At 37.7% G+C, this 53598-nt stretch carries 49 protein-coding genes and 8 tRNA genes; 11 read left to right on the top strand and 46 right to left on the bottom strand.

Annotated features, from left to right (window positions below; translation table 11 throughout):
* Positions 1–240: 240 nt before the first annotated feature.
* A complete protein-coding gene (locus tag K9V48_RS16250; protein WP_224140083.1) occupies positions 241–756 on the bottom strand; it encodes a YwhD family protein in 516 nt (171 codons plus the stop codon).
* A 71-nt stretch (positions 757–827) separates the two neighbouring features.
* Positions 828–1499, bottom strand: coding sequence for a site-2 protease family protein (locus K9V48_RS16255; protein ID WP_224140128.1), 672 nt, complete (start codon positions 1497–1499; stop codon positions 828–830).
* Between the two features lie 577 nt (positions 1500–2076).
* Here K9V48_RS16255 and thmT point away from each other — a divergent pair.
* Positions 2077–2262 (top strand): 2-hydroxymuconate tautomerase, encoded by a 186-nt coding sequence (gene thmT, locus K9V48_RS16260; protein WP_224140084.1) that lies wholly within the window; start codon positions 2077–2079, stop codon positions 2260–2262.
* Between the two features lie 173 nt (positions 2263–2435).
* On the opposite strand, the gene K9V48_RS16265 is transcribed toward thmT, so the two are convergent.
* Together K9V48_RS16265 and K9V48_RS16270 are read right to left on the bottom strand one after the other, a co-directional pair.
* On the bottom strand, positions 2436–2957 hold the full coding sequence (locus K9V48_RS16265) for a YwgA family protein (RefSeq protein ID WP_224140085.1): 522 nt from the start codon (positions 2955–2957) through the stop codon (positions 2436–2438).
* A 717-nt stretch (positions 2958–3674) separates the two neighbouring features.
* Complete coding sequence (locus K9V48_RS16270) at positions 3675–4973, bottom strand: HD domain-containing protein (RefSeq protein ID WP_224140086.1); 1299 nt, start codon at positions 4971–4973, stop codon at positions 3675–3677.
* 540 nt (positions 4974–5513) lie between these two features.
* On the opposite strand from K9V48_RS16270, the gene K9V48_RS16275 reads away from it, so the two are divergent.
* The gene (locus K9V48_RS16275) at positions 5514–6287 is read left to right on the top strand and encodes an RsfA family transcriptional regulator (RefSeq protein WP_224140087.1); all 774 of its coding nucleotides are present in this window, start codon (positions 5514–5516) and stop codon (positions 6285–6287) included.
* Between the two features lie 655 nt (positions 6288–6942).
* Positions 6943–7782, top strand: coding sequence for an EcsC family protein (locus K9V48_RS16280; RefSeq protein WP_224140088.1), 840 nt, complete (start codon positions 6943–6945; stop codon positions 7780–7782).
* A gap of 33 nt (positions 7783–7815) precedes the next feature.
* Here the strand turns inward: K9V48_RS16280 and lipL are convergent, their stop codons facing one another.
* The gene (gene lipL / locus K9V48_RS16285; protein ID WP_224140089.1) at positions 7816–8670 is read right to left on the bottom strand and encodes an octanoyl-[GcvH]:protein N-octanoyltransferase; all 855 of its coding nucleotides are present in this window, start codon (positions 8668–8670) and stop codon (positions 7816–7818) included.
* A gap of 187 nt (positions 8671–8857) precedes the next feature.
* Positions 8858–9826, bottom strand: coding sequence for a phosphate acetyltransferase (pta, locus tag K9V48_RS16290; protein WP_224140090.1), 969 nt, complete (start codon positions 9824–9826; stop codon positions 8858–8860).
* Positions 9827–10168: 342 nt separating this feature from the next.
* On the opposite strand from pta, the gene K9V48_RS16295 reads away from it, so the two are divergent.
* Positions 10169–10552, top strand: coding sequence for a DUF4183 domain-containing protein (locus K9V48_RS16295; RefSeq protein ID WP_224140091.1), 384 nt, complete (start codon positions 10169–10171; stop codon positions 10550–10552).
* A 99-nt stretch (positions 10553–10651) separates the two neighbouring features.
* On the opposite strand, the gene K9V48_RS16300 is transcribed toward K9V48_RS16295, so the two are convergent.
* Positions 10652–11032, bottom strand: coding sequence for a DUF4183 domain-containing protein (locus K9V48_RS16300; protein ID WP_224140129.1), 381 nt, complete (start codon positions 11030–11032; stop codon positions 10652–10654).
* Between the two features lie 256 nt (positions 11033–11288).
* On the opposite strand from K9V48_RS16300, the gene hemQ reads away from it, so the two are divergent.
* The 3 genes from hemQ to K9V48_RS16315 all read left to right on the top strand — a co-directional run bounded on the left by hemQ (position 11289) and on the right by K9V48_RS16315 (position 14521).
* A complete protein-coding gene (gene hemQ, locus K9V48_RS16305) occupies positions 11289–12041 on the top strand; it encodes a hydrogen peroxide-dependent heme synthase (protein ID WP_224140092.1) in 753 nt (250 codons plus the stop codon).
* A gap of 650 nt (positions 12042–12691) precedes the next feature.
* Entirely contained in the window at positions 12692–13120 is a 429-nt protein-coding gene (gerQ, locus tag K9V48_RS16310) for a spore coat protein GerQ (RefSeq protein WP_410429719.1), read from the top strand.
* A 423-nt stretch (positions 13121–13543) separates the two neighbouring features.
* Positions 13544–14521: an NAD(P)H-dependent flavin oxidoreductase gene (locus K9V48_RS16315; RefSeq protein WP_224140094.1), complete on the top strand. Its 978-nt coding sequence runs from the start codon at positions 13544–13546 to the stop codon at positions 14519–14521.
* Between the two features lie 175 nt (positions 14522–14696).
* Here K9V48_RS16315 and K9V48_RS16320 read toward each other — a convergent pair whose 3' ends face one another.
* The 9 genes from K9V48_RS16320 to K9V48_RS16360 all read right to left on the bottom strand — a co-directional run bounded on the left by K9V48_RS16320 (position 14697) and on the right by K9V48_RS16360 (position 22791).
* Positions 14697–15068 carry a DUF423 domain-containing protein gene (locus K9V48_RS16320; protein ID WP_111615980.1) on the bottom strand — a complete coding sequence of 124 codons (372 nt, stop codon included), beginning with the start codon at positions 15066–15068 and terminating at the stop codon, positions 14697–14699.
* A 185-nt stretch (positions 15069–15253) separates the two neighbouring features.
* Complete coding sequence (locus K9V48_RS16325; RefSeq protein WP_224140095.1) at positions 15254–15532, bottom strand: hypothetical protein; 279 nt, start codon at positions 15530–15532, stop codon at positions 15254–15256.
* 103 nt (positions 15533–15635) lie between these two features.
* Complete coding sequence (locus K9V48_RS16330) at positions 15636–15938, bottom strand: YwdI family protein (RefSeq protein WP_224140096.1); 303 nt, start codon at positions 15936–15938, stop codon at positions 15636–15638.
* A 37-nt stretch (positions 15939–15975) separates the two neighbouring features.
* Complete coding sequence (locus tag K9V48_RS16335; RefSeq protein ID WP_224140097.1) at positions 15976–16134, bottom strand: uracil-DNA glycosylase; 159 nt, start codon at positions 16132–16134, stop codon at positions 15976–15978.
* A 133-nt stretch (positions 16135–16267) separates the two neighbouring features.
* On the bottom strand, positions 16268–16936 hold the full coding sequence (locus K9V48_RS16340; RefSeq protein WP_224140098.1) for a uracil-DNA glycosylase: 669 nt from the start codon (positions 16934–16936) through the stop codon (positions 16268–16270).
* A 778-nt stretch (positions 16937–17714) separates the two neighbouring features.
* Positions 17715–18689, bottom strand: coding sequence for a carbohydrate kinase family protein (locus K9V48_RS16345; protein WP_224140099.1), 975 nt, complete (start codon positions 18687–18689; stop codon positions 17715–17717).
* A gap of 20 nt (positions 18690–18709) precedes the next feature.
* Positions 18710–20179, bottom strand: a complete 1470-nt coding sequence (locus K9V48_RS16350; protein WP_224140100.1) for a sucrose-6-phosphate hydrolase — start codon at positions 20177–20179, stop codon at positions 18710–18712.
* A gap of 77 nt (positions 20180–20256) precedes the next feature.
* Positions 20257–21681 carry a sucrose-specific PTS transporter subunit IIBC gene (locus K9V48_RS16355; protein ID WP_224140101.1) on the bottom strand — a complete coding sequence of 475 codons (1425 nt, stop codon included), beginning with the start codon at positions 21679–21681 and terminating at the stop codon, positions 20257–20259.
* Positions 21682–21795: 114 nt separating this feature from the next.
* Entirely contained in the window at positions 21796–22791 is a 996-nt protein-coding gene (locus K9V48_RS16360) for a LacI family DNA-binding transcriptional regulator (protein WP_224140102.1), read from the bottom strand.
* 404 nt (positions 22792–23195) lie between these two features.
* Here K9V48_RS16360 and K9V48_RS16365 point away from each other — a divergent pair, with 404 nt between their 5' ends.
* Entirely contained in the window at positions 23196–23690 is a 495-nt protein-coding gene (locus tag K9V48_RS16365; RefSeq protein ID WP_224140103.1) for a PTS sugar transporter subunit IIA, read from the top strand.
* A 310-nt stretch (positions 23691–24000) separates the two neighbouring features.
* Here K9V48_RS16365 and K9V48_RS16370 read toward each other — a convergent pair whose 3' ends face one another.
* The 5 genes from K9V48_RS16370 to K9V48_RS16390 form a co-directional block, all read right to left on the bottom strand.
* On the bottom strand, positions 24001–24555 hold the full coding sequence (locus K9V48_RS16370; protein WP_224140104.1) for an HPP family protein: 555 nt from the start codon (positions 24553–24555) through the stop codon (positions 24001–24003).
* 291 nt (positions 24556–24846) lie between these two features.
* The gene (gene galE, locus K9V48_RS16375) at positions 24847–25836 is read right to left on the bottom strand and encodes a UDP-glucose 4-epimerase GalE (RefSeq protein ID WP_224140105.1); all 990 of its coding nucleotides are present in this window, start codon (positions 25834–25836) and stop codon (positions 24847–24849) included.
* Between the two features lie 419 nt (positions 25837–26255).
* Positions 26256–27167 carry an NAD(P)/FAD-dependent oxidoreductase gene (locus K9V48_RS16380; protein WP_224140106.1) on the bottom strand — a complete coding sequence of 304 codons (912 nt, stop codon included), beginning with the start codon at positions 27165–27167 and terminating at the stop codon, positions 26256–26258.
* Positions 27168–27928: 761 nt separating this feature from the next.
* Positions 27929–28678, bottom strand: a complete 750-nt coding sequence (nfsA, locus tag K9V48_RS16385; protein WP_224140107.1) for an oxygen-insensitive NADPH nitroreductase — start codon at positions 28676–28678, stop codon at positions 27929–27931.
* Between the two features lie 429 nt (positions 28679–29107).
* Complete coding sequence (locus K9V48_RS16390) at positions 29108–30316, bottom strand: MFS transporter (RefSeq protein ID WP_224140108.1); 1209 nt, start codon at positions 30314–30316, stop codon at positions 29108–29110.
* Between the two features lie 323 nt (positions 30317–30639).
* On the opposite strand from K9V48_RS16390, the gene K9V48_RS16395 reads away from it, so the two are divergent.
* Complete coding sequence (locus tag K9V48_RS16395; RefSeq protein ID WP_224140109.1) at positions 30640–30915, top strand: spore morphogenesis/germination protein YwcE; 276 nt, start codon at positions 30640–30642, stop codon at positions 30913–30915.
* A 65-nt stretch (positions 30916–30980) separates the two neighbouring features.
* Here K9V48_RS16395 and K9V48_RS16400 read toward each other — a convergent pair whose 3' ends face one another.
* The 12 genes from K9V48_RS16400 to K9V48_RS16455 form a co-directional block, all read right to left on the bottom strand.
* A complete protein-coding gene (locus tag K9V48_RS16400; RefSeq protein WP_224140110.1) occupies positions 30981–31166 on the bottom strand; it encodes a hypothetical protein in 186 nt (61 codons plus the stop codon).
* A 106-nt stretch (positions 31167–31272) separates the two neighbouring features.
* Positions 31273–31578 (bottom strand): SemiSWEET family sugar transporter, encoded by a 306-nt coding sequence (locus tag K9V48_RS16405; RefSeq protein WP_224140111.1) that lies wholly within the window; start codon positions 31576–31578, stop codon positions 31273–31275.
* 243 nt (positions 31579–31821) lie between these two features.
* Positions 31822–33996, bottom strand: a complete 2175-nt coding sequence (locus K9V48_RS16410; RefSeq protein ID WP_224140112.1) for an extracellular solute-binding protein — start codon at positions 33994–33996, stop codon at positions 31822–31824.
* Positions 33997–34055: 59 nt separating this feature from the next.
* Positions 34056–34838 (bottom strand): inositol monophosphatase family protein, encoded by a 783-nt coding sequence (locus K9V48_RS16415; protein ID WP_224140113.1) that lies wholly within the window; start codon positions 34836–34838, stop codon positions 34056–34058.
* 27 nt (positions 34839–34865) lie between these two features.
* Positions 34866–35732 carry a glycerophosphodiester phosphodiesterase family protein gene (locus tag K9V48_RS16420; RefSeq protein ID WP_224140114.1) on the bottom strand — a complete coding sequence of 289 codons (867 nt, stop codon included), beginning with the start codon at positions 35730–35732 and terminating at the stop codon, positions 34866–34868.
* Positions 35733–35791: 59 nt separating this feature from the next.
* The gene (locus tag K9V48_RS16425) at positions 35792–37498 is read right to left on the bottom strand and encodes an ABC transporter permease (protein WP_224140115.1); all 1707 of its coding nucleotides are present in this window, start codon (positions 37496–37498) and stop codon (positions 35792–35794) included.
* Positions 37499–37510: 12 nt separating this feature from the next.
* Positions 37511–38524 carry an ABC transporter ATP-binding protein gene (locus tag K9V48_RS16430; RefSeq protein ID WP_224140116.1) on the bottom strand — a complete coding sequence of 338 codons (1014 nt, stop codon included), beginning with the start codon at positions 38522–38524 and terminating at the stop codon, positions 37511–37513.
* 76 nt (positions 38525–38600) lie between these two features.
* Positions 38601–39656, bottom strand: a complete 1056-nt coding sequence (locus tag K9V48_RS16435) for an extracellular solute-binding protein (protein WP_224140117.1) — start codon at positions 39654–39656, stop codon at positions 38601–38603.
* Positions 39657–40478: 822 nt separating this feature from the next.
* Complete coding sequence (locus K9V48_RS16440) at positions 40479–41459, bottom strand: nuclease-related domain-containing protein (protein ID WP_224140118.1); 981 nt, start codon at positions 41457–41459, stop codon at positions 40479–40481.
* Positions 41460–41730: 271 nt separating this feature from the next.
* A complete protein-coding gene (locus K9V48_RS16445) occupies positions 41731–42195 on the bottom strand; it encodes an SRPBCC family protein (protein WP_224140119.1) in 465 nt (154 codons plus the stop codon).
* Positions 42196–42213: 18 nt separating this feature from the next.
* Positions 42214–42606 (bottom strand): VOC family protein, encoded by a 393-nt coding sequence (locus tag K9V48_RS16450; RefSeq protein ID WP_224140120.1) that lies wholly within the window; start codon positions 42604–42606, stop codon positions 42214–42216.
* 17 nt (positions 42607–42623) lie between these two features.
* The gene (locus tag K9V48_RS16455; protein ID WP_224140121.1) at positions 42624–44801 is read right to left on the bottom strand and encodes a DNA topoisomerase III; all 2178 of its coding nucleotides are present in this window, start codon (positions 44799–44801) and stop codon (positions 42624–42626) included.
* Positions 44802–44977: 176 nt separating this feature from the next.
* Between K9V48_RS16455 and K9V48_RS16460 the strand changes: the two genes are divergently transcribed.
* Positions 44978–46528: an ABC-F family ATP-binding cassette domain-containing protein gene (locus K9V48_RS16460; protein WP_224140122.1), complete on the top strand. Its 1551-nt coding sequence runs from the start codon at positions 44978–44980 to the stop codon at positions 46526–46528.
* Positions 46529–46670: 142 nt separating this feature from the next.
* Here the strand turns inward: K9V48_RS16460 and K9V48_RS16465 are convergent, their stop codons facing one another.
* From K9V48_RS16465 to K9V48_RS16485, 5 genes are all read right to left on the bottom strand, one after another.
* Positions 46671–47303, bottom strand: coding sequence for a response regulator transcription factor (locus K9V48_RS16465; protein ID WP_224140123.1), 633 nt, complete (start codon positions 47301–47303; stop codon positions 46671–46673).
* Entirely contained in the window at positions 47300–48340 is a 1041-nt protein-coding gene (locus K9V48_RS16470) for a sensor histidine kinase (protein ID WP_224140124.1), read from the bottom strand. Before K9V48_RS16470 ends, K9V48_RS16465 begins: the two co-directional genes overlap by 4 nt.
* Entirely contained in the window at positions 48337–49068 is a 732-nt protein-coding gene (liaF, locus tag K9V48_RS16475) for a cell wall-active antibiotics response protein LiaF (protein ID WP_224140125.1), read from the bottom strand. Before liaF ends, K9V48_RS16470 begins: the two co-directional genes overlap by 4 nt.
* A gap of 339 nt (positions 49069–49407) precedes the next feature.
* Complete coding sequence (locus tag K9V48_RS16480; RefSeq protein ID WP_224140126.1) at positions 49408–50055, bottom strand: PspA/IM30 family protein; 648 nt, start codon at positions 50053–50055, stop codon at positions 49408–49410.
* 133 nt (positions 50056–50188) lie between these two features.
* Positions 50189–50539: a lmo0954 family membrane protein gene (locus K9V48_RS16485; RefSeq protein ID WP_224140127.1), complete on the bottom strand. Its 351-nt coding sequence runs from the start codon at positions 50537–50539 to the stop codon at positions 50189–50191.
* 229 nt (positions 50540–50768) lie between these two features.
* Between K9V48_RS16485 and K9V48_RS16490 the strand changes: the two genes are divergently transcribed.
* Positions 50769–52283, top strand: coding sequence for an FAD-dependent oxidoreductase (locus K9V48_RS16490; RefSeq protein ID WP_224140130.1), 1515 nt, complete (start codon positions 50769–50771; stop codon positions 52281–52283).
* 551 nt (positions 52284–52834) lie between these two features.
* On the opposite strand, the gene K9V48_RS16495 is transcribed toward K9V48_RS16490, so the two are convergent.
* From K9V48_RS16495 to K9V48_RS16530, 8 genes are all read right to left on the bottom strand, one after another.
* Positions 52835–52909 (bottom strand) — tRNA-Asn (locus K9V48_RS16495).
* Between the two features lie 15 nt (positions 52910–52924).
* Positions 52925–52998 (bottom strand) — tRNA-Ile (locus K9V48_RS16500).
* A 13-nt stretch (positions 52999–53011) separates the two neighbouring features.
* Positions 53012–53082: transfer RNA gene (locus K9V48_RS16505), tRNA-Gly, on the bottom strand.
* An 11-nt stretch (positions 53083–53093) separates the two neighbouring features.
* Positions 53094–53167: transfer RNA gene (locus K9V48_RS16510), tRNA-Cys, on the bottom strand.
* 7 nt (positions 53168–53174) lie between these two features.
* Positions 53175–53249: transfer RNA gene (locus K9V48_RS16515), tRNA-Gln, on the bottom strand.
* A gap of 21 nt (positions 53250–53270) precedes the next feature.
* Positions 53271–53346, bottom strand: a tRNA-His gene (locus K9V48_RS16520).
* A 10-nt stretch (positions 53347–53356) separates the two neighbouring features.
* Positions 53357–53440: transfer RNA gene (locus tag K9V48_RS16525), tRNA-Tyr, on the bottom strand.
* A gap of 34 nt (positions 53441–53474) precedes the next feature.
* Positions 53475–53550: transfer RNA gene (locus K9V48_RS16530), tRNA-Phe, on the bottom strand.
* Positions 53551–53598 lie beyond the last annotated feature (48 nt).

Below are 53598 nucleotides of genomic sequence, written 5' to 3' on the forward strand. Positions count from 1 at the left end.
TGATATCCAAGTTTTCCTTCTTGATATTCTTGAACTACCATAATCTTAAATTCATCACTATATTTAGTCATAAATAAACACCCCAAAAGTTAGATTTCTGACTCTAACTTTTGGGGTGCATCACATTGTCCGGGGTTTTTCGTGTCCTAGTTTTATACTGTATATTCAGTCTACTAATTTCACAGAAAAATCACAATGTTTTGTCTACTTATTCACAAAAATGTCACATTTTGGACAAAATCAGTTTACTTCTAAATCATCTTTTAATTTTTGCTCAGAGAGTTCCCACATGTTTTTATCATGGTTTTTTAAGTAATTAGAAAGAATTTCCTTTGAGCGATTATCCATATGGTCAACAATGATATGTCGCTTCATTGATTTGTCCATTCGATTTACATGTTCTGGAAGCGATTTGTACCCTCTTCTGATCGAACGGTCAACTGTCAGCTCACACGCTGTAACCCCAGCATAATAAGGACCTTCCACTTTCCGATCAATCGTTACCCACACTAGCCAATATGGTTTTCCATTAGGCACTTCTTCTTTGTTCTTAAGGAATTTAATCCCCTTTTCAACAACGCTTCTTGCATGCATGGCGCCGATATCAACGAATGCCTCTCCTTCTTCAACATCAATAAATACTGGTGAGACGTTTTCAAGACTAAGTGCACCAATACCAAAGCCTTTATGGCCATCAGTTGGATCGTTTTTAATAATATTAAAGCCAATACTTTTTTTCTTTTTATTTTGTTCCATTTTTGAATCTCCTTTATCATTTTTCCCGTATGAACGGACGGTAATCCCCCATCATAGATGGAAGTCACGCTTTATCCCATGATGATTGGACTTAATAGTAAGTGAAACATCCCCATCACGATTGCTCTACCAACGTCAAAAATCGGCTGGATGATGTAACCATCAAGTGGTGTAATTACTAGTATCAAAAAAATAATGATTCCATAGCTTTCATACTGAGTCATCTTCGCTCTAATATGTGTTGGGGAAAGATCCTCAATAATTCGATAGCCATCCAATGGCGGAAATGGAAGTAAATTAAAGATAAACAACATAACATTCAGTGATACAAAGATATTAAAGAAATCCTCAAGGCTGTTTACATAATTTATTGGCAATGCTACTAGAGCATTTGTTGCTAAGAGAATATACCAGATAGCTGTCCCAACAAAGGCAAGCACCAAGTTACTTACTGGACCAGCAACAGAAACAAGCACGCCAGCCAAACGCGGTCTTTTGAAAAAATAACGATTAACAGGAACCGGCCTTGCCCATCCAAACCCTGCAATAAAAATTAACAGTGTCCCAAAAGGATCCAAATGTGAAAGTGGAGATAAGGTTAACCTCCCTTGTCTTTTTGCCGTTTCGTCACCAAATTTATAGGCAACATATGCATGCGCAAATTCATGAATTGTGAATGCGATGATCAATGTAATGACCACATATGGAATCATTTCGAGTGGAAATGCTAAAAAGCTGTTTATATTTAAATTATCCATCCTTGTCTCCTTTAGACTAAAATATTCAACAGTTTTCTGAAAGAAGTCCCCTTCCCCAAGTGTGCGAAGGGCACAGCCCAACGGTAGGGAGGGGATGAATTTCGGTCAGGGGTTAGCCTTAAGGTTTTGAACACTAATATTAAGTGTTCCTCCTTTGCAGGAGTGGTTTCCCTTCGCCAATGTTATCCAACCTTCGCATTGTGGTTCACTGTTCCTTCCCCTCAGAACTGTTTAGAGAGCCACGAAAGATCTACAGACTAGGGAATCATCCGTAGGTTTCTACATGAAGGATAACGTAGTCTTCGAAAGACTTAGGCTAGACAACTAGGACTTTTTAATAGCCCCCACTTCAAGCGTTAGCTAAGTGGTGGGTAGTTGACATTATCCATCTCATTCTCCTTTAGACTAAAATGTTCAACTGATTGGACTGGACTCTAACCATTAGCAGCTTAACATATTATGCAAAACGTTTTCGATTAAAGTATACTATATTTACAGGCTTATTCGCATTTTTTTGGTTTCATTTACAAGCCCATACATCATTTAAGGAGAGATGAATACAATGCCATACGTCACAGTGAAAATGCTAGAAGGAAGAACAGATGAACAAAAGCGAGCATTGGTTGAAAAAGTAACAGCAGCTGTTTCTGAAACAATCGATGCATCACCTGAAAAAATCACTGTCTTTATTGAAGAAATGAATAAAGGCAATTATGCAATTAACGGCAAACGATTAAGTGATCAATAAGAAAAGCGGAAGCGCCTCAAGCAGCCCCGAACAGCATAAGACGCTCTTGAATAGAAGGTGTTCTATTTTACCTTCTATTCAAGAGTGGCGACCTCGAGGGGCTAGGCGCTAGAGCTGGATGTCGTGCGCTTAGCCACAGTACGAGATTCCTAAACATGAAAAAGCTCGCCAAGTTAATCCTTGACGAGCTCTTCTGCAACTACTCCTTTGATCTTATCGATATAATGATAAGCCTCTAAAATTTCTTCTTCTGTATAACGCTGCTTGCTTTTTAAAGTAAATACCTTCTCTTTTACCTCTTCTCGCTCTAATCCATCAAAAAATAATACCGTTGACACAAGCTCTAGAAACCTTGAGCTTTGTTCATTCAGGTCAAGTATGCAATCTTTCAGTGGTGGCATTTCGACGTCATAATGACGTAAAAAGTCACTACCGGCATCTGTTAATGAATAGCGATATTGAAAGTAGCCACCTTTTTTTTCATGAACTTCGTGTAAAAAGCCTAAGTTACATAGCTCCTCAATTCGAAGGGTTAACTCCTCTGAATACGGTCCAAAGAAGTGAAAATTGTATTTTTCATAAAAGGGAAGATTCACTTTCTTTGCTATATAAATCATCTTTTGTAGCTTTTTCCGACCAACGATTTCACCAGCTGAAAAGATAACCTTCATCAACTTAGCATGTTCTTTCATCAATACCCCTTCATCTCCTAACTCTTTCTTTGTTCAAGGATAACGAGTATAAGGTCTATACTTCGTTCGTCGCGCTCAAATCGCGCCTATCAGCCAGAGGTTATAGCCACTCACGAATTAGAGGTAGGGACCCCATCTTTTCATGAGCGGCTTATCTGTTTTTTGCTGATCAGGCGCTTCCGCTTTTCTATTTATCCAGCTCCAGCGCCTAGCACCTCGGGGTCATAAGCTACTCCATAATTGAAAGCAAAGTACGCTTTCGATTATGGCGCGTCTTATGCCTGTCGGAGCTGATTAAGGCGCTTCCGCTTTTTTTCTATCAGTTTTAGGCGAGAGTACCCCTTCCTCAAGGAATGTAGAGGGCGATAGCCCAATAAGTAGGGAGGGGGTGAATCGCCTTTTTGCATATACAAACATGCGTTCTTACAACAAAATAATCTTGTAAGTTGTCCTTTGATAACTGAACATTTTATGTGGCAAGAATCGTTGCTTTGCCACATAAAATGTTCAAGCCTTTCCAAACAGCTAAGCCACGTTTTAACGTGAAGCATAGGCTTTCACGCAACTTTACAAGTAGTCCCAAAGGCAAGACCAATGGGATAGAGGGGTTGGGTGTTTTTAGCATACCACTGTGTCAACTCCACTAATGTTAAGCGTTCAGACATGTTCGATACATTAGAAACCCCCACTTCAAGGCGTTATCCTAAGTGGTGGGAGTCTTCATTTATCCAACTTTAATAATTCAAGTATTTTCTTCTTGGCCGTTCGTTTTGTTGAAAAATCCTCGAGTAAATCTAGTGGGAAATATAGTTTATGGTCTGTTCTTCTTTTCCCAGAGATTGCGTCGACTATTTCTGATTCTCTTGATATTTCTCTGATGTCACCGCTAGACATTAGTAAGTGGATTGGCAATCGTTCTTCTTCCTCGCCTGGTCGATAAAAATCATACGGAAGATCTGATGAGGAATCGACTACTAAGTAATAATCCGGATCTATGCCAGCCTTTTTAAATAAGTTTGTTAGTTCAATTAATGTCATCATTTGTTCATTAGGATTAAACTCAACAAATTTAAACAACTGACGATTCATAAATCGTCGACATAAATCACGTAAGATTGGATCCTCCTCTTCCTGCCATACTTGGAAATAGAATAGAACAATCGATTCATCTAATTTTAAATAATCTTCTAATGTCACTTCATCTTCGAACAACGAATAAAAATGTATAGGATCATAGTTAAAGGAGTAAAATTCCTTGTGTAGTTGTCTTGCTCGATGGAGTATTTTTGTCAGTATGACTTCAGCACTTCGAGTAACAGGATGAAAGTATACTTGCCAATACATTTGATAACGACTCATAATGTAATCCTCGACCGCATGCATTCCACTGCTTTTTATGACAACTTGGTCTTCACGAGGACGCATCACACGGAGAATGCGCTCCATATCAAAATGCCCGTAGCTAACACCAGTATAGTAGGCATCTCGTTGTAAGTAATCCATGCGATCTGCATCAATCTGGCTAGATATTAAACTAACAACCTGTTTGTTTTGATACGTTTTTGCAATTACCTCAGCTACCTTCTTCGGAACATCGTCACCCGCAGCTTTTAACACAGAATGAACCTCTGTATCGCCAAGAATGATAGCCTGTGTATAGTCCTCATGATCAAGATGGAACACCTTTTCAAACGAATGTGAAAATGGACCATGCCCTAAATCATGTAGTAGTGCAGCACAAAGACATAACAGTCTCTCTTCATCATCCCATTCTGGCCGACCTTTAAAAATATCATCCACAATCCGTCGAACAATTTCATACACACCTAAAGAATGATTAAAGCGGCTATGTTCAGCACCGTGGAAGGTTAAAAAGGTCGTACCTAGTTGACGAATTCTTCTTAGTCGTTGGAATTCCTTTGTACCTATTAGATCCCAAATGAGTTTATCACGAACATGTACATAGCGATGAACGGGATCTTTAAATACCTTTTCTTCAGACAATTTACTATTTTTCATTGCCTTCCCTCTTCCGTTCTGACTTTTCTCTCTTGTTAGTTTAGTAAATGGACCAAACATAAGATATTGCTTCTTTTATTATATCGATTTCTAGTGGATATTCACACCCATAATCTTGCAAAACAGTTCATTCACCTGAAATAAAGTTTATAAAAAGGAATCCAGTTGTAAAGAACTAATTTCGTTATATATTACTTCTACAGCAAGAAAAGATCACCTTTTTATGACGTTAATTATGATGATTTTATTTTGTTCGCTTTTGTTCATTTCGCGTTGATCTGTGCCGATTCTCGTTGATGCTAACAGGTATTTTACGGTTAATCCACCCGTAATGCAAGATAGCAGCTGCATCTTCCTTAAGTTTCCACTGACTTAATGGATTATTTTTCCGTTAATAGTAGATTCTAAAGGTAAAAGATATATTGCACTAATAAAAAGTCTACTATCCTTTTAAGAACTTTGTATATAATTGCTCAACATTGTCCATGCTAAATAACAATTAATTGTATAAAAATCTATTTTATAATAGGGAGTTGGAAAATGATGAAACAAAGACAAGACGCATGGTCCCAAGAGAATGATTTATTACTAGCCGAAACAGTTTTAAGGCATGTTCGCGATGGTAGTACACAATTAAACGCTTTCGAAGAAGTTGGTGATAAGCTAAATCGCACTTCGGCTGCATGTGGATTTCGTTGGAATGCTGTTGTTAGACATGATTATGAAAAGGCACTTCAACTAGCGAAGAAACAACGTAAACAAAGAATGAGAGCACTAGGAAAAGGACAGCCAGTTAAGAAACAACTTCTATACTCTCCAGATATGCCAACTACTGATTTTGACCAGCAGGAAGAGCTTACGATGATGTCAGCTTTAGAGAGTCATATGGCCGAAGTAATGCCAGCTGATGAGGATGTAACAACAAATTTACAACATTTAGCACCAGAAACAAACACGCAACCAAATCAAGAAAGAATACAGCAGCAACCAGTGACACCTAGTAGAATATCGATGGATCATGTTATTGCATTCTTGCATTCTTATAAATCAAATAACGAGCATTCAGAGGCTTTAATGAGTGAAAATAGACGCTTAAAGCGAGAAAATCATGAACTTACAGCCCAAAATGAAGAGTTACAAAAACAAGTTGAACGACTTGAACAAGATACTGTAACCGTTCAAGAAGACTATGAAACATTGATGAAAATTATGAATCGTGCAAGAAAACTAGTCTTATTCGATGAAGAAGACCGCTCCTCTGCCACAACCTTTAAAATGGATCGAAACGGGAATTTAGAAAAAATGGCTGAGTAACAACGAAAAGCGGAAGTGCCTCGTTCAGCTCCGACTGGCATAATTCACGCAGGAATAGAAGGTGTTCTTTGCCTTCAATTCCTGCGTGAATTATGACACGAGGAGCTAGGCGCTGCAGCTAGACACAAACACTTTGTCAAAACAGACATTTCTTATCCTTAAATACTAAAGCGGAAGCGCCTTGATCAGACCCGACGGGCATAAGCCAATCAGGAATAGAAGGTGTTCTTTACCTTCAATTCCTGATTGGCTTATGAACGCGAGGGGCTAGGCGCTGCAGCTGGACACGAAAACTAAGTCAAAAAATTTATACTTTTCTTATCCTTGCTCAAAAGCGGAAGCGCCTTGTTCAGCCCCGACAAGCATAAGACGCTTTTGAATAGAAGGTGTTTTTTACCTTCAATTCAAAAGTGACTTATGACCTCGAGGGGCTAGGCGCTGGAGCTGGATGTCGTGCGCTTAGCCTCAGTTATAGCTTTGACATGACCAACCAGCAAAAAAGACGTGAGAATGCTTCCACGTCTTTTTTACATAGCATTTCAATTGACATCCTGATCAACTTTTTGAAACCTATTTTACGTTCAATCGTAAAAACATATATGAAATTTAAACCGTTGGCTATTTATGATAAATACAAAATGAAAGTTGGAATGTTGTGGAAACGAACGATTGGTTACAAAAGGAGTTACAGTCCATTGAAAAGTGGGAAAAGGATCAAAAGGGACTTTGGTTTTGGGAAAGGATTGGCCGGATTCCATTTAAACTTTTAGATAAGATCACCCCTGCTTTTATCCAGAAGAAAATTGGTCTTTTACTAGACGAACTAGGGTCTTTTGTTCAGACAGGTGGACAGTATTTAACACAGGAAAAGTTGATTTTAGCGAAGCTACGTAAGCATTCGCAACATGAGGACCTTATCATGTCAGATGTTTCCTCCCTTCCACTCTCAACGATGGATGCTGTTGGCGAAGAATTAAAAACAAATCGCAGTAAGCTTGCAACGATTCAAGGGGCAACAACAGGGATCGGTGGTATTTTCACCTTAGCCGTTGATATTCCTGTCTTACTTGGTCTTTCATTAAAAACACTTCAGGAAATTGCGATTGCTTATGGCTATGACCCTAAAAACCATGACGAACGGATTTTCATCGTAAAATGCCTACAGTTCTCATCTGCAGATGTTGTAGGAAAACAAGCAATCTTAAATGAATTATCAACATTTTATAAGCGGGAGAATGCAAAAAATAACGAAATGATTTCTCAACTACAAGGATGGCGGGAAGTTGTTTATACGTACCGTGATCAATTTGGATGGAAAAAACTTCTCCAAATGGTTCCAATCGCAGGAATGGTATTCGGGGCACTGACAAATCGATCAATGATTCATGATTTAGCTGAAACAGGTATGATGCTCTATCGGAAAAGAAGAATACTAGAAAGACTCGAAGATCATGAACGTGCTGACATTAAGACTCAAGCCCCATCAAACATATAATGGCTAGAGGGTTTGACCTTTCAATCAAACCCTCTATTTTTCTTTTTTAAGAAAAGCTTTATCATTTCGGTCATTCATTCTTATTGCATTTTGTTGAAACAGCAACTGCTCATCAAACGATAATGAAGATGGGATTAATTGTTGACTATGCTGCTTTAATGTCGTTAAGAGCTGAAATAGAAGGTTTTCTACTGTTAGATCGATTTTCAATAAATCACTTAACGATGACATGGTTTCAGGAACAATGGTTGGGAAGTCAAACTTTGTTTTCTCATTTTTTAAGCCAATTTGATAGAATTGTCGGATCAATTCCGCACGCATTTCTCCACTACCTGCCACACAAAGATAAATTTGCACAGCGATTCCCCTGCGCAGTCTCCGTTGCGAAATACCGGCAAATTTTTTCCCATTTATGCTTAAATCATAGCTGCCAGGACAATAAGAACCGACAATTTCCCTTGCCTCAACGACCGCTCCATGCTCCTTAAGCATTTCCTTTATCAAATCTAGCATTGCATCATACCCACGATTAATATCGATTCCCTTTTCACTTTCAGGAAAAATAAGCGAAATATTTAATACATCATTATCTAAGACTACAGCTAGTCCACCAGAGTTTCTGACAATCACGTCGTACCCCATGTTCTTCAAGAAATTCACCGCTTCTTCCAAATAGGGAAGTTTCGTATCTTGAATACCAAGCACGATTGTTTGATGATGCACCCACGTCCTTGCTGTTGCAGGAGATTCACCCTTCCCTACACTTGCACACAGCGTATCATCGATGGCAAATGATTGCTTGGCATCAAATTGTGGTCCTAAGCTTGAGTGGTCGATAAAACGCCACTGCTTCTGGTTGATTAATGAATCTGCTGATAAAAAACTCATGCTCTATCTCCCTTACCCAATCGTTAATAGCCTTTTTATTATAGCATTAACGATTGGGTAAGGGAGAAACCAACAATGAATATCTATTGATTTTACTATCTATACTTTATCACAATAAAGAGCATCGAAATCGATGCTCTTTATTGTGATCATTTTTGCTATGATGAGTGTGAAAAAGGCATAAATATTATGCCTGTGCAGCTGTAATTAACGCCAATTTATAAACATCTTCCGCATTACAACCACGTGATAGATCATTGACTGGTTTATTTAAACCTTGTAGGATTGGACCAACTGCTTCAAAGTTACCTAAACGTTGCGCAATTTTGTAGCCAATGTTTCCTGCTTCAAGACTTGGGAATACGAAGACATTCGCATCACCTTTGATTACTGAACCAGGTGCTTTGCTCTCAGCTACTGAAGGAACAAATGCAGCGTCAAACTGGAATTCGCCATCTAATACTAGGCTTGGGTCAAGCTCTTTTGCAATTTTCACTGCCTCAGAAACCTTCTCCGTTTCAGGTGACTTTGCTGAACCCTTCGTTGAAAAGCTTAATAACGCAACACGCGGATCAATATCAAACATGCTAGCTGTTTGTGCACTAGCCACAGCGATTTCTGCTAGATCTTGACTGTCTGGTGAGATATTGATTGCACAATCTGCAAACACATATTTCTCATCACCACGAACCATGATAAAGACGCCTGAAGTCTTTTTAATTCCTGCTTTTGTTTTAATAATTTGTAGAGCAGGACGGACAGTATCTGCTGTTGAGTGTGCAGCACCACTTACAAGTCCATGAGCTTTTTCTAGGTAAACAAGCATTGTCCCAAAATAGTTCTCATCTAAAAGAATTTTACGTGCATCCTCTTCTGTCGCTTTCCCTTTACGTCTTTCAACAAATGCAGCAACAAGCTCATCCATTTCAGGGAAATTATGTGGATCATAAATCTCTACACCATCTAATGTTAAGTTTAATTCGTTTGCTTTGTTTACCACATCTTGTTGATTTCCGATAAGTATTGGTTGAAGTATACCTTCACTAGCTAGTCTGCTAACGGCTGTTAAAATTCGTTCATCTAATCCTTCTGGGAAAACAATTTTAATCTGTTGTCCGCTCACTTTTTCTTTTATCGCTGAAAATAAATCTGACACTTATGAAACCTCCCAAATTTGAATAGTATTACCTATCCACTAGAATACTCCACTTATTAGTAATTTCAAACATTACAGCTGATTAATAGCGCTCACATTAAAAAGTCTTTAATTTCCCAATATACTAAAAATTCATACTACCGATTCTACTGATTACCACGAGCCTCAATTTCACGCTGTAATACCTCATATAAAAAAGAAGTATGCACACTTTACCACCGGTAAGTGAGGATTAGACTTTTCTAAAAGTTAAAATAATAAACTTATTGTCCAAACAGATATTTATCAAAAACCATATGATGGTATCGATACGTTTACTATCTTTCAAAAGGGGGGACCTTAATGGCTTTACAACTTATGAAACTGCTAGTTACTGCAACAACTACTACTGATACGGCTCCAGCTCCAGTGAAATTCTTCCATGTAACAACAGCAGAAACTGCTGCTGGAACTACATTATCGATTGATGCAGCAGATTTTTTCGATGATCTTGGTAATGCAGTTGTTACTCTTCCAACACTAGCTACTAATAATAGTTACTTCAATGTTAATATCAATGGTGTTTTACAAATGCAAGATATATCGACGTATATACCTGGTGCCACTGGAGTTGGTTCGTTAGATATCGAAGTACCTGCAGCAGGTGAACCAATTCTAGCAAATACACCAATTGTATTAGAAATCGTAAACTTTGTTCCAGTCTCAACAACAACTGTTGAAACCTAAAGCAACATGCACCTTAGCTTCATTTGCTTCTTTTATTCACCAAAAAAGGAAACGACTATTGATAAGCGAGTCGTCTCCTCTTTTTTAGTTCTTATCAGCTTACTTTCTATTGAAACTAAAGCGAATAAATTGAAGAGTAATTGGAGTGTTTTTTTGTGGAACATCAATTGTCTTTAAACGTAGCTCCCCTTTTTTAACCTCATACGTATTTGGAGGTTGTAATAGACCATTTATAAAGAGATTCATATAAGAGACAGTTTTTGGATCGAGAATTCCACGATCACCGTATTCTTTCAGCTCATTCTCATTTGTGTATATAAAACTTTCTCCATCTGATAATGCATTATACTGATAAGTATCAGTCTTAATCACTTTACCAGTCAGATCCATCTTTACTTTGAATTGCATCACTGAGGTAGACTGGATTGAATCATAGACTTTTCGCACGGAAACAACATGTTTCTTATTATGGGGGATCATTGTGGTCAACCAAACCCTTTTACTATTATTAACTCCCTATTTTTAACATATGATATGCATAGTGACTTTGTTCAAGCGATGAGCCAATTTTGATTAATTGGGTTTTATCATTCTTGTTCCCCCATTTTGCACCTTTAATAGAAATCTCTGTTCATCATTCCATTCAGTCGTTCAAGTTTTATTCACATCGATGAATGGCCAAACTATGATATAGTTAAAATGTACATAATGAATTAATTAATAGGAGTGAGTAGTAATGAGTGAAGCAGCACAAACACTAGATGGTTGGTATTGTTTACATGATTTCCGCTCAATTGATTGGTCAGCATGGAAGCTATTAACAAGTGATGAGCGTCAAGCTGCCATCCATGAATTTTTAGGGCTTCTTGAAAAGTGGACTGTAACAGAGAATGCTGAGCAAGGTAGTCATGCTTTGTATTCAATTGTTGGGCAAAAAGCGGACCTTATGCTTATGATTTTACGTCCAACGATGGAGGAGCTTAATGAAATTGAGCTTGAGTTTAACAAAACGAAGCTGGCGGAATTTTCTATTCCTACATATTCCTACGTTTCTGTTGTTGAACTAAGCAATTATTTAGCTGGCGAAAGCAACGAAGATCCCTATCAAAATCCACATATTCGCTCAAGATTATATCCAAAGCTGCCACAAGCCAACTATTCATGCTTCTATCCAATGGATAAGCGCCGTCAAGGAAATGATAACTGGTACTCACTTTCTATGGCAGAGCGTCGTGACTTAATGAAGAGCCACGGGTTAATCGGTCGTTCTTATGCAGGAAAAGTGAAGCAAATCATTACAGGTTCTGTTGGCTTTGACGATTATGAATGGGGCGTAACGCTTTTCTCAGACGATGTTCTGCAATTCAAAAAGCTTGTCTATGAAATGCGCTTTGACGAAGTAAGTGCCCGCTACGGAGAATTCGGTTCATTCTTTGTAGGTAATCGATTAAGCGATTCAAAACTACCTTCATTCTTTCATGTGAAATAAGGTTTAAAACGAACAAAAACTGATTTTATCAATGAAGCCCATTTATTGAGCCGAACGATAAAGTCAGTTTTTTCGTCTTTATTTTTGACTGTTTTCGCAACCTTTGTTGCTATTGTCGTATAGAGTGCCCTCAACAGTGACTGATTTGGCTACTTTTTTCTAAAATTGGGCACGTTCCCCCTTTATTCGTGACCACTTTGGCTCTTTTTCCTTGATTCGGGCTTCTCTCCCATCAAAAAACAACAATCATTTAGAAAACATCCTTATTTCACCCTCTCCTTTGTAATTTTTCCCGAAAGGTCATAAGTTGTTTTTCTTGTACATACGTATGAATGTACAAAGTTTGAAGGTGAATGTTACGAACTCTTTCAACATCCTGGGGGATTCAAAGCAGAGCAACAGTGATTCTGATTTACCATGTGAATTTATAGAGGAAAACGGACTTTGTTCCCTGAATTTCTTATGATGATTCTTCAAACTAGCCGGTTATTGTCGAGATTCAGTGTGAAATGCAGGTCGTTTGGCATCATATTACTTCCGTTCTACTTCACTCAAATTTTTCGGCTGTTTATACTAACTTTTTGAGGAGGGTTATCTTTATGGCAAACAAAAAAGTTCAAGCTCAACCTTATGGCTATGACATGCAAGGGATGCCAGGAGCTCAGCCGATGCTAATGCAACCAGGAGTAGGATATCCACAATATCCTACATATCCACCTCCTGGTCAATTCGGTCCATCTCAGCCTGGATTCCAAGTACCTCCAATGCCAACACAGCCAAGTCCAACTCAAAACATACCAGGCATGCTACCGCTAGAGGAATCATATATTGAAAATATTTTGCGCTTGAATCGTGGGAAAGTAGCGACTGTTTATATGACATTTGAAAACAATCGTGAATGGAATGCGAAGATCTTTAAAGGTGTGGTCGAAGCAGCCGGCCGTGATCACCTCATCCTTAGCGACCCACAGACAGGAATGCGTTATTTACTGTTAATGGTTTACTTAGACTATGTAACATTTGATGGAGAGATTAATTACGACATTCAGAATACGTTAGCTTCTTATCCACCGAGGTAAATTAAGAAAAGCGCAAGCGCCTTGTTCAGCCTCAGGCTTAGACCCAAGAGGGGCCGGACGCTTGCGTTGGACACGAAAACTAAGTCAAAAAACTTATACTTTCTTATCCTTTGAATAGGCTGACTCCTTTGAGTCAGCCTATTCATTCTCTTTACACATAACGGCTAAGAATGATAAAATTCGCTTGGTATTATTATCTGTAAGACCGCTCTTTAATGATGTTAATCAAAATCTATCGATATTAGAAGACCGTGTAGACATTAACTGTACAAGCTTTTAATGGGTCTATCTTTGTCTATAAAATTTTACATTCCTACAAATCCTCATCATTCTTTCACTCCCCTTCACAAAAATAATTACAGGATTATCCATCACCATCTCGAATATGTACCTTAGAACCTTAGGATAGGAGTAGAAAAAACGATGAAAACACGAGTAACAGAGATTTTTGGCATTAAATATCCAATCGTACAAGGAGGACTTGCATACCTTGCTTATGCTGAACTGGCGGCAGCAGTATCTAATGCAGGGGGGCTTGGGCAAATTACTGCGGCAACGCTACGGACACCCGAAAAACTCCGGGAGGAAATTCGTAAAGTACGGGCACTTACTGATAAGCCGTTCGGTGTAAACTTTGCCATTGCAAGGCACGACGGGCAATATCAGGAATTGCTTGAAGTGGTCATCGAGGAAAAGGTTCCAGCTATTTCGATAACTGGAGGTAACCCACAACCTGTTTTTGAACGAATTAAAGGAAAAGACATTCGAACCCTCGTTCTTGTATCAGGGGTTAGACAGGCACAGAAAGCAGAAGAACTCGGTGCTGACGCTGTCATGGCGGTAGGACAGGAAGGCGGAGGACATTTAGGTCGTGATGATCTTGGTACAATGGTCCTTATTCCTCGTGTCACAGATTCCATATCCATTCCAGTATTAGCTAGCGGGGGCATTGGCGACGGAAGAGGTTTATTGGCGGCTTTTGCACTTGGAGCAGAAGGAATTGAAATGGGTACTCGCTTTATCGCTACTCAAGAGTGCATTCATGCAAATGAGAAATATAAGCAAGCAATCCTTCATGCAAATGAGACGGATACAGTGATTATTAAGAAAACATTAGGCTCACCAGGACGAGTCCTTAAAACAGGATATACGCTGGATATTATCGAACGTGAACAGGAAGGAGCAACCTATGAGGACCTGAAAGATATGATTAGCGGTCAAGCTAACTGCAAGTATATCTATGATGGAAATGAAGAAGAAGGTTTCGGATGGGTCGGGCAAGTAATCGGTCTCATCAACACAATTCCTACAGTACAGGAATTGTTTGATGAGATGATTGCTACAGCAGAAAAAGAACAGAGCCGTATAGGTATGCTATTCGGAGAGAAGAACCATAGATAATTTTCCTTTATTTATAGTACGCTAAACGATAAAAATGCCTAATTTCTTAAGTTTATGGTAAGAAATTAGGCTTTATCTATCGGACTATCAATAACTTTGTAAATCCGTATTTTCCTGATTGGAACTCAATGAACCATTTAAAGGGATGTAGTCCCCATTGATGGTTCATTTCACATTATAAATAACGAATTGCGGCATATCCTACAAGTAACCATCCAGCTAAAAAGGCAAGTCCACCTAAAGGGGTAATCGCTCCTAATACACTGATTTGCGTTACACTTAACACATATAAGCTACCTGAGAAAAGAATGATTCCAGCTAGAAATAACCATCCGGCCGTTGTTACTAATCCAACATTCGAAAATTTGTCCACTAATAAGGCAACGACAAATAAACCAACTGCATGGAACATTTGATACGTTACCCCTGTTTGCCACGTTTTTATGTACTTTTCAGGGATTTTCCCCTCTAATCCATGTGCCCCAAATGCCCCTAACCCAACAGCTAAAAAGGCATTAATCGCACCTAAAATAAGAAAAAGCTTCAAATCTCCAACACCTCCCTTATTTGCTACTCTTTCATCTTACCGCACAATCCTTCATTTTCAACTTTATAATATGGGAATTTTATGACGATTCTTTCTCCAGAAAAGCTTACCTTCAATTAGAAGTGAAGCCCAACCAGGTCTTCGTCCCTAGCCTTTCATTTAAAAAGGAGCCATACTCTAGGCCCCTAACGATTTTGCAAGTATACGTGTAAAACATTTGCTACCTCATGCTCATTTCCAACTGCGTTTATATAATAATGATCTCCATCTATAAACGTTTGAAAATTACTGTATCCTTCGTTCCTTAAAAAGTCATCAATATCTTGGACTGATTCCTGTGCAGTTAATAATGATTTCTGACCAATATAGTTTTGGTTTACATATACATCATATCGATCATGGGATATTTGCGAATAAGATGGACCGCTAAACAACCCCAGATCAAACAAGTCATCGAATGTCATAGTATAACCTCCTGCCCGGATTTACTATCAGTGTGTCCCGATCAGGTTATAATATGATGGATTTCTTCGATTTGTTTGCCATTCCTATAGCAATGTGCATTCACTAAAAATCAAAGAGTGAATCACCGTTTGCACCATTTTCCTTGTAAGGAGTAGAAGAAATTGTCGGTTGCTGCTTTACAACAGTTGAAAGATTCCCCATCATTTTTTGCAGCTCCGCTTGGTTCATTTCGTTTGAAATTGGTGAAGTTACTGGTAATGAACTAGACTTTTCCTCTAAGATGACTTCACACAAAGATTGAATAACGACTAGCCTTTCCCTCATTTCTTTATCTGTTCCACTTTGTTTCGCTTTAACTAGCTCTTCCTCCATTTTTTGGAGTAGCTTTGATACATGTATATTCACGTTTAAAACCTCCACTTAAGACTTGATTGCCTTCTGTTCATATTTTAGACACGCGATTGCCAGATAACTTTTTCACCATGATCGCTGGCCTGCGTGCTGATTTGAATCCGTATGCACGACAACCATTTGGGAGCTTAGTATCCCAAGTTATATAAAAATGGGTACATTTCACACAGTTTGCTTCCGGCTTTTCCATCCGCTTAACTCCCTTATTTCAAAACTTGTGTAAAGCAATCTAGTCCTCCACTATGTTGCCTATATGCCAACTTAATCTATCCCAAAACTATTTTAACTGTAATTACACGGTAAGCGGGTTCCGTCCCCTTACCTTATAAACACCAATCAATTTCTCTAAGACCATGCTCCCTTAAATAAACGTTTGTCTTAGAAAAAGGTTTACTTCCGAAAAATCCTCTCCTAGCTGAGAATGGACTTGGATGAGGGGATTCAATTATATGGTGCTGTGATGAAGTAATGAATTGCTTCTTCGCTTGTGCGTGTTTCCCCCATAAAATAAAAACAATTGGTTGTTCTCGTTTGTTCAATTGTTTCATGATTTCGTCTGTTAGATGCTCCCAACCTTTCCCTTTATGGGAGTTCGGTTCACCTTTTCTTACCGTTAATACTGTATTTAATAACAATACACCTTCGCTTGCCCATTTTAATAATGAACCATTTGGTGGTGAGCCACAGCCGATATCTTCTTGGAGCTCAATAAAAATATTTCGAAGTGACGGTGGTAGCTTTACGTCTGGTTGCACAGAAAAACTTAAGCCTTGTGCTTGTCCATCACCGTGATAAGGATCCTGACCGACAATTACTGCTTTTACAGAATGGTAAGGCGTCGTATTCAACGCTGCGAAAATATGCTCTCGTTTCGGAAAAACAATTTTTTCATTGTATTCTTCGTTGATAAATTGTTTTAGCTGTTTAAAATATGGTTGTTCAAATTGATCAGCTAGTAATGCTGACCAGTCATTTTTAATGAATTGCTGCATCCTGTTCCTCCTGATTTACTAATCGCTAACGAAGTGATTGCCTAGTGCAAGCTATCTCAGCTTCTGCTTCTCGTTTTTCTGGCGCAGGCTTAGTTTACCTATAATAGGTTGTAATCACAATTGATATCTTCCTATTCATCACTTTTTTCTAACAATCTATCCTTTTATTTTAGCAAAGTATAGAGCTGATTTTATAGGTGAAATCTTCTTTGTTAGATATCGTAGCTTCATCTATGTCTAATCACCAATTCCCTCTAGAAAGGTTATATGCGTAATATTATTATAAAGTTTTTACGGGCATTTATCCCTCATCCTCGCTTCTTTGATTGACTAAAAGAACAGAGGTCAGGGTTTTACTGCCCGTTACTATCGATAAAACGAGATGATGAAGACATATTTCGCTGAAAGTGGTGTACAACTACTGAAGTACGTGAAAATCTTTAAGGTCAAGGGTATGGTGCTGAGGATATTTATGTGCATGACACAAGCAATAGTGCATTCATGAAGGAGAGTATTTTCGATAAGTTGTATATACTTCCCCAAAGTAATGAGACTTTGATTTGTATGGAAAACTCGTCCAATGATACCTAGCCTTATATGAAGTTCATGTGTCAGGGGGTGCCGCTCGCTTCCTTCAGGTTCTGCTTCAACACAGACACCCTTGTGTTAAACTACTGCTACTTCCGCCTTCATAGTTTGAAACTTTCACACTATAGACTGCACCCATGTTGGGACAACGACAAGAAAACATAACCAAAGCTGGTCATGTTTTCTTATTTTATATTCTAATTAATAGTAACTCGTTAATTTCCTCTTTTGTCGGGAGTGAACTTATGGCACCCTTCCCTGTTGTCGTTAGCGCACCACTTGCGTTTGCATATGCTAAAATTTCTATGTGTGATTTCTCAAATATTTCTTCTATATTATGCTGATTCGCCTGTTTCGTAAGCAACTGATACAACACCCCACCAATAAATGCATCTCCTGCACCAGTAGTGTCTTGCACATCGACTTTATAGCCAGTTGATTCAAACTTGTTTCCATTCACGTATACATCCGCACCTTGTGAGCCTTTTGTAAAAATAACTGCTTTTACATGTCCAACAAATAAAGACTGAATCGCTTCTTCAATGTTTGAAATCCCTGTAATAAATTCAAGCTCTTCATCAGAAATTTTCACAAGATGTGCCTTCGGAATAAATTCCAAAATTGTTTTTCTGCAGTCTTCTGGATTGTCCCATAGTGGCAATCGAACATTTGGGTCAAAGCTGATTAAACCACCTTTTGAAATCGCAGCATTGATTGCTTTCACATGCGCTTTTTTCATAGGACTTTCAACTAAATCAACTGAGCAAAAATGAAGAATATCTCCCTCATTAAACCAGTCATCATTTATTTCTGATTCATCTAGTAATAAGTCTGCTGATGGATTTCGATAAAATGAAAAATCACGTTCTCCATCCTCGCGTAACGATACGAACGCTAAAGCAGTATTTGCAGCCTTTGTTCTAAACACAGTGTCCGTGTTTACTCCTACTTCTTCTAGTTTTTCTATGAGGAAATCACCGAAAGCATCAAGACCAAGCTTCGAAATCATCGCAGAATTTGCTCCTAATTTAGCAACTGCTGCTGCAACATTTGCTGGGGCACCGCCTGGCGCGCGTTCAAACGTAACAACATCCTTTAATGCTTTACCTTTTTGTAAAGGAATAAAATCAATTAATACTTCACCAATTGAAAACAATTTTGCCATTCAAATCACCTCTAAATAGATTAGATATCCCATTTATCCACTGTAAATGATGCCGTTCCATTCTTTACATAAAAGTAGATTTCATCACTGTTAGCATGTGGAAAAATTCGACTTGTAAATGCTTCTTCGCCATCATTAATAAAAATCTCAACAGATGATGTATCTACAAATAAATGAATTTTAATATTCTGTTGATCAAAATGACATTTTCGCTCAGTACCGTATGATTCTCCAACAGGCTCACCTGATAAAGAACGGTCTAAAATAATCTTTTTCTGATTGACATCATATTTAAAAACTGTCTTTTCTTCACCATTTGCACGGAATTCAATACCAAATTCATCTGCATCTAGTTCTTTAACATCACATATTAGCTCATACGTTGTACCAGCAATCCCTTGATAGCTCTTCTTTTCATTTTCAATTCTATCACTTACCTCAATCTGCTGTTTACGAAGAGCTTGAAGTTCTTTCACTGGTCGTTGAATCAATTTATCGTTCTTTATTAACAACTCTCTCGGCAATGTTAAACAATGTGCCCAACCATTTTTGTCTGTTGGATAAGCGATTTCCGGTAAGCCCATCCAGCCAACCATGATGCGGCGTCCATCTGGATCTTCCATTGTCTGTGGTGCATAAAAATCAAATCCTCGGTCTAACTCTTGAAACTGACCATGTTTGAACGTTCGTGCTTCAAGGTCTAGCTTTTCACCAATCAAATAACCAGATTGATAGATATTGTGATAATGATCACCACTAGCATCTAATCCTTGTGGTGAAAAAATAAGGAGACCCTGTTCACCTAGTTCAATATAATCTGGACATTCCCACATGAAACCGAAGTTTTGCAACGCTGTGTTCATTTCACCTTTACATTCCCAATCGATTAAATCCTTCGAACGATATAAGACAATACAGCCTGTTTCATCTTCTCTTTGTGCGCCTATAACAGCATAAAAATATTCTCCATCCTTCCAGACCTTTGGATCTCGAAAATGGTCTGTATATCCGGATGGAACGTCAGCTATGATCGGATAATCCAGCTTACTAATTACTCCGTTTTTATCCATTATAGCCAAACATTGGTATGGGTGTCTCTCCCAGTTTTCATCACGCACGTTTCCTGTATACATTAAATATAATTTGTCCTCATGTTCAATCGCGCTACCTGAATAGACACCATGACTTTCATAAAAATGATCAGGTGCAATCCCTACCCCAGCATTCTCCCAGTTTACTAGATCCTTTGATTTTGTATGGTACCAATATTTCAACCCATGTACTGGTCCTAATGGAAACCATTGATAGAATAAATGATATTCTCCATTGTAAAAGGAGAATCCATTCGGATCATTAAGTAGTCCTGTTTTGGGCTGAATATGGAAAACTTGTCTCCACGGGCAGCTATTTACCGTTTCTTCAAGTTTTAATATATTTTTACTATCTTCATCTTCTAAACGGCGATATCTCTGTTCTCTAGTCCATTCCATTTTAACGTGCTCCTTAAATACAAATAGAGGAGAATCGTGTGATCCCCCTTTATTTGCAACATTTTTCTTCACATACATTAGTTTTGTTTCATTTGATCTCGTTTAGCTAGAATAAGTGTTACTGCGAATGCAACTGCAAAGGCAATAACCATACCAATGATATAGAATAAAATTAAAGTGGGTTGAATTGAGATAACTCCAGGTAATCCAGCTGCACCAAGTGCAGTTGCTTTTACTTTAAAGAATGTAATAAATCCGCCTGCAACTGCTGATCCAGCAATTGCTCCGATGAATGGATAGCGAAGTTTTAAGTTCACACCGAACATTGCGGGTTCCGTTATCCCTAGTAAAGCGGAAATACCAGCGGCAGAAGCAGTACCTTTAACTTTTGCATCACGTGTTACTAATAGAACAGCAAGTGTTGCAGCACCTTGTGCAACATTTGACATGGCAGCAATAGGAAAGATGAATGAACCACCCGTTTTTGCCATATCAGTTAATAATTGTGTTTCAGCAGCAATAAAGCTGTGATGCATGCCTGTAATTACGATAGGTGCATAGAATAAACCAAATAACACCCCACCAACAAATCCTGTTGTATCATACATCCATACAAGACCATCCGTTACTAAGTTTCCGGCTGTACGAGTGATTGGTCCAACAAACGTAAACGTTAAAACTCCTGTCACAAAAATTGAAATTAATGGCGTTAATAAATTATCTAAAGCAGAAGGAATAACTTTTCTTAAAAGCGTTTCTAGTTTAGCTAAAATAAACGAAGCAACAAGAACCGGTAAAACCGTTCCCTGATAACCTATTTTTTCGATTTCAAAACCAAAGATACTCCAAACAGGGATCTCCCCTTTAGTTAATGCCTCTCCATAGCCCCAGCCATTTAATAGATCTGGATGAACCATTAACATACCGAGTGTTGCACCTAAATAGGGATTCCCGCCAAATCGTTTTGTCGCGGAGAAACCAATTAATATTGGCAGAAATACGAAGGCAGCATTAGCAAATGTATTAATAAGTGCTGCTAAATCAGCCATTTCCGGATATCCTTCAATCAATGACTTTCCAGCGATAAATAAATCCTTAGCCGTTAACAAATTATTGATTCCCATGAGTAAACCGCCAGCAACGATCGCCGGAATAATTGGAACAAAAATATCTGATAGCATCTTAACAAAGCGTTGGAGTGGATTCATTTTCTTCGCTCCAGCACTTTTTACATCACTTGTTGACATTTCAGTCTGTCCAGTAAGTTTTGCAAGATCTTTATATACTTCATTCACTGTACCTGCACCTAGTATGATCTGGTATTGACCACCTGTTGAAAAGGTGCCTTTGACAATATCCATTTCATCTAATGCCTTCTGATCTACCTTATCCTCATCATTCAATACAAGACGCAAACGAGTTGCACAGTGGGCAGCCGCTGAAACATTCTCTTTGCCACCGATAGCTTTAAGAACATCTTTTGCTATATTTTTATAATCCAAATTGATCACCCTTTACTATATCTATTTTTGGAACCGGTTCCGTTTAGGTGTAAAATAGAACCGGTTCCATTTGAGTTCGAATTAAAACCTTTTTTGGAATCGGCTTTTTATTGATTATAGATTACTCAACGATAGATTGTCAACGCTTTCTCGTTCAATAATTTTATAGTTCAATATGGTAGTTTTATCCACTTTTTCATCGTTGATTAATTTCATTAGCATTTGTGCAGCTTTCGTACCTACTTCTTCGTAATAAAATTTTATGGTGGTAATTCCCGGATAAACGATTTCAGTCATATCATATCCACCAAAACCTGTGATTGATACGTCATTCGGGATATTCAACCCTTTTAATGACGCGGCTTTTAATACACCTAGAGCAATATTATCTGTTGCACACACAAACAAAGTTGGTTGAATTGAATCGATGATTGAAGGAACTTTTTTAATTGCTTCACCAATTTTAAAGCTAGTCTCATAATAGTGTACTTCACAGTCACTATGTTCACTTACCGCACGTTGAAAACCGGACTTTCTTTTTAACCCAACCGCAATGTCTTTCTCAGAAACACCTAGATAAGCAATTTTTCGATGTCCCTTTTCAAGCACATATTTCCCTATATCATAGCCCGCATCAAAATCATTATGAATCAAACTATAAAAAGCGTCATGTTGTTGCCCAACTAAAAGGATCGGAATGTTAACTTTACGGGTGGCCTCTAGATGAGCTTCAGTAATCTGGGTTGCTAGCAAAATGATTCCTGCAATTTTCTGTTTAGCGAAACTATAAATGTTTTCTATTTCACGTTCTAAATTCTGACTCGTATTTGAAATTATCATCTGACAATTATACTCACGTAATTGTTCATCAATACCAATAAGGGTTTGAGATGTAGCAAACGAGTTTAAACGAGGAACGATTGTCCCGATAATATTAGTTCTCTTTGCTTTTAGACTTTGTGCAAATGTATTAGGGATATACCCTGTTTCATTAATCACGCTTTCAATTTTTAACTTTGTCGTTTCACTAACTGATCCACCATTTAGGAACCTGGAAACTGTGCTCTTCGCAACACCTGATTGTTTTGCAATATCTGATATTGTGACCATACTTTACCAACTCCATATTATTACAATCTGTAACTTTCAGTATACACTAATTCTTTCTCAATACCCTCTGAATTAAAGAAACGACCGGTAAAAAAAGAAAAGAAAATACTCGTAAAATTCCCAAACATTTTGCTCAAATTTCAATTTATCTTTCATTCTTGTTCAAAATAAATGAGCGGAAAACTTTGTTGACTTCTTGAATGACTTAAGATAAGTTCATAAACAGGAGAAATTTCGGAAGTTTAGCACTTTACATTTGTTTGTTTAAAAAGGTTAAATAATGCTATTTTAACTAAAAGAGGGCTAGGTGTTATGCGTGTTATTTCTCCATCCCATAGTAAAGAATTGATTCTATTGATTCTTAAAGTGTGGTATTCATATTAAGTCGAAAGCAGGGGATTATGATGTTAAAAAAATTATTTGGTAAAAAAGAAATTGCCGAAATGGAAGAGATCTTTTCACCTCTTGATGGAGAAATTTTATCGTTAGAAGAGGTTCCTGATCCAGTATTTGCTCAAAAAATGATTGGTGAGGGTATTGCTATTATTCCTAGAAATGGAATAGTTGTTTCTCCGGTTAACGGAAAAATCGTTAATGTTTTCCCTACTAAACATGCCATTGGAATTCTTTCTAATAATGGACTAGAAATTCTTATCCATTTTGGGTTAGAGACAGTTGCACTAAACGGAGAGGGATTTGAGGCATTAGTCAAAAATAATCAAACTGTAAAAGCAGGAGATGCTTTACTCAACGTTAACCTTGAGGTTTTAGAAAAGAATAACAAAAATCTTGTGACTCCGATCATAATAACGAATAAAGAAAAGCTAAAGAGTATTGAACATGTTGAAAATTTAGAGGTCAATAGGGGAGAGTCAATCTTTAAGTGCCACCTTAATTAATAGGTCTTTTGAATCACACGCTTCTCTTAAATTACTGTCAAAAACTACTCACCAAATCGCATGTGTCCTACTATGGACATACGGCTTACCAATGTGTTACTAATTATCAATTTGGCATAGTCCGTTTTACAAACGAAGGTGGAAGTGAACTATCCTTTCCTCGTTTTTTGCTTTTGGGATTTTTTTATATTTCTTTCATTAGAAACGAAGAATACGCACGTTTTCAAACTGTTTAAGAGGCTGTCTCAAAAGGGTCTGACCCTTTGAGACAGCCTCTCTTTATCGACAAGGCGCTAGGCCTTTATACTTATCACCAATACTTAGGATATCGTCTTGATTGAAACAAATTATTATAAAATAAGGAAATGATAACTAAAAAAATACTACATATAATCATACAAGCAATAAACCCCCAGCCTGCACCAGAATTAATTGCTACAATAGCACTAGCTGCTGCTGGAGGGTGTATCGTGCCTGTTAATACCATTAAAATAATAACAACCGCCAGAGTTATCCCAATGATAAAAAAACTCCCATCAAAAATATTCCAAATGATGAGCGCTGCAAGGGTTGCGATTAAGTGACCACCAATGATGTGGCGAGGTTGGGAAAAGGGACCATTATGGGCACCAAAAATAAGGAGACAACTAGCTCCAAGCGGACCAAGGGCCATTGGATAACCAATCGAAATAGCTATTACACTAATCATACTCATAGCAAGAAGACAACCAAATGACGAAATCAGCAAATCCACATAGTTTAACCTCGATTTAAATATGGTTTCTCCCTTCATTTTTTTAATATATGTAGTTAATCGTTGAGTAAGAGAATGTACCTCTACTCTTCTCATTTTCTCTATATTCATGTTTAATCCACCCTACTAAATTTCAAGTCTTTTGTAAGAATTTCTCACATATTATTTTAAATCATCTTTATTATTAATTAAAGAGATAAAGTAATATATTTAATACTTCTTTTTTAATTCTCTAATTTCCCTTTTCCTACACACAAAAAAAAACACCTCCTTACAAGTAAGGAGGTACATACATTTATATAAAGATTAAGGGGGGATTACTACAATTATCTCCACTATACGATTATCTTATACTAGCAATTTGAATTTTATTTTATTTTTCTATAATACTTAATTAAATCCTTACTTTCCGTAGCCACTTGGATTCTTTTGGAACCAATTCCATGCACTTTCAATAATGGTGTGAAGGTCAGCATATTTTGGTTTCCAGCCTAATTCAGCCATTGCTTTTTCAGATGATGCAATTAAAATAGCAGGGTCTCCCGCACGACGAGGTGCAACTTCTGCAGGGATCGGATGACCTGTTACCTCTCTAGCTGTTTCAATGACTTCTTTTACGGAAAAGCCATTTCCATTCCCTAAATTATAGGTTGCACTTTTGTTTTCTTTGCGAAGCTTTTCAATAGCTAATATGTGTGCATTAGCTAAGTCCGTTACGTGGATATAATCACGAATACACGTACCATCAGCTGTGTTATAGTCATCACCGAAAATCATAATTTTCTCACGATCACCTAACGCTACTTGCAAAATGATTGGAATCAAATGTGTTTCAGGTTGATGATCTTCCCCTAGCTTCCCGTCCATATGAGCTCCTGCTACATTAAAGTAACGAAGAACAACATAGTTAAGCCCATAAGCTTGCTGGCTCCATTTCAGCATTTTTTCTACCGCTAGCTTTGTTTCGCCATACGGATTAGTCGGAACAGTTGGATCAGTTTCGACGATTGGAATATTTTCTGCCTCTCCATATGTAGCTGCTGTAGAAGAAAAGACAATTTTCTTCACGCCAAATTCCGTCATGACCTTTAACAGGCACATTGTTCCGTAAACATTGTTTTCATAATATTGAAGTGGAAGCTCAACACTTTCACCAACGAGCGAATCTGCGGCAAAATGAATGACAGCTTCAATTTCATTTTCTTGGAATACATTCTTAAGGAAAGCTTCATCACGTAAATCACCTGTATAAAGCTTAGCCCCTTCTAAAACAGCTTGCTTGTGACCCTTTTGTAAATTGTCAACAACAATGACGTCTTCATTTCGATCTAAAAGCTCTGATACTGCGTGACTTCCTATATAACCTGCGCCACCACATACTAATATCGCCATGCTTATTACCTCCAATTGTTAAAAAACTCATTTATCTAGGTGTACGAAATGGAATCAGAACAAAAGCGCAAGCGCCTTGATCAGCCTCGGGCAAATAAGACGACCAGGAATAGAAGGTGTTTTTTACCTTCAATTCCTGGTTGACTTAGACCCATGAGGCAGTCAAGAACGCGACGTCCTGTCGGATTGACTGCACTTGCACGTCCTGTGCTTCGAGGCCGGACGCTTGCGCTGGATGTCGTGCGCTTATCCACAGTTCAAGAATTTTATAATTTCCTAAACGAGAACAACTCGCTTGCACGACTGTAACTTCACCGCTCCAACTCCTATATTTTAGTAACTACTTTTCTACTATAATACAAGACCCATCCAATAAGGGAAACCCCCACTGATGGAATTTCCGCTTTATGTAATTTTTTTTAGATCCCTTTTAACAGTCGTTTATGAATCCAGATTGCCGCTTGACAACCATCCGCCATTGCAATCGTTACTTGTTCTGAATGGGCAACCACATCACCAGCAGCCCAAACATTCGTTACATTCGTTTCCTTTGTTCGGGGATTTACGAGAACATGCTTATTTTCTAGCCGCTCAACACCTAATTGACTAGCTAATTTAGAATGAACGACGTTTCCTCCAAAGCCAATAAACCCCTTTTCACCATAAATAGTTTGACCATTTTTTAGTTTAACCCCTTTAAATATTGTTTCATTTTCCGCGACGACCGCTTCAACTTGTTCGGTAATAATGGTAATCCCCTGCTCGTTAAGCTGTTGTTTTAGTGACTGATCCACTTCCCCCGCTTCATGATCAATGAAGGTCACTTTCTTCGTCCAATAGGTTAGTGTTAAAGCAAGATTTGCCCCAGTCTTCCCTGACCCAACCACTAAAACATGCTTGTTTCTTACCTCATATCCATCACAATCAGGGCAAACATATACTGAAATTCCTAAACATGGTTCAATATTCTTTATACTCGGAATGCGGTCCTTAATACCTGTCGAAATTAACAGAGTCGATGATTGGTACTCCATTCCTTGTTCCGTTCGAAGTAAAATTAACTTCTCCACCTTTTCTGCTTCAACGACAATATCATTGATAAATTCAATCCCTAAGCTTTTTGCCTGCTTATGACCTAATTCCCTAAGGGTTTGCCCACTTACCCCCTCAGGCCAGCCAAGAATATTATGATAGCTTCTGCATAAGTTGGATCTTCCATTTTGACTATCAATCACGAGGACATTATGCATATATCGCCCAAGCTGAATCGCAGCCTGCAGTCCCGCAATACCAGCTCCGATGATGATACATTCGTATGTTTTCTTCGCCACCCTGCTTACACGTCCTTTTTTTATTTGTTCGAATTAGAATGTGTAAAAGTGGAGAGTGTCATGCATTTTTAGCTTTATATCGGTACAAAGAAACTGGGTGTAGAATGTTCACTGCTTTTTCTTACTTATTAAAAAATCGGTTTGCTTGTGGGTAACTCGATGAAAACTACTAAAAAATTTACTATACTAAGTAGATTTTTTCATTTCTCGATGGAAAATTCAGATATTAACAACCTATAACTTCTGTTAATAACACCTTATCCACAAAAGTTATCAACATATCCACAATTTTTATCCACATTTTGTGTGAGTACAAACGTTCGCCACAATATATATTAGAGCTTATACCCACTATCCACAAGTTATACACAGGGATTTTGTCATAGTTTGTCCTTTTATCGGCACAAGGAGAGTTCGATTGAATTTATTTCGATTACTATTTCCCGCTAATTACACAGGGGTACTCATCTGCATCATATACCGAATCTTCGTCAATCATGAATTCTTATTTGAGCAACTATTTTTCACATAGGCTTCTCCATTTCCCAAAATGACAAAAGCGCAAGCGCCTTGATCAGCCTCAGGCATAGCATAAGACGCTTTTGAATAGAAGGCGTACTTTGCCTTCAATTCAAAAGTGGCTTAGACCCAAGAGGGGCTAGGCGCTGGAGCTGGATGTGGTGCGCTTATCCACAGTACAAGAATTTTATAATTTCCTAAACAATGACAAAAGGCCTGACAATGAAGTCAGACCTGACGTGTTATCGTTTATTAAATCCTTTACTCTCAACAAATTCCTTCATATACAATCTTGCCTTTTGCGACATCATTCCTGACATCTGCCCCGTCCATGTGTCCTTTCTTTGTCCGTTCGTGCGTTTATTGTAGTATTCTGTAATGTCTTGATCATATTGTTCAAGCTGTGCTAAATAAACGTCCTTATTTTGCTCATATTCTTCTTCATGATACACATGTTCTAATGGCAACCGTTGTTTTTGACCAGGTTTATGGACTGGATAACCAACGGCAACACCGAAGATTGGTAGCACAAGGTCTGGTGTTTTTAACAATTCACAAACCTCACTTAACTCATTTCTTAAGCCGCCGATATACACAGCTCCAAGTCCCATTGACTCTGCAGCAATCACAGCATTTTGGGCAGCGAGTGTTGCATCAATCACGGCAACCATAAATTTTTCCGTGCTTTCTAACACAACATTAAAATCTTGGTTTTCCTTTTCTGAGATGAATTGAAGACGATGAAGATCTGCACAGAAGATAAAAAAGTGGCCATTTTCAGCAACATGCGACTGACCACCGGCTAATTCAGCTAACCTCGCCTTTTTCTGTTTATCTTTCACACCGATAATCGAGTATGCCTGTACAAAACTTGAGGTGGATGCAGCTTGTGCACTTTGAACAATTGTTTTTATTTGCTCCTCTGTTAATGCTGTGTCCTCAAATTTCCTAATTGAACGGTGATCTAATATCGTTTCAATGACCTGATTCACAACGATTCCCCCTTTTTTAAATGACTACTTCTAGCATACCCTTTTTATGGGATTTCGGCATTGATAGTGCTTAACAAGAAAAGCGCAAGCGCCTTGATCAGCCTCAGGCATAGCATAAGACGCTTTTGAATAGAAGGTGTTTTTTACCTTCAATTCAAAAGTGGCTGTAGACCTAAGAGGGGCCGGACGCTTGCGCTAGACACCAACACTAAGTTCAAAAATTTATACTTTCTTATCCTGCAAAGAAAAGCGCAAGCGTCTTGATTAGTCTCAGGCATGGCATAAGACGCGCATGAATAGAAGGCGTAACTTAGACCCCGAGGGACCGGACGCCTGCGCTAGACAATTCTCAAAGTCAAAACTTATAAATTCTTATATTACAAAAAAAGAGACCAGCTTTTAATCTGATCCCCACAAAAGAAAACATACTTATACTAACTCTTTTTTCTTCGTTTCTTCACCTAAAAATAAAACGGCTAATGCGCCAATAATAATTGATACGGCAAAGATTAGGAAAATTGTATCAAGCGGAACCTTTGCAGCAACTAAATAACCGACAAGCAACGGTCCTAAAATTCCCCCAACTCGTCCAAAGGCTGCAGCTAAACCGGTACCTGTTCCCCGTATCTCTGTTGGATAATGCTCAGGTGAGTACGCATATAGTGCTCCCCATGCCCCTAAGTTAAAGAAGGATAAAAAGATCCCTGAAGTAAGCAATAATGGAAGTGTCTCTGCATTTCCAAAGAAGTATGCACTAACAGCTGTCCCAATTAAGAAGGTAATTAAGACAAATTTACGTCCAGTTCGCTCAATTAAATAGGCTGCAACAAAATAACCTGGTAATTGAGCAAGCGTCATAATTAACACGTATTGGAAGCTTTGGATTAAACTAAACCCTTTCATAATCATCACACTTGGGAGCCAAAGAAACATGCCATAGTAAGAGAACACAACACAAAACCATAAAATCCAAAGCATTGTCGTTTGTTTGACATACGGCTTTGTCCATACTCTTGCAATTTTCTTTACTGATGATTCCTTTTGCTTCGACACATTCATCGCTTGAAAGCGCGGTGAGTCAGGGAGATTCAAGCGTAAATATAAAGCATAAAAAGCCGGAATGGCAGTCAAAATTAATGCCGCTTGCCAACCAAAATTAGGAATAACAAAATACGATATAAGTGCTGCAAGAAGCCAGCCTCCAGCCCAGAAGCTTTCTAGCAATACAACCACTTTTCCACGCTCATGGGCAGGGACACTTTCTGAAACAAGAGTTGATGCTACCGGAAGCTCGCCACCTAATCCCATCCCGATAAAAAACCTTAAAATAAGGAATAAGGTTAAAGACGTAACAAATGCCGATAAACCGCTTCCTACTGAGAATAAAAGCAGCGTAATAATAAACACATTTTTTCTTCCCACTCGGTCTGCCATTAATCCAAATACGAAAGCACCAACAGCCATTCCAATTGAATTCATACTACCAATCCATCCCATTTGTGCTGTGGACAAGTTCCAATCCTTTTGCAAAGCAGCAATAACAAACGAGAGAATTCCGACATCCAGGGCATCGAACATCCAACCTAAGCCCGCGATACCAAGCAATTTCCGCCTAGATATTTCCTTCGTTTTCTTCATTCAAACCACCTTTCCATTTCCAAACCTATCATAATGTGATCGGTCCATTCATATCTATTAAGTATGTCCCAAATCCGCTTCTTTTTCTCTAGCAGGAAAAACACACCACCTTCACTTATACTGCAAAAAATTCCATATCGTCAACTTTTATTGACTAACAACCCTATTTTCTCCCCTTTTTATTATCATTTACATTTTTTGTGAATTTTTACTTTGTTAATTTTGTCAAGATGTGATATAGTAAATGTAACAAAACGTTCACAAATCATCCTTTTTTTTGACACAATTGTGAAAGCGTTATCAATTATAAGGAGCTGATTGTAATGGATGTATTTTTCGCCTATTTATTAATCGCAACTGCTACACCACTGTTTTTATGGATGGAAAGAAGAACACTAGCCATCATGCATATCCCTGTCATAATTGCAATGTGGGTAGTCTTTATTTCAAATATGAATGCTGATTTCGGAATACTTGGAGACACCATCTTTATGCTAGCATTTACTGTTAACGTATTTATTGCCCATATGGCAATTTTCCACTTATTCATCGTACCGTTCTTTAAGATGATGAAAAAACCAAAAAGAATTATTCAATAATAATAGAAGAGGATGACTTCATTGTGAGTCATCCTCTTTATTGCTACTAATTTGATCGGGATCTTTTAATGTTGGGTTACTAAATCCTCTTGCTTTACCTCAAGTTCTTCATTTGTTTTTTCCACGTATTGGTCATAATTAGGCTGCTCATCCGTCAGTAATTGCAGCATGTATTTACCGATTACTTCTTCAGCTTGTTTTAAATCAATACTTTGGCCATTTTCAAAGGCACTTTCCCGTTTGCCCGTCAAAAAAGATCCAAACTCATTTCTCCATGAAGAAGGATGAGTTTGGATCTTTATAGGAAAGTGGACGACTTTACATATAAGCCTTGATCACACCCACTTTTATTGGAAGTCACCCGCGCAAAGAAGGCCAGTTGCTCTGTTTAATTGTTTTTTGTTTGTTTTGTATATGATTTTTAAGGGTCAGGATGAGAATGATTAATGTCGGTACAAAAGTAACGATATTTGTTAATAAAATGGCCAAATCATTAATCATCAGTCCATAGATGATCCAGACAAACACTCCAATTGTACATAAGCTATACATCGGAAGAGAGATATCCTGAGTTCTATTTGTTTTAATGACTTTGTATGCTTGCGGGATAAAAGAACAGCTAGTTAAAAGTCTAGCAAATACTCCCAATAATGTAATTGACATAAATTCCCTTCGAAAATTGATCATGTATATCGAAAACATTATATAAACGAGGATGATCATAATGGATTTTTAGTAAAACAGTCAATCTATATAGTAAGCCCGTAATCAAGTTTCAAAGTAATGGATTAGCTAATTTATTAGAATATATTAGAGAATCAGATGGTGTTGCAGGGATACGTCCTCTATTATATTAAAATCAACTGGGCACTATCACGAACAAGAACCGTCCCCTTGCTTTCCACCCTAAACCTGAACGGTCAATATTTCTTGTTTTTCCTTCAATTCTTCATTTATGTTTTCTACACATTTTTCAAACTGCGGTTGTTCTTCTGTTAATAGTTTTAGTATATGTTTTCCAATGATTTCTTCTGTATGTTTTAAATCGATACACTGGCCATTTTCAAAAACAGTCTCTCGTTTTCCATTCATGATGGTTTTTTTCGCTTTTGCTAGCCATGGATACATCGTTCTGACAACAGAGTTATTAGAGAGAAAATAGCTTGCCGTATTCCCACCTAGTAAATTGATTTGTTCTGAAATTTCTGGACTGTTGAGCCAAGTAAGAAATTCAATGGATGCTTCCACTTTTTTCGTTGATTTCGTTATCCCTAAAATCCCCCCGCCAAGCAGAGGCGTGTTCCCTGGAACATCGGCAATTCCAATCGAATCTTTAATATTACTTTGCGAGACAACAGATAAATGGTTCATAAATCCAATTACCATTGCCGATTTCCCATCAATAAAGGCTTGTACTTCCTCTCCCCACCAATTTGAGTCAATGACCAGAGAATTCCTATAATTATCGTAAAGTAACTTCATGGCATAGATCGCTATTTCTTGGTCCAATTGAATATCTGTGCCAGTGAGAAGATCACCTTTTAAGGAATAATACCTGAGCAAATATTCAGCTGCAATGGTCTCAATGTTTCCTGAAATCATCGACGCACCAGTTAATTCTTTTACTTGATCAAAGTCGCTCTCATTGAAAAACGTGATTATTTCGTTATATTTTTCAAATGTCGTAGGAATTTTAAGTTCTGATTTGGTTTCTTCAAAGTATTTTCGCTTTACGATATCATTATCAAAAATATCTTTCCTATAAAATAACATCTGAATACTGATATCAAATGGAGCAGCATATGCAGTATCATTTATATTGACGTAAGCATCTTTGAGAAAGTATGGCAATGCTTCAATAAATGCATCTATTTCTACTTCTAATCCTTGCAGTGGGCGGTAAATTTTCTGCCCATACCAAGAGTAACCAGCAATATCCAGCCTAATAATATCATAGTTTTTCCACTTTTCGTCGTCCTCAATGATTTGAAAAACCTCATTATAGGATTTTATATCAAGGTGTACGATGCAGTTTGTATTCTTTTCAAAATGCGTAATGACTTTTTTTAGTGCATGCGTTGCTGGTGAATCAATGGTAAGAATCGTAATCTCTGATTGAAAACTTTTATATCGGTCTGGCTTCATTAGAAATCCATAATTTGGATAAATATTGGAATGACTTTTATCTTTTAAATTTATCGTTTGAATGATATTCTTCACGACTCGTTCACCCAAATATCCGAAGTCCTGAAAATAGTACATCATTTCATTGCTGTACATGTTCTTTAATGGTCCGAGCGTTATAATTTTTGGTAAGTTTTGATTTGAACCATAATGAAATGCTTTAACCAATAATTGTGCTTTCGAGACATTTGTTGCAATGATACAGTCGAAGGAAGATTCTAAGACAATTTTAAATGCATTTTCGTATTCATGGGATAAAGTGGATTGATATACAGTAACATCCCGATTATCTAAATGTTCTAACAACGAATTTGTAAAATCGTGCTCATTCGAAAAGTTGTCTTTCCCAGTAAACAAGGCAATTTTCCCGGTGGTATGTTGATCAATAAATGTTACAATATCAATCCCGGCCTGATTAAAATCAAACGTGATAAATTCCTGTACGTTGGCTATATTTCTATTAATAAAAATGATGTCACTTTTACTAATCGGAATATGATCATAATACTCGTTAGCATCGTCTAACGCAGAGACAGTGATAATGCTAGCTGGACGCTCTTTAATAATTTCTTTAATAATTTGTTTTTCCTTTATTGGATTGTCATAAGTACAGTACAGCCTAATCTGATAATCTCTGGAACTTGCTTCTTTCAAAGCATTTTCATAAAAAATAGAGTATTCCTCTAATCCAAGACTAGGTAAAATCATAATGATGGTTTGGCTTTTACCGGAACGAAGCAGCTTTGCATTATTATTAAGATTGTATCCTAATTTTTCAGCCGCTTTTAACACAAGCTCCATTTTTTTTGAACTGACATTTCCTTTGCCGTTTAAAACATTGGATACCGTACCATGCGATACCCCTGCTTCTTTTGCTATATCCAATATGGTTGCCATCATTTCCACCACCTTTTAAATTCTAGCAATCTTTTATATCTATCTCACGTTTTCAAGTTTTAAAATCTTTTAACAATAGCTAAAAGATCCTCGTATGCGGCTTTATTGGAAATTACCCAATCCCCACCTTCCAAATAATTCACATCACTTCCATCAAATTTGGAGACGCATAGCCCTAATTCTTTTGCGAAAATCAGCTGTGCTGCTTTATCCCAAGGACCTGCTATCGATGTTGCAAATGCCGCAAACTTGCCAGTTATCACATGAATGCTGTCAATGCCGCCACAGCCAAAATATCGGAGATCAAAGGCTTCCATAGCCAGTCTTTCCAAACATAGTTTGCCGCACCAATTTCGTACATCAACAGAGACAAGCCCTTCATGTAAAGAAATAGCTGGTGGAGCAGGCAGTTTCCTATCGTTTAGAAAAACTCCTGCATTTTCTATCGCGTAATAAACATCATCATTCATCACATCATAAATATAGCCTAATTTTCCAATATCATTTTCGTAATAAGAAATAAGGATACAAAAATGATCCTGTTGTTTTACGAAATTTGCCGTCCCGTCAATTGGATCAATTATCCATACATGTTCCCTATTCCTATCTATGAATTGTTCCGTAGATTCCTCACCTAAAATTTGATGAGTGGGATAGTATTCCGTGATTTTCCGAGTAAAGAAATCCTGAACGTTTTTATCAATATTTGTGACTAAATCCTTGCGATTCGATTTTGTCTCAATCATTAAATGTTCGGCAAACGAATCACGTATCATATGTGCTGCTTCCTCAAGCCACATTAAAACATGGGCATGGATATCTTGGATAGATGATTTATTCATACTCATCCTCTTTTCAGTTTTTTTAAATCAGTCATTCTTCTTACTAATTTCTTGTCTATAATTATCTAATAAACTTGGCCAATCGGTTTGAATGATGTCACACCCTTTTTCAACAAGTTTTCCCCAACCGTAAGCAGGTCCTTTAATGATGGATTGGTCATCATCATACTTTGCATACAATACGTCCTTATGATTCAGTACAATGGCATTTAGCCAAATAAATAATTCCCTTTCTTTAATACCGCGGATGATATCATCTTGAAAGAATACACTATCCCTATCTTCTGCAATTAATTCCATGCCTGTCAAATTAATATCTTCATAGCTTAGAACTTCATCTATTTCATCTAATTTTTTCACAATTGGCATGTAGGGATACTTTACAGGGTGCTGTTCCAAAATAGATAGACAACTTTGAATGACTGGGGATTTTAAAATAATTTGATCTGCCATGTCAAACTGATCTAGGAAAGGAAGCAATGTATTCCAATCATCCCAAGAACGGTCTAAATTGAGGAGCATGCCGCTGCCTTTTAAGCTCGTTAAGACATTTTCTAATTTTTCTACTTTATAATTGACAACTTGTCCGATATTATTTCGATAGTTTAAAGACTCAATGAACACAGAATCCATTTGCCTGATATTTTTATCCTGTCCCAGAAGCCTGCGCTCATTTCCATCATGGAATAAATAAAATTTTCCATCACTTGAGCGAACCACATCAATTTCTAAAATATCTGCGCCGGATTGCATCGCTGCATAAAAAGCAGGGAGCGTATTTTCAATTATATTTCCCATGCTACTTCCACGATGGACAGCAATTAAAAAGGGCTCCGATCCTAATTTCTTATTTAATAATTTTGTCGTATCATTGTAGTTTTTGTTCCCAATCATGATGTACCTCCATTTTTTAGTTTCCACAATTGCAATTTCATTTCATCGAACTTATCTTGTTATTTGCCTGTCTTTGTTCCTCGGCCATAAACAAGGTAAAGAACAATACTTGAAATGACCATTAATAGTACCGTGTAGACAAAGGTTAATGCTCTTGTATCCTGTAACGCTTCTGGTGATGTACTGTTTTGTATGGTAATTCCTAATGTCTGATAAAATGGATGACTTAAAAACATCGATAAATTATATTCATCCAACGTTGAATTGAATGTTAAGGCAACTAACGCCAAAGCAGAAGGTAAAATAATTGGCAATAACACCTTAAAGAAGGTCCTTATATTGCTTGCTCCTAAATTCTTTGCCGCTTCTTCCAATGAAGTGTCAATGGAATAAAAGGACGCTTTTAACATTCTTAATACAAAAGGAATTTGAACAATAATATAACCAATTAATAATATGCCTACCGTTCCAGTTAATACTTTGTTAAACATTACCGCATTTGGAATGCTATACGTAATAATCAGCCCCATCGCAATTAACACGGAAGGTAACATCCAAGGAATATGAAGAATATATTCGAGAATCGCCGTCCATCTATTGTTATACTTCTGAATTAACCGTGCAATATATAGGATCAACCCTACAACAATGATGGCAGTGAGTGCTGAATAAATGATACTCACAAGGAACGGTTGGTAAGCACTTGCGTTGGTAAATACAGTAATATAGTTTTCTAATGTAAAACTGTCCCATGTTAATTTACCTGTGGCAATCGCCTTGGAATCAGTAAACGAAAATAAAAAGATTAGAACAACTGGCAGTGTATAGAGCACAAATAATACATATGCCATCATGTGAATTATGGCATTGGCAAATTTATTGTTGATCTTTTGTTTCACCAAACTTGTTTTTACTTTTGAAACGGACATATAGTTCCCCTTGGATTCTACTTTTGTCATGACTGCAAGTAGAATCATCGAAGCTAACCCTAGAAAAATAGCTAATAAGGCGGCTAAATCTCTGGAACTGACGATACCGGAAAATGTTAAGATCATCGGTGTGATCGTTTGGAATTCTCCTCCGACCACTTTTGGTGCTGCAAATGCCCCTAATCCTCCGATAAACTGCAAAATAGTCAAGGCAAAAATGGTTGGTTTTAAAACGGGAAGAATCACCTTTCTTATAATGTGGAAATCAGTTGCCCCCATATTTCTTGCAGCTTCAATCGTTTGATAGTCTACTTTTTGCAAGGCATTTAATAAGAAGATGACATAGTTTGATGTACTAGAGAATGTCATAACAAACAAGACGGCCCAAAATCCTTTAAACCAATTCGGGTTCATATCCGGAAAAATGGATAGCAAAAGGTTGGTCACGATTCCTACATCACCATAAATAAATTGATAGCCTGCTACTAATACGATCCCTCCATAGATTAAGGTTGAATAATAGCCAAACCGTAGAAACTTCATTCCCTTGATTTCAAAATAACCCATGATAAATACTAGAAACAGACCAACCATATTCACTGTTATAACCACGGCAATTGCTAAAATAAAGCTGTTCCATAAGCTTCCCATTGCACGTTCAGATTTCATCAACTTTTCAAATGGCTCTAACGTAAAGCCACCATCCTGGAAAAACGTCGCGATTAATAGATTGATATTCGGGTAAATCAGGTAGGCGATACATAGCCACGATAATACAATCCCAATAGCAAGGATAAACAGGTTGTTTTTTAATTTATACTTATTTTGTATTTGCATCATGTCCACCTTCTAATAAGCTAAAATATCTGATGTTTGAAATGCGATTCTTTTTCTACTTCCCAATCCATAATCGTTTGAATTATCTTCTATCTCCATATTTGCGATTCGTTGATTACCTAACTCATAAATGACTTTAGAAGAAATGCCGTGATACTCTTTTTCAACAATTTCTCCTTCTACTATCACGTCATATTTTTTGACATCGACATTTTTAGTTGTCACTTTTCCTGGTCTGATATAAGCTTTTTTCGATGGATCAATCGCTACATTACATTCATTTTTTATTCGCTGTAAAAATGATGGCTGTAAAAAGTTGTTATCGCCAATAAAGTTACAAACAAATTCTGTTTTCGAATGATCAAATATTTCCTTTGGTGTTCCAACCTGTTCAATATTGCCTTTGTTAAATACTGCGATTCGGTCAGACATTGTTAGTGCTTCTTCCTGATCATGCGTAACATAAATGGACGTGATTCCGAATTGCGACTGTAATTTTTTTAATTCTCCTCTAAGTTGTTTTCTTAGCTTAGCATCCAAGTTGGATAACGGTTCGTCAAGCACAAGAATTTTTGGTTTTATTACAAGAGCCCTTGCAATGGCAACCCGCTGCTGTTGGCCGCCTGATAAATCAGATACTTTTTTAAAAAGCTGTTCTTCATTTAAATCTACTTTCCTGGCAATTTCCCTAACTTGTTTATCTACTTCATCTTTTTTGTATTTTCTTAATTGAAGTCCAAATGCTAAATTTTCATATACATTCATGGTTGGAAACAGTGCATAGCTCTGAAATACCATACCTATTTCACGGCGTTCTACAGGAATATCGTTTATTCTCTCTCCATTAACTAGGATGTCGCCATTTGTTGGATTGATAAATCCAACTAAACTCCTAAGCGTCGTTGTTTTCCCACATCCTGAAGGTCCCAGAAGTGTAAAAAACTCGCCTTCTTTAATTTCAAGATTTAAATTGTGAATGGCTGTGAAATCACCAAATTTGATTTGAATATTTTTGAATTCAATCATCTTATTCCCTCCACTAGTTTAGAAAAATGAAACCTTGGTTTTCAACCAAAAACCAAGGCCAATTAACCTTATATATTTATTGAATTTCTAAAGTGATTTTTTCAATCCAAGCGTCAATATTTTCAGTAATGAATTCCCAATCCATGTCTTGCTTCTTCACGGATTCATGTAATGCTTTTACCTCTGGATTAGCTGATTTAGCTGCCTCTATATTCGTTGGCATAGAGTTAAATTCTTTTGCCCATTCTGCTTGTACTTCAGCACTTCCAAACCAGTTAATAAATTCTTCTGCAACCTCTTTATTTTTCGTTCCTTTCACAATCGCAACTTGTTCTGTAACGTATGGTACACCAATTTCAGGGGATACAATACCTGCTTTCACACCATATTCTTCTTCTCTTTGTTGAATTCCGCTTGAGAACATTTGACCGAATGGGGTCGTTCCATTTGCTAAGTTTGCATAAAAAGGAGTACCTTCTGTTGCAAGAGTCCCATTGTCAAAGAACTTCTTAATTTCTTCCCAGCCTTCAGCCGAAATACCAAATTCACCATTTGGATCTTGGTGACGTACTAAAATACCTGCAATGACAGTTCTAGTTGTATCCCCGCCTAAACTAGTTGGTACTTCATATAAACCATGAAATGCTTCATTTTCCCATAATTCTGGCCAGTCAGATGCAGCCGTTTCTTCCGTGTATAAATCAGAATTGTAGATTAATAGAATCGCTTGTTTCACTAATGAATGATAGTAACCTTCAGGGTCGCTTGTCCCCTCTTCTACTTCATCTGCCCAGACAGGGGTGAATGGTTCAAGAACATCTTCATTTTTTAATGCAATATAGTTCATTTCATTTAATCCGTAAACAACATCTGCAATTGGATTTGCTTTTTCTGCAATTAATTTATTTCGAATGTCTCCTCCACCCGCTTCAACGATTTCAATTTTAAATCCTTGTTCAGCAGCTTTTTCCTTCACCCAATCTCCACGACCATCCGATGCAGAATTTGTATAAATTACTAGAGATTTATCTTTTCCTTCCGCAGCTCCCTCGGAGGATTCTTGATTCCCTCCACAAGCTGTTAAAACCATACTAAAAACAAGTGCAACGATTAATAACCACGTTTTCTTCATAAAAAATGATCTCTCCTTTTGTTTTTTGAACGTGTCAATTTTGTCTTGCATGGTTATTATATAAGCTGATTTTTTTTAAAACAATACGATTTACGGAATCTTTAAAATATTAATACATGCTTTACAAATTGAAAAAAATGTTGAAAATAAGGGTGAAAAATAGGGGTTTTTTATATTATTGGAACGTGTCAAATAAAGGTTTTACTGTTTTGTAAAGATTGTAAAGGCCTTTATTTTACTACTTCTATCCGCCAATGATATACTCCAGAATTTCACTTCGAAAAAAGCTCTTATATCAAGGATTGAAGCTCTTTTTGCTGAAATGTCACCATGATTTTAACTCCTCACCAAAAAAATCTATCTAAGCCTAATTTTTGCATCTTTTCATAGACTAATCTAGATTTCTATATATTTGGATTGATTCAGCAAAAAAGCGAAGGCGAGAACTAGATATCCCCTCACGTCTGTATAATTCAAAAATGGTATATTTGTTTTCGGATAACAAAAAGACTACTTCAAAACTGAATCTTGAAGCAGTCTTTACACCTTTTAGTATGAACAATTCTTATATCTACATACAGTTACCCTTCAATCGTTTGTCACTTCTGTAAATCAAACTGAATGTAGTCAGTTGATAATAACTTGGTGACGTTACATTCACGACAAATGTATGAATGCCTTTCTCCAAAATTATTGTAATGAAATACATTTAATGTAATTTGGTTACTTTTACAATTCTTTACACAAACTTCATAAGAAAAGGTATATTTTTTACCTTTGAAATGATTTTTTTACAAAAATAAGGTCTTTTAACCCTTTACTTTATTTCTCGAACTCTCTTTCAGATGACAAATAGTAGATTCGATTTTTCGTTGTTCCATCACTAGGTAAATTCATAGAACGGAGTAGTCTTGAAGCTAAATAGGGAGAGGAAATTTGTAAAAAATCTCTTAGCTTTTTGTTCGTTATCTCAGGGCCGCAAAGGAGAAAATAATCTTTTACTGCAGCAATATGTGCATCTTTCACTTTGTTTTTACATTGAGGACAGTACCACGTACCGTACGCTCTCTCCATTGGAAGATGATGACAAGTAGGACAAAAGACCCCTTTAAGTAGCTCATCATAATGAATGCCATATTGTTCTAGAATCGGTTTATCAAGAGGCGTATGCTGCTTCTTCAAAAGCTTTATCATCCTTTTAATGTCCTTTAACGATATGCGTTCTTCAGGATATTCCTTTTCGATCTGGGTAAATCTTGTTGATAGAAAGTTACGATGGATTACTTTTTGATGAAGGTCCAGGTTTTCAGGAGAGGTGCGAAGAAGTGCTTTCGGATGGGTAAAAACAACGTGAGAGAGAATCGGTATTTCCGGAAATTGATTTTTTCTTAACCACTTTTTTAGTTGCAACTCTTGGCGACTTATTTGAACGATCGGATCTTCAAAGACTGTTTCTTTTCCATCTAACGTTCGAATTAGTTGATGAAATATTGGATCGAAATAGATTTTACCGGCTATATTTTTTACCTCTAGAATCATAATAAAGTTCGTAGATATAACAAATGAATCAAGCTGAAAATAGTGAGTAGAATCATGTAAGCGAAGGTCGTGAAGAATGTAGTAGTCCTTTTCGGATAGGAAGCTTAATGGATAGTCAAGATATGTTTCTCCTTTGTAACCTGAAAGTCTTTTTGATAAATTTTCATTCATGATTGGGCTTTTTGAATGAATTGGTGGTGTCCGGCAAATCAAAGCTTGTAATTTTTCAATTGAAAGGGGAACAGTACGTATTTTAACGATCATTTTATCACTCCTAGCTGGTTTTACCCGCTTATTTCGATGTTTTCTGATAAAATCCTGCTTAAGATTAAGAAAAATTTTGGCGCTAGTAAGATGATTTTGCAACTTTGAAGGGGAATCTTGCAACTCTTAGAGAGAATTTTGCAACCTTTGTGGGGGATTTTGCAACTTAACTTGATAATTTTGCAACTTTGCTATTTTTTCTTGTATTCGATAAAATTCGACACGAATCTCATCTTCATCGTAATTAAAATAACGCCGCATCCCTGCGGCGTTATTTCATATTTACTCTCTCTTCAGCTATCTTTTTGATATACCGATTCCTCGTAATAAAAAATTCCTTCATATACTGCTCTAAAAACACCCGATCTGCGAGCTTACCTACTAGACCAAACGGCGAGGTGTAATCAAATGTATCAATCATGAGTGTTCCATTCGTTTTTTCAATAAATTCGTGGACATGATAAAAGCGTTTGAATGCCCCTTTTTCCATCTCATCGACAAATCGGTTTGGAAAGTCAAATTCAGTAATACGTGCGGTCAGCTTCTGCTTGATTCCAAAATGGATCGCTTCCCACGTTACGGATTCGTTTAACCCGATCAAACCGCTTGTCACACCTGCGATTGCTCGTTCATTCGTTTGACTCGTTGATCGGGTATGTATATCAATATCGCGGGCGACATCAAAGCAGATTTCGCGCGGTGCATAAATAAACATATCTGTCTTAATTATCGGCACAATGATCTTCCTATCTTACTATTTTTTCACTTGTAGTAAGTCAAAACGATTACCGTACAAGTCTTCAAAAACAACTTCTATTCCCCATGGCACTTCTCTTGGCTCGCCAAAGAAGGTAACACCTTTTTCCTTCATTATTGTATAGTCGCGGTTAAGGTCATCTGTTTCAATTACTAAAAATACGTGCTGTGCAGCCTGGGAACCTACACGTTCCTTTTTTGCATCGGTATCTGCTTGAACAAAGACAATCGCTGTTTCACTTCGCTTTGATGGGACAACTGTTACCCAACGCATTCCCTCACCAAACGATTGATCGGAAAGTAGTGTAAAGCCTAATACATTTGTATAATAATCAATTGCCTCATCATAATTGTTTACAAGAATGGTGAGATGTCCAATTTTTCGATTCATTCCGTGACCCCTCTACACTATTCTTTCAGATTAAGCTTCGCGAGCGCATCTGCTAATGCATTGTTTGCAAAACCTTCATCTTGTTTTTTCATATACTTATCCACATCTCGTTTTGATACCTTACTATTTTGATTCTTCTTCCTTCTTGCTTGGAAAGCAGACATTTTTTCGCGATGACCACAGCTACAAGCGAAAATTTGTCCTTCTCCTTCACCTCTAAGCTCCAGCTTTTTGTGACAATTTGGGCAGCGTGCATTGGTTACTTGTGAAACGCCTTTACGATAACCACATTCACGATCCTGACAAACGAGCATTTTCCCCTTTTTACCATTCACCTCAAGAAGGAGCTTGCTACATTCAGGACATTTTTTTCCTGTCACGTTGTCATGCTTGAATCGTTCTTTACTATTTTTTATTTCATTGACAATTTCTTTGGCGTATTGCTTCATTTCATTGATAAACGCTTGCTTCGATAAGGAACCTTTCGCGATTTTTGTCAGCTTTTGCTCCCATTCTGCTGTTAACACTGGTGATCTCAGATCCGCTGGTACGAGCTGCAATAGCTGTTTCCCCTTTGTGGTAATGAAGATCTCTTTGCCCTTCTTTTCAATTAGAAAACTGCTATAAAGCTTTTCGATAATATCTGCTCTCGTCGCAACCGTTCCAAGCCCACCAGTTTCACCAATTGTTTTAATTAAATCCTTGTTTTCTCCAGCCATATATTTCGTTGGATTTTCCATCGCTGACAGAAGAGCCGCTTCATTAAAACGAGCAGGAGGCTTTGTTTCACCTGTTGTTTTCGTTAACGACACAATTGATAATGAATCACCCTTTGATAAGGCCGGTAGCTTTTGCTCCTCCTCATGATCATCATCTGGATAATCACTAAACACTTCTTTCCAGCCTTGGACAATGATTCTTTTGCCCTTAGCTGTAAACCGTTCATCTTCAATTTTTGCCGTTATAACGGTTTGCTCATATTGATGCGCTGGCAAAAGTACGGCTAAAAAGCGCTTGATAACTAAGTCATAAATTTTGCGCTCTTTATCACTTAAAGCGCTAAGTGGTACCGATTCTTCCGTTGGTATGATGGCATGGTGATCGGAAACCTTCGCGTCATCAACAAATGACTTGTTTGCTTTAATTGGTTGCTTTGTAATTTTGGCAATAACTTGGGCGTACTCTTTTGTTCTACATGCTTCGAGTCGATCCTTTATTGTTTCAACAATATCACTTGTTAAGTATCTTGAATCTGTTCGCGGGTATGTCAATACTTTGTGCTGTTCATATAGCTTTTGCATGATCTGGAGCGTCTCTTTTGCAGAATAGCCAAAGCGTTTATTGGCATCACGCTGTAGCTCTGTTAAATCATACAGTGCAGGTGAATACGTCTTTTTCGGTGTTGTTTTCACATCTTCAACAGTTGCTGTTTTCCCTTTTAGCTTAGCTAGAAGTGGATCAATCTTCTCTTCTGCAAATGTTTTTACATCATTTGTTTTAGCATCCTGCCATGTAAGCGTTAGGCTATTAGTGGTCGTTGCTTTCATTCCATAATATTTTTTCGGCTTGAATCCTTTGATTTCCTCTTCACGCTGAGCAATCATCGCAAGAGTTGGTGTTTGCACGCGTCCCGAAGAAAGTTGTGCGTTGTATTTCGTCGTTAATGCACGTGTCGCATTTAATCCAACGATCCAGTCTGCTTCCGATCTAGCAACCGCTGATGCATATAGATTTTCATACTCCTTGCCGTTTCTCAGTTTGCGAAAACCTTCTTTGATCGCTTTATCTGTCACAGATGAAATCCATAACCGCTTGATTGGTTTATTCACGCGCGCCTTTTCAATAATCCAACGAGCGACAAGCTCACCTTCACGACCTGCATCTGTTGCAATAACGATGTCACTTACATCTTTTCTTAAAAGCTGTGATTTTACGGATTGAAATTGTTTGCCTGTTTTTTTAATGACAACAAGCTTAAGTGGCGATGGCAGCATTGGTAAATCCTCTAACCGCCATGATTTATAGTTATCTCCATAGGCTTCAGGATCAGCTAATGTAACAAGATGACCTAGTGCCCATGTCACAATGTATTTGTCTCCTTCAAGAAAGCCATTTCCTTTTTTATGACAATTTAACACTCTAGCCAAATCTCTTCCGACTGATGGTTTTTCAGCTAGAACGACTGTTTTACTCATATAAACATCCTTTCAAAAACCTTTTTACTATTTACCTATTATAAGTTTAATTGCCATAGAAATCTAATTCAGATGAACATTACTATTTTTGTTTCATTCATTACCAGTAGCATAATAAAAAAAACAATAGTAGAATGAGCAAAGATACTGTTTAATCTTGGAGGTTTAATAAAGCAATGAGTCTATTAACTATCGATAATCTTAGTCACAGTTTCGGTGATCGCACTTTATTTAAAGATGTCACTCTCCGCCTTTTACAAGGAGAACGCGTTGGTCTTGTTGGCGCTAATGGTGTAGGGAAATCTACTTTAATGAATATTATAACAGGGCAACTAATTCACGACACAGGTCGTGTTGAATGGACTCCAGGAGTTCGTTATGGTTATCTTGATCAGCATACCGTTTTAACGAAAGGCAAAACAATTCGTGATATTTTAAACGATGCATTTCTTCCGCTTTTTGAGCAAGAGAAGGAATTAAATATTGTCACAGATAAAATGGCAACTGCCACGCCTGAAGAGCTTGAAGAATTATTGAATAAAATGGCAGAAATTCAGGACCGTTTAGATGCAGGTGGCTTCTATTTACTTGATATGAAGGTGGAAGAAACGGCTAGAGGGTTAGGACTTGATGCAATTGGTCTTGATCGTGATGTATCCGCACTAAGTGGTGGGCAACGTACGAAGGTTCTTCTCGCAAAACTTCTATTAGAACAGCCTGATGTTCTATTACTAGATGAGCCGACAAACTACTTGGACGTGGAACATATTCGTTGGTTAAGTTCTTATTTAAGAGACTATCCACATGCATTTCTCTTAATCTCGCATGATACGGAATTTATGAACGGTGTATCTAATGTGATTTTCCAATTAGAATTTTCAAAACTAACACGTTATACAGCTACTTATGAGAAATTCTTAGAGCTTGCTGAGATCAATAAAAATCAACATCTTCATGCATACGAAAAGCAAAAAGAATTCATTAAAAAGCAAGAGGACTTTATTGCCAAAAATAAAGCGCGCTACTCAACAACAGGTCGGGCGAAGAGCCGTCAAAAGCAGTTGGATCGTATTGAGAGGATTGACCGTCCTGAAACAGCGATTAAACCAACGTTCGAGTTTAAAGAATCTAGAAGTAGTAGCCGCTATGTATTTGAAGCAAAGGATCTTGAAATTGGATACAATGAGCCATTATTACCTAAATTAACGATGACGATTGAACGCGGAGAAAAAATCGCCATTGTTGGCGCAAACGGAATTGGAAAATCAACCTTGCTTAAAACGATTCTTGGAAAAATTGATCCTTTAGGTGGAACGACAAATCGCGGTGACTTCTTATTCCCATCTTATTTTGAACAAGAGGTAATCGCAGGATCAATCACACCGATTGATGATGTCTGGAATGCCTTTCCAAATCTTGATCAGCACCAAGTGCGCGCACTTCTAGCACGCGCTGGACTGAAAAACGAGCATATTTCACGCCCGTTAACACAATTAAGTGGTGGCGAGCAAGCGAAAGTGCGCCTATGTAAGCTACAAATGAACGAAAGCAACTGGCTACTCTTTGACGAACCAACAAATCACCTTGACGTTGTAGCAAAGGAAGAGCTAAAACGTGCCATTAAAGCATACAAAGGAACAGTTGTCATGGTATGCCATGAGCCTGATTTTTATGAAGATTGGGTAACAAAGGTTTGGGATATTGAGGATTGGGTGCAGAATAGTTAAAAAAGTAAAACGAGCTTGAAAATCAAGCTCGTTTTACTTTTTTTAATTCAACTTTCTTTTGAATTAAGATTGTTAACTTCTATTTTCAAGACTATGGATTCTCTGTTCTACTACTTTTTTTATTATGATAGCTACCTCATCGTCATTTTACAAGCGAATGTTTAAACGCATAGATGACAGCTTGTGTCCGGTCCTGCACCTCGAGCTTGCTTAAGATGTTGCTCACATGCGTTTTTGCCGTTTTCAAGGCAATAAATAGTTCATCCGCAATTTCTTGATTCGATTTTCCTTCCGCCATTAGCATGAGAATTTCCATTTCTCGTGTTGTTAATTGGTCATGAGGATTTGTTACATTTTTTTGACGCATTTTCATCATCATCTTACCGGTTACTTCGGGCTCTAAAATGGATTGTCCTTGATATGTAGAACGGACAGCATTGGCAATTTCACTTGCTTTAGAAGTTTTTAGTAAGTAGCTAGTAGCACCCGCCTCGAGGGCAGGATATACCTTTTCATCGTCTAAAAAACTTGTGACGATAATGATTTTCGCCTCAGGCCATGATTCGATAATTTGCTTTGTTGCTTCAATCCCGTCCATCTCTTTCATCACTAAATCCATTAAAATGACATCTGGGCGGAGGTCTAAACAAAGCTCAACACCTTTCTTGCCATCATCCGCTTCACCAATGACTTCAATATCTGGCTGTGCAGATAAATACGATGAGACGCCAATTCGTACCATTTCATGATCATCAACAAATACTACTTTAATCAATCTCCATCACCCTCTACTGCAAGTACAGGAACCTTTACTTCTAAACGTGTTCCCTTATTTTTTAAGCTCACAATCTTCAACGTTCCACCAATTTCAACCGCTCGCTCATGCATATTCTGTAAGCCATATGAACCTGTTTTTCCTTCATTCATCTCAAAGCCAACGCCATCATCAGACACTCTCATAATGACAAAACTGTCTCGCTTAATGATTAAGACATCAAGGCTTGATGCCTTTGCGTGACGAAGTGTGTTCGAGACAGATTCTTGAAGAATCCGGAATAAATGATCCTCAACCCCTTTATCCAACGGGATCGGCTCGATTTTCCACTTTATGTTCATTGTCACCTTTTGCAGTAATTCCATCAAGAGCTCTTGAACACCCTCTTGGAGTGTTTTCCCTTTTAAAGCGACAGGACGTAAATGCAAAAGCAGCGCCCTCATTTCAAGCTGTGATTGATGAATGGTTTCCTCTACTAGCTTCAGCTGCTTCGTCTCTCTATCATCTGCTGCTGGCCTAGACTCTGTAATCGCAGACATCATCATCGAAGCCGCAAATAGCTGTTGGCTAACGGAATCATGAAGCTCACGTGCTAATCGATTTCTTTCCTGTGAGACCATTTCTTGAATCACTTTCTCCTGGTCCTCCGCTTTTTCATTTGCAAGCTTTTGGGAAAGCTTTATTTGCTCTAGCATTTGATTTTGCACTTTTTCAATTCTGATCCAAATATCATGGATCTCAGGTAATACTTGTTGCTTGGAAGGAAGAGACCGTCCTTTTTCAAGTTCCCGTATCGCGGTTTCAATCGTCATAAATTGCTTTTTCCAAAAGAAACCTGAAAATGCACCAAAACAGACACCTGCTAAAATGCTCATACTTGGAACAATGTAGATAAAAGGTAAATCCGCTACCTTTTGCTCCCAAAGTGAACTCCAGTTTCCTAATGGAAATGCCATAAAAAACATAACGGAAAATAAAACAAAGACGATAAGTGAGAAAAGAGCACCAATGAGAATCTGCCGTTGCATAATGCTCATACTCGCTTCACCTCAAGTTTACCAGAGATAAGTGAGGTGATGAGCTTTACTTTCTGTTCTGCCTGCTCATAATCTGCTGTTTCATAAACAATCGTCTCGTTAACAGTTCTCTGCTCCTGCTCCTGTAAAATAGCCACTGTTCCAGCTATGACAGAGTGATTGATATGAACCCCCACCTCATACGGTACAAGGATTTGAACATTACCGACTAAGCTTCGAATTGAGATAATAGCCTCACCTTTAGGTAAAACCGTATCACTTAGATCAATCACTGTGTTTCCAATACCCACCTGAATGTTAACATCATTCCATTCATACACATGTTCCGGTGTCTTTTGGCTTGTAAAAAACTTATTTTCAAAGATTTTTTGTTTTTTAAAAAGGATTCCAGAGTCAGCTTCAGATTTTTGTTCCAAAATAATCGGCTTTATCTGCTTAGGCTGCTTTTGCGATTGGAAAAACTGAACAACAAGATAAAGAAGAGCGACACATAAAAAGTAACGAAAGCTCATCATGTTCAGAACCGTTATAATAAGCCATAACCAGCCAATCCAATATAATAATTTACCTAGAAAACGCGGCCTCCACTTCTTCCCTAAGTAAATACAACCAATGGATAAAATAAAGGTTACAATTAAACCACCATTAAAAAACAGGATTTCTAAAACAAGAAGGAGAATTCCTACTAAGACAATCCAATTCAAATAATCAGTTTTCATATTACGCATCACGAGGTTCCTCCTTCCTGATTGACAGCGCTAGTTAAGAAAAGCGCAAGCGCCTTGTTCAGCCTCGGGCAAATAAGACGCTCTTGAATAGAAGGTGTTTTTTACCTTCAATTCAAGAGTGGCTTAGACCCAAGAGGGGCTGGACGCTTGCGCTGGACACGAAAACTAAGTCAAAAAATTTATACTTTTCTTATCCGTGTACATAAGACACTTCATAAAAGAAGGTAATCGTCACCTTGTCTTATGAAGTAGCTTAGACTCGAAACATGCTTAGCTATTTTCATTTGATGCTAAAATAAGGCGTATGTCCTTACGCCTTATTAGCATACCATTTTTTTATTATGAAATCGTCTTTGTTTCTTCATTTTTCAGTTGCTTTTCTAGCTGTGCAATTCGTCCATCAATTGTATTACGGTGGTACGAAGTATTCACTTGGTGTTCTAAACGATCAAGATAACCTTCCATCTCTTCAAAGCGAGAATATGCTTTTGTCGAATAGCTGTTGTTTTCCACTACTTTGTTCATACGGTGGTGAGCGCGAGCCATATTTTCTCTACCCATCAGCTCCATGCGTTTAATGTGCATATCTTTAAGCTTATGCTTCATCTCCTCATATTTCTGTTCAAGCTCTTCTAGCTGACGGTTTGTTTGCTGACGTGATTCATTTAAACGTGCAACACGTTCCTCATAATGAGTCTGCTCTTTTATAGCAAATTCATAAAGATCTGTTTCACCAGCTTTTAAGGCAATTTCAGCTTGATGCTTACGCTTTTCAGCTAAATGAAGGGCCTCATTATACTCACGATTAAACTCTTCTTTTAATAGATATTGACGTTCGACTAGCTTACGCACCTTTTCCGTTTCAGCCTCACATTGTCTTAAATAATGGTTCAGTACTGAGATTGGATTTTTTTGTTCCTTATGATCTAATGCCTCATGTAAATCAGCTGCAATTGAGTCCTTGATTCGCGTAAAAATGTTTGCCATTTTCATCTCTCCTTTATATTTAAGGTAAGGGGATGGAACCCGCTTATTCCTTTTATTACTTTTTATTTAATCTGAAATTAAGTTTTGTATGGTTCATTTTTGTTGTTTCTTGCTTGTATCATTAAGTTGGATCTTATAGGTTGCCTTTTAAATCATTCCATTCCTTTTCAAAGTTCGTGAATGGATCATTATCTTCCTTTATTTTTGCAGCCTTGGGTTTGTTCCAATTTTTATAGACAACATATAAGATATAAACAGCAACAAATCCTAAAATAGCTGGCAGGTTAGATGCTGATGCAAATAATGCAATAATACCAATGGTCGCCCATATTATTTTAGTAAATGTCGAATTTGTTTTGATGAAACCCTTATATGCGAAATACATGATGAGTAGACTGATCCCAAGTGCAATCATAGGAGCAAGGTTAGAAAGTAAGACGATTACCGCCACCCCGCCTAAAAGTAAGTAACCAAATTTTTTCATTTCTTGTTTCCTCCTTTCGTTTTGCTATGTCCTTATCTTACCTACATTTAAGATTCCTCATAACGAGCTCTAGCTTTATTTTCATCTAAGGCTTAAGACGTAGGCTGAATGAGCCCAATGATTTTCACTCGATGTATACATGTTTTTTAGAGAATTGGTAAAAATATGTAGAAATATATATTTTATCGAAGGAGGGTGTACATTGACTGAAAAACTCCCACAAGAAAACATGCCGTATAGCCCAGAATCTTTCTGGATAAAGTCAGCAGAGTTACCGACTTTTCCATCCCTATCCATTGATACTGAAGTTGATGCAGCTATTGTAGGTGGTGGAATTACTGGTATCACAGCCGCATATTTGTTAGCAAAACAAGGATTAAAAGTCGCCGTAATCGAAGCAGATCGTGTACTTAATGGTACAACAGGGCATACAACCGCAAAAATCACAGCACAGCACGGGTTAATCTATGATGAATTAATTCAACATATGGGAGAGGAAAAAGCGAAGCAATATTATGAAGCAAACGATGATGCACTTCGTTTTATTCGCCAAACAGCGAAAGAGCTACAAATCGAATGTGACATAACTGAAGAAGATGCCTATATGTATGCGGTTAGTGATGAATATGCCCGAAAAATCATGAAGGAGTATGAAGCTTATCAAAAACTAGGTGTACATAGTGAATTTTCTGAAGGTATCCCCTTACCTTTGGATGTTAAGGGTGCTGTCATTATGAAAAATCAAGGTCAATTCCACCCTGTAAATTACTTAAAGGGGCTCGTAAATGAAGTAACGAATTCGGGTGGAAAGATCTACGAACAAACGGTAGCAATCGATATTGATCAAACAATGCCAAAACCAATGATTATTACACGCGAGGGATATCGAGTTACTTGTAAGTATGCCATTGCTTGCTCACATTTCCCTTTCTTTGACGGCAAAGGATTTTATTTCACAAAATTGCATGCCGAGCGATCCTACGTTTTAGGTGTACGAACAAAACAGCAATTTCCCGGCGGTATGTATTATAGTGCAGATTCTCCTGCTCGTTCATTGCGCTCCACACCATATAAAGAGGAAAAGTTAGTATTAATAGGCGGTGATGGTCATAAAACGGGTGAAGGCACTTCGACATCGATGCATTACAAGGCACTGGAGAAATTCGGAGAGGATATTTTAGGAATTGAGGAAATCAACTATCGATGGTCTGCACAGGATCTCTATACATTAGACAAGGTTCCTTATGTTGGGCCAATTACGTCGAACAAGCCTAATATTCTCGTTGCCACAGGCTATCGAAAATGGGGAATGTCAAACGGAACAGCTGCAGCTAAATTGCTTAGTGATCTTGTCCTAGAAAGAGAAAATCCCTATCAAGAATTATATAGTCCAGCGAGATTTTACGCAGATCCAAGTATCAAAAAGTTCCTGATGCAAAACTTAAACGTCGCTGGTCACCTAATTGAAGGAAAAATTGATATTGCAGATAAAAGAATTGCCGATATTGGCAATGATGAAGGTTCAGTTGTTGTAATCAACGGAAAACGTGCGGGCTGTTATAAAGATCACGAAGGAAATATTAATCTTGTTGATACAACCTGTACTCATTTAGGCTGTGAAGTTGAGTGGAATAGTGGTGACCGCTCTTGGGATTGCCCATGTCACGGGTCGAGGTTTTCTGTTCAAGGTGATGTCATTGAAGGACCTGCAAAGAAGTCATTAAAGCGCGTGGATTTGAATTAACTGTTTTGAATTTTGGGAAATAGAAACAATGCAAAGCAGATTGTTTTTTGTCATAAATGAAAATCCCGATTTATTTTATTAATAAATCGGGATTTTTTATGAGGTACAGTTTGAGAGTAACAACTATGTAGCCTTTTTGCGATTCGCCGGCAACCATCGAGATCATTGCCTTTTTTGCGGCTTTTAGGCACATTTAGGAGCTTTTCATTACCTCTAGCGCCCTTTTTCGAGACTCACGGGCACATTTGTATTCCTTTGATAACAAAACATAACCATATTGTTCTTCAAATTAATGTAACTATAATCATAAAGGAACTAATTTCGCATGGAACTTTAAAACCCTTTTACATTAGCCCATAAAACTAGATAAAGGCTTCAAATCAGGCTTTACTTAAAATCACTACTTTCTTTCGTACAACAAAAAGAGCGATTACTTTAATAGTAACCGCTCTTTGGTAGTAGGACAAATATATATATATCTAGGGTTTTTAAAATTACACTATTTTGAGGATTAAAACCTTTTTTAACCACTCAACCATTTTCCATAAAAATGGCTCCGCAGGTAGGACTCGAACCTACGACCGATCGGTTAACAGCCGATAGCTCTACCACTGAGCTACTGCGGAATAAATCTAAAAAAGTGGGCCTAAATGGACTCGAACCATCGACCTCACGCTTATCAGGCGTGCGCTCTAACCAGCTGAGCTATAGGCCCATTAAAACTTATAAGCGGGTGAAGGGAATCGAACCCTCATCATCAGCTTGGAAGGCTGAGGTTTTACCACTAAACTACACCCGCGTGAAACGATTTGGAGGCACCACCCGGATTTGAACCGGGGATAAAGGTTTTGCAGACCTCTGCCTTACCACTTGGCTATGATGCCTTAAATATGGCTGGGCTAGCTGGATTTGAACCAACGCATGTCGCAGTCAAAGTGCGATGCCTTACCGCTTGGCTATAGCCCATTAATTTATTTTTAAAATAAATGGGGCGACTGATGGGAATCGAACCCACGAATGCCTGAACCACAATCAGGTGCGTTAACCACTTCGCCACAATCGCCATTACTATATGGTGGAGGGGGGCAGATTCGAACTGCCGAACCCGAAGGAGCGGATTTACAGTCCGCCGCGTTTAGCCACTTCGCTACCCCTCCGTATTTTTTAAATTTTTAGATAATTAAATTCAAATGGTGGCTCAGGACGGAATCGAACCGCCGACACATGGATTTTCAGTCCATTGCTCTACCAACTGAGCTACTGAGCCATACAGTTTATGGCTTCCACTAAACTTCGAATCTCTGCGTCAGCTCTT

It is taken from the genome of Metabacillus rhizolycopersici, assembly GCF_020075705.1.

Excerpts from the sequence above, each read along its gene's own strand:
- K9V48_RS16450 (WP_224140120.1), bottom strand. The coding sequence starts at position 42,606 with ATGAATCGAAAAATTGGACATCTCACCATTCTTGTAAACAATTATGAT.
- K9V48_RS16270 (WP_224140086.1), bottom strand. The coding sequence starts at position 4,973 with ATGAAAAATAGTAAATTGTCTGAAGAAAAGGTATTTAAAGATCCCGTT.
- K9V48_RS16390 (WP_224140108.1), bottom strand. The coding sequence starts at position 30,316 with ATGAAGAAAACGAAGGAAATATCTAGGCGGAAATTGCTTGGTATCGCG.
- K9V48_RS16365 (WP_224140103.1), top strand. The coding sequence starts at position 23,196 with ATGTTAAAAAAATTATTTGGTAAAAAAGAAATTGCCGAAATGGAAGAG.
- hemQ (WP_224140092.1), top strand. The coding sequence starts at position 11,289 with ATGAGTGAAGCAGCACAAACACTAGATGGTTGGTATTGTTTACATGAT.
- K9V48_RS16480 (WP_224140126.1), bottom strand. The coding sequence starts at position 50,055 with ATGGCAAACATTTTTACGCGAATCAAGGACTCAATTGCAGCTGATTTA.
- galE (WP_224140105.1), bottom strand. The coding sequence starts at position 25,836 with ATGGCGATATTAGTATGTGGTGGCGCAGGTTATATAGGAAGTCACGCA.
- K9V48_RS16350 (WP_224140100.1), bottom strand. The coding sequence starts at position 20,179 with ATGGAATGGACTAGAGAACAGAGATATCGCCGTTTAGAAGATGAAGAT.
- liaF (WP_224140125.1), bottom strand. The coding sequence starts at position 49,068 with ATGCGTAATATGAAAACTGATTATTTGAATTGGATTGTCTTAGTAGGA.
- K9V48_RS16490 (WP_224140130.1), top strand. The coding sequence starts at position 50,769 with ATGCCGTATAGCCCAGAATCTTTCTGGATAAAGTCAGCAGAGTTACCG.
- K9V48_RS16335 (WP_224140097.1), bottom strand. The coding sequence starts at position 16,134 with ATGGAAAAGCCGGAAGCAAACTGTGTGAAATGTACCCATTTTTATATA.
- K9V48_RS16370 (WP_224140104.1), bottom strand. The coding sequence starts at position 24,555 with ATGAATATAGAGAAAATGAGAAGAGTAGAGGTACATTCTCTTACTCAA.
- K9V48_RS16300 (WP_224140129.1), bottom strand. The coding sequence starts at position 11,032 with ATGATCCCCCATAATAAGAAACATGTTGTTTCCGTGCGAAAAGTCTAT.
- K9V48_RS16405 (WP_224140111.1), bottom strand. The coding sequence starts at position 31,578 with ATGTCAATTACATTATTGGGAGTATTTGCTAGACTTTTAACTAGCTGT.
- K9V48_RS16440 (WP_224140118.1), bottom strand. The coding sequence starts at position 41,459 with ATGATCGTTAAAATACGTACTGTTCCCCTTTCAATTGAAAAATTACAA.
- K9V48_RS16415 (WP_224140113.1), bottom strand. The coding sequence starts at position 34,838 with ATGAATAAATCATCTATCCAAGATATCCATGCCCATGTTTTAATGTGG.
- K9V48_RS16250 (WP_224140083.1), bottom strand. The coding sequence starts at position 756 with ATGGAACAAAATAAAAAGAAAAAAAGTATTGGCTTTAATATTATTAAA.
- K9V48_RS16325 (WP_224140095.1), bottom strand. The coding sequence starts at position 15,532 with ATGACATTCGATGACTTGTTTGATCTGGGGTTGTTTAGCGGTCCATCT.
- K9V48_RS16430 (WP_224140116.1), bottom strand. The coding sequence starts at position 38,524 with ATGATTGAATTCAAAAATATTCAAATCAAATTTGGTGATTTCACAGCC.
- K9V48_RS16410 (WP_224140112.1), bottom strand. The coding sequence starts at position 33,996 with ATGGCAACCATATTGGATATAGCAAAAGAAGCAGGGGTATCGCATGGT.
- K9V48_RS16275 (WP_224140087.1), top strand. The coding sequence starts at position 5,514 with ATGATGAAACAAAGACAAGACGCATGGTCCCAAGAGAATGATTTATTA.
- K9V48_RS16485 (WP_224140127.1), bottom strand. The coding sequence starts at position 50,539 with ATGAAAAAATTTGGTTACTTACTTTTAGGCGGGGTGGCGGTAATCGTC.
- thmT (WP_224140084.1), top strand. The coding sequence starts at position 2,077 with ATGCCATACGTCACAGTGAAAATGCTAGAAGGAAGAACAGATGAACAA.
- K9V48_RS16295 (WP_224140091.1), top strand. The coding sequence starts at position 10,169 with ATGGCTTTACAACTTATGAAACTGCTAGTTACTGCAACAACTACTACT.
- gerQ (WP_410429719.1), top strand. The coding sequence starts at position 12,692 with ATGCCAGGAGCTCAGCCGATGCTAATGCAACCAGGAGTAGGATATCCA.
- K9V48_RS16460 (WP_224140122.1), top strand. The coding sequence starts at position 44,978 with ATGAGTCTATTAACTATCGATAATCTTAGTCACAGTTTCGGTGATCGC.
- K9V48_RS16395 (WP_224140109.1), top strand. The coding sequence starts at position 30,640 with ATGGATGTATTTTTCGCCTATTTATTAATCGCAACTGCTACACCACTG.
- lipL (WP_224140089.1), bottom strand. The coding sequence starts at position 8,670 with ATGAGTTTTTTATCAGCAGATTCATTAATCAACCAGAAGCAGTGGCGT.
- K9V48_RS16470 (WP_224140124.1), bottom strand. The coding sequence starts at position 48,340 with ATGAGCATTATGCAACGGCAGATTCTCATTGGTGCTCTTTTCTCACTT.
- K9V48_RS16340 (WP_224140098.1), bottom strand. The coding sequence starts at position 16,936 with ATGCAGCAATTCATTAAAAATGACTGGTCAGCATTACTAGCTGATCAA.
- K9V48_RS16360 (WP_224140102.1), bottom strand. The coding sequence starts at position 22,791 with ATGGTCACAATATCAGATATTGCAAAACAATCAGGTGTTGCGAAGAGC.
- K9V48_RS16420 (WP_224140114.1), bottom strand. The coding sequence starts at position 35,732 with ATGATTGGGAACAAAAACTACAATGATACGACAAAATTATTAAATAAG.
- K9V48_RS16315 (WP_224140094.1), top strand. The coding sequence starts at position 13,544 with ATGAAAACACGAGTAACAGAGATTTTTGGCATTAAATATCCAATCGTA.
- K9V48_RS16345 (WP_224140099.1), bottom strand. The coding sequence starts at position 18,689 with ATGGCAAAATTGTTTTCAATTGGTGAAGTATTAATTGATTTTATTCCT.
- K9V48_RS16435 (WP_224140117.1), bottom strand. The coding sequence starts at position 39,656 with ATGAAGAAAACGTGGTTATTAATCGTTGCACTTGTTTTTAGTATGGTT.
- K9V48_RS16455 (WP_224140121.1), bottom strand. The coding sequence starts at position 44,801 with ATGAGTAAAACAGTCGTTCTAGCTGAAAAACCATCAGTCGGAAGAGAT.
- K9V48_RS16425 (WP_224140115.1), bottom strand. The coding sequence starts at position 37,498 with ATGCAAATACAAAATAAGTATAAATTAAAAAACAACCTGTTTATCCTT.